General features: G+C 71.3%; 51 protein-coding genes (2 of these 51 running past the window's edge). 31 read left to right on the top strand and 20 right to left on the bottom strand.

Features of this window, described 5'->3' with window-relative positions; translation table 11 throughout:
* On the bottom strand, window positions 1-20 hold the start of the coding sequence (locus ABH926_RS04385) for an alpha/beta fold hydrolase (protein ID WP_370364016.1). 781 nt of this gene lie to the left of the window's left edge; only the first 20 of its 801 coding nucleotides appear in the window; the start codon lies at window positions 18-20; the stop codon falls past the left edge of the window.
* A 147-nt stretch (window positions 21-167) separates the two neighbouring features.
* Here ABH926_RS04385 and ABH926_RS04380 point away from each other — a divergent pair, with 147 nt between their 5' ends.
* The 3 genes from ABH926_RS04380 to ABH926_RS04370 all read left to right on the top strand — a co-directional run bounded on the left by ABH926_RS04380 (window position 168) and on the right by ABH926_RS04370 (window position 2,336).
* Window positions 168-1,139, top strand: coding sequence for a LysR family transcriptional regulator (locus ABH926_RS04380; protein WP_370364015.1), 972 nt, complete (start codon window positions 168-170; stop codon window positions 1,137-1,139).
* A gap of 116 nt (window positions 1,140-1,255) precedes the next feature.
* Window positions 1,256-1,450 carry a 4-oxalocrotonate tautomerase family protein gene (locus tag ABH926_RS04375; protein WP_370364014.1) on the top strand — a complete coding sequence of 65 codons (195 nt, stop codon included), beginning with the start codon at window positions 1,256-1,258 and terminating at the stop codon, window positions 1,448-1,450.
* Window positions 1,451-1,472: 22 nt separating this feature from the next.
* On the top strand, window positions 1,473-2,336 hold the full coding sequence (locus ABH926_RS04370; protein WP_370364013.1) for a M55 family metallopeptidase: 864 nt from the start codon (window positions 1,473-1,475) through the stop codon (window positions 2,334-2,336).
* Window positions 2,337-2,349: 13 nt separating this feature from the next.
* On the opposite strand, the gene dacB is transcribed toward ABH926_RS04370, so the two are convergent.
* Entirely contained in the window at window positions 2,350-3,954 is a 1,605-nt protein-coding gene (gene dacB / locus ABH926_RS04365) for a D-alanyl-D-alanine carboxypeptidase/D-alanyl-D-alanine-endopeptidase (protein WP_370364012.1), read from the bottom strand.
* A gap of 136 nt (window positions 3,955-4,090) precedes the next feature.
* Here dacB and ABH926_RS04360 point away from each other — a divergent pair, with 136 nt between their 5' ends.
* Complete coding sequence (locus tag ABH926_RS04360; RefSeq protein ID WP_370364010.1) at window positions 4,091-4,987, top strand: helix-turn-helix transcriptional regulator; 897 nt, start codon at window positions 4,091-4,093, stop codon at window positions 4,985-4,987.
* A 128-nt stretch (window positions 4,988-5,115) separates the two neighbouring features.
* Here ABH926_RS04360 and ABH926_RS04355 read toward each other — a convergent pair whose 3' ends face one another.
* Together ABH926_RS04355 and ABH926_RS04350 are read right to left on the bottom strand one after the other, a co-directional pair.
* Window positions 5,116-6,762 (bottom strand): glycoside hydrolase family 13 protein, encoded by a 1,647-nt coding sequence (locus ABH926_RS04355; RefSeq protein ID WP_370364008.1) that lies wholly within the window; start codon window positions 6,760-6,762, stop codon window positions 5,116-5,118.
* A gap of 64 nt (window positions 6,763-6,826) precedes the next feature.
* A complete protein-coding gene (locus tag ABH926_RS04350; RefSeq protein WP_370364006.1) occupies window positions 6,827-8,635 on the bottom strand; it encodes a glycoside hydrolase family 13 protein in 1,809 nt (602 codons plus the stop codon).
* Between the two features lie 112 nt (window positions 8,636-8,747).
* On the opposite strand from ABH926_RS04350, the gene ABH926_RS04345 reads away from it, so the two are divergent.
* From ABH926_RS04345 to ABH926_RS04320, 6 genes are all read left to right on the top strand, one after another.
* Window positions 8,748-9,764, top strand: coding sequence for a LacI family DNA-binding transcriptional regulator (locus ABH926_RS04345; RefSeq protein ID WP_370364005.1), 1,017 nt, complete (start codon window positions 8,748-8,750; stop codon window positions 9,762-9,764).
* Between the two features lie 228 nt (window positions 9,765-9,992).
* The gene (locus tag ABH926_RS04340) at window positions 9,993-11,318 is read left to right on the top strand and encodes an extracellular solute-binding protein (protein ID WP_370364004.1); all 1,326 of its coding nucleotides are present in this window, start codon (window positions 9,993-9,995) and stop codon (window positions 11,316-11,318) included.
* Window positions 11,319-11,428: 110 nt separating this feature from the next.
* Complete coding sequence (locus ABH926_RS04335; protein ID WP_370364003.1) at window positions 11,429-12,985, top strand: ABC transporter permease subunit; 1,557 nt, start codon at window positions 11,429-11,431, stop codon at window positions 12,983-12,985.
* Window positions 12,982-13,824: a sugar ABC transporter permease gene (locus ABH926_RS04330; protein WP_370364002.1), complete on the top strand. Its 843-nt coding sequence runs from the start codon at window positions 12,982-12,984 to the stop codon at window positions 13,822-13,824. Before ABH926_RS04335 ends, ABH926_RS04330 begins: the two co-directional genes overlap by 4 nt.
* 28 nt (window positions 13,825-13,852) lie before the next feature.
* Complete coding sequence (locus ABH926_RS04325) at window positions 13,853-16,090, top strand: alpha-amylase family glycosyl hydrolase (protein ID WP_370364000.1); 2,238 nt, start codon at window positions 13,853-13,855, stop codon at window positions 16,088-16,090.
* Between the two features lie 98 nt (window positions 16,091-16,188).
* On the top strand, window positions 16,189-16,998 hold the full coding sequence (locus ABH926_RS04320; RefSeq protein ID WP_370363998.1) for a DUF1963 domain-containing protein: 810 nt from the start codon (window positions 16,189-16,191) through the stop codon (window positions 16,996-16,998).
* A gap of 13 nt (window positions 16,999-17,011) precedes the next feature.
* Here the strand turns inward: ABH926_RS04320 and ABH926_RS04315 are convergent, their stop codons facing one another.
* The 5 genes from ABH926_RS04315 to ABH926_RS04295 form a co-directional block, all read right to left on the bottom strand.
* Window positions 17,012-18,811 carry an alpha/beta hydrolase-fold protein gene (locus tag ABH926_RS04315; RefSeq protein ID WP_370363996.1) on the bottom strand — a complete coding sequence of 600 codons (1,800 nt, stop codon included), beginning with the start codon at window positions 18,809-18,811 and terminating at the stop codon, window positions 17,012-17,014.
* Window positions 18,812-18,898: 87 nt separating this feature from the next.
* Window positions 18,899-20,434 (bottom strand): hypothetical protein, encoded by a 1,536-nt coding sequence (locus tag ABH926_RS04310; protein WP_370363995.1) that lies wholly within the window; start codon window positions 20,432-20,434, stop codon window positions 18,899-18,901.
* A gap of 98 nt (window positions 20,435-20,532) precedes the next feature.
* The gene (locus ABH926_RS04305; protein WP_370363994.1) at window positions 20,533-22,722 is read right to left on the bottom strand and encodes a penicillin acylase family protein; all 2,190 of its coding nucleotides are present in this window, start codon (window positions 22,720-22,722) and stop codon (window positions 20,533-20,535) included.
* A gap of 54 nt (window positions 22,723-22,776) precedes the next feature.
* Complete coding sequence (locus ABH926_RS04300) at window positions 22,777-23,070, bottom strand: DUF2218 domain-containing protein (protein ID WP_370363993.1); 294 nt, start codon at window positions 23,068-23,070, stop codon at window positions 22,777-22,779.
* A 2-nt stretch (window positions 23,071-23,072) separates the two neighbouring features.
* Complete coding sequence (locus ABH926_RS04295; RefSeq protein ID WP_370363992.1) at window positions 23,073-23,654, bottom strand: class I SAM-dependent methyltransferase; 582 nt, start codon at window positions 23,652-23,654, stop codon at window positions 23,073-23,075.
* 79 nt (window positions 23,655-23,733) lie between these two features.
* Between ABH926_RS04295 and ABH926_RS04290 the strand changes: the two genes are divergently transcribed.
* Both ABH926_RS04290 and ABH926_RS04285 read left to right on the top strand, forming a co-directional pair.
* Window positions 23,734-24,306: a TetR/AcrR family transcriptional regulator gene (locus tag ABH926_RS04290; protein ID WP_370363991.1), complete on the top strand. Its 573-nt coding sequence runs from the start codon at window positions 23,734-23,736 to the stop codon at window positions 24,304-24,306.
* A 9-nt stretch (window positions 24,307-24,315) separates the two neighbouring features.
* Window positions 24,316-24,909, top strand: coding sequence for a hypothetical protein (locus ABH926_RS04285; protein ID WP_370363989.1), 594 nt, complete (start codon window positions 24,316-24,318; stop codon window positions 24,907-24,909).
* Here ABH926_RS04285 and ABH926_RS04280 read toward each other — a convergent pair.
* Entirely contained in the window at window positions 24,867-25,580 is a 714-nt protein-coding gene (locus tag ABH926_RS04280) for a MerR family transcriptional regulator (RefSeq protein ID WP_370363988.1), read from the bottom strand. The two genes, ABH926_RS04285 and ABH926_RS04280, sit on opposite strands and share 43 nt — an antisense overlap.
* Window positions 25,581-25,673: 93 nt before the next feature.
* On the opposite strand from ABH926_RS04280, the gene ABH926_RS04275 reads away from it, so the two are divergent.
* From ABH926_RS04275 to ABH926_RS04255, 5 genes are all read left to right on the top strand, one after another.
* Window positions 25,674-28,016, top strand: coding sequence for an ATP-binding cassette domain-containing protein (locus tag ABH926_RS04275; RefSeq protein WP_370363987.1), 2,343 nt, complete (start codon window positions 25,674-25,676; stop codon window positions 28,014-28,016).
* Window positions 28,013-28,393: a hypothetical protein gene (locus ABH926_RS04270; RefSeq protein ID WP_370363985.1), complete on the top strand. Its 381-nt coding sequence runs from the start codon at window positions 28,013-28,015 to the stop codon at window positions 28,391-28,393. Before ABH926_RS04275 ends, ABH926_RS04270 begins: the two co-directional genes overlap by 4 nt.
* A 55-nt stretch (window positions 28,394-28,448) precedes the next feature.
* Window positions 28,449-28,523, top strand: a complete 75-nt coding sequence (locus ABH926_RS04265) for a 50S ribosomal protein bL37 (RefSeq protein ID WP_370343036.1) — start codon at window positions 28,449-28,451, stop codon at window positions 28,521-28,523.
* Window positions 28,524-28,712: 189 nt separating this feature from the next.
* The gene (locus ABH926_RS04260; RefSeq protein WP_370363984.1) at window positions 28,713-29,357 is read left to right on the top strand and encodes a hemerythrin domain-containing protein; all 645 of its coding nucleotides are present in this window, start codon (window positions 28,713-28,715) and stop codon (window positions 29,355-29,357) included.
* Between the two features lie 244 nt (window positions 29,358-29,601).
* Window positions 29,602-30,042: an RpiB/LacA/LacB family sugar-phosphate isomerase gene (locus ABH926_RS04255; protein ID WP_370363983.1), complete on the top strand. Its 441-nt coding sequence runs from the start codon at window positions 29,602-29,604 to the stop codon at window positions 30,040-30,042.
* 176 nt (window positions 30,043-30,218) lie between these two features.
* Here ABH926_RS04255 and ABH926_RS04250 read toward each other — a convergent pair whose 3' ends face one another.
* On the bottom strand, window positions 30,219-31,055 hold the full coding sequence (locus ABH926_RS04250) for an AAA family ATPase (protein WP_370363981.1): 837 nt from the start codon (window positions 31,053-31,055) through the stop codon (window positions 30,219-30,221).
* 91 nt (window positions 31,056-31,146) lie between these two features.
* Here ABH926_RS04250 and ABH926_RS04245 point away from each other — a divergent pair, with 91 nt between their 5' ends.
* A complete protein-coding gene (locus ABH926_RS04245) occupies window positions 31,147-32,955 on the top strand; it encodes a CHRD domain-containing protein (RefSeq protein WP_370363979.1) in 1,809 nt (602 codons plus the stop codon).
* A 77-nt stretch (window positions 32,956-33,032) separates the two neighbouring features.
* Here ABH926_RS04245 and ABH926_RS04240 read toward each other — a convergent pair whose 3' ends face one another.
* Window positions 33,033-33,704 (bottom strand): response regulator, encoded by a 672-nt coding sequence (locus tag ABH926_RS04240; protein ID WP_370363977.1) that lies wholly within the window; start codon window positions 33,702-33,704, stop codon window positions 33,033-33,035.
* Window positions 33,705-33,781: 77 nt separating this feature from the next.
* Between ABH926_RS04240 and ABH926_RS04235 the strand changes: the two genes are divergently transcribed.
* From ABH926_RS04235 to ABH926_RS04225, 3 genes are read left to right on the top strand one after another with little or no spacing between them, the layout of a single operon-like run.
* Entirely contained in the window at window positions 33,782-35,077 is a 1,296-nt protein-coding gene (locus ABH926_RS04235) for a hypothetical protein (protein WP_370363976.1), read from the top strand.
* Window positions 35,074-37,383, top strand: a complete 2,310-nt coding sequence (locus tag ABH926_RS04230; RefSeq protein WP_370363975.1) for a sensor histidine kinase — start codon at window positions 35,074-35,076, stop codon at window positions 37,381-37,383. The genes ABH926_RS04235 and ABH926_RS04230 overlap by 4 nt, the downstream gene beginning before the upstream one ends.
* An 8-nt stretch (window positions 37,384-37,391) precedes the next feature.
* Window positions 37,392-38,384: an acetylxylan esterase gene (locus ABH926_RS04225; RefSeq protein WP_370363973.1), complete on the top strand. Its 993-nt coding sequence runs from the start codon at window positions 37,392-37,394 to the stop codon at window positions 38,382-38,384.
* A 76-nt stretch (window positions 38,385-38,460) separates the two neighbouring features.
* Here the strand turns inward: ABH926_RS04225 and ABH926_RS04220 are convergent, their stop codons facing one another.
* Window positions 38,461-39,252, bottom strand: coding sequence for a hypothetical protein (locus tag ABH926_RS04220; RefSeq protein WP_370363971.1), 792 nt, complete (start codon window positions 39,250-39,252; stop codon window positions 38,461-38,463).
* A gap of 163 nt (window positions 39,253-39,415) precedes the next feature.
* Here ABH926_RS04220 and ABH926_RS04215 point away from each other — a divergent pair, with 163 nt between their 5' ends.
* Window positions 39,416-39,850 (top strand): MarR family winged helix-turn-helix transcriptional regulator, encoded by a 435-nt coding sequence (locus ABH926_RS04215; protein WP_370363969.1) that lies wholly within the window; start codon window positions 39,416-39,418, stop codon window positions 39,848-39,850.
* The gene (locus ABH926_RS04210; protein ID WP_370363968.1) at window positions 39,847-40,284 is read left to right on the top strand and encodes a hypothetical protein; all 438 of its coding nucleotides are present in this window, start codon (window positions 39,847-39,849) and stop codon (window positions 40,282-40,284) included. The genes ABH926_RS04215 and ABH926_RS04210 overlap by 4 nt, the downstream gene beginning before the upstream one ends.
* Window positions 40,285-40,308: 24 nt before the next feature.
* Here the strand turns inward: ABH926_RS04210 and ABH926_RS04205 are convergent, their stop codons facing one another.
* The 3 genes from ABH926_RS04205 to ABH926_RS04195 form a co-directional block, all read right to left on the bottom strand.
* Window positions 40,309-42,084, bottom strand: a complete 1,776-nt coding sequence (locus ABH926_RS04205; protein WP_370363967.1) for a penicillin-binding transpeptidase domain-containing protein — start codon at window positions 42,082-42,084, stop codon at window positions 40,309-40,311.
* A gap of 164 nt (window positions 42,085-42,248) precedes the next feature.
* Complete coding sequence (locus tag ABH926_RS04200; RefSeq protein ID WP_370363965.1) at window positions 42,249-43,550, bottom strand: radical SAM protein; 1,302 nt, start codon at window positions 43,548-43,550, stop codon at window positions 42,249-42,251.
* A gap of 224 nt (window positions 43,551-43,774) precedes the next feature.
* Window positions 43,775-44,665 (bottom strand): NAD(P)H-binding protein, encoded by an 891-nt coding sequence (locus tag ABH926_RS04195; RefSeq protein ID WP_370363964.1) that lies wholly within the window; start codon window positions 44,663-44,665, stop codon window positions 43,775-43,777.
* Window positions 44,666-44,869: 204 nt separating this feature from the next.
* Here ABH926_RS04195 and ABH926_RS04190 point away from each other — a divergent pair, with 204 nt between their 5' ends.
* A complete protein-coding gene (locus ABH926_RS04190) occupies window positions 44,870-45,283 on the top strand; it encodes a winged helix-turn-helix transcriptional regulator (protein WP_370363963.1) in 414 nt (137 codons plus the stop codon).
* A 42-nt stretch (window positions 45,284-45,325) separates the two neighbouring features.
* Window positions 45,326-46,522 carry a DNA polymerase IV gene (locus ABH926_RS04185; RefSeq protein ID WP_370363961.1) on the top strand — a complete coding sequence of 399 codons (1,197 nt, stop codon included), beginning with the start codon at window positions 45,326-45,328 and terminating at the stop codon, window positions 46,520-46,522.
* Here the strand turns inward: ABH926_RS04185 and ligD are convergent.
* Together ligD and ABH926_RS04175 are read right to left on the bottom strand one after the other, a co-directional pair.
* A complete protein-coding gene (gene ligD, locus ABH926_RS04180; RefSeq protein ID WP_370363960.1) occupies window positions 46,517-47,593 on the bottom strand; it encodes a non-homologous end-joining DNA ligase in 1,077 nt (358 codons plus the stop codon). The genes ABH926_RS04185 and ligD overlap by 6 nt on opposite strands.
* Window positions 47,590-48,723 carry an ATP-dependent DNA ligase gene (locus ABH926_RS04175; protein ID WP_370363958.1) on the bottom strand — a complete coding sequence of 378 codons (1,134 nt, stop codon included), beginning with the start codon at window positions 48,721-48,723 and terminating at the stop codon, window positions 47,590-47,592. The genes ligD and ABH926_RS04175 overlap by 4 nt, the downstream gene beginning before the upstream one ends.
* A gap of 74 nt (window positions 48,724-48,797) precedes the next feature.
* Between ABH926_RS04175 and ABH926_RS04170 the strand changes: the two genes are divergently transcribed.
* Window positions 48,798-49,130: a hypothetical protein gene (locus ABH926_RS04170; protein WP_370363957.1), complete on the top strand. Its 333-nt coding sequence runs from the start codon at window positions 48,798-48,800 to the stop codon at window positions 49,128-49,130.
* 93 nt (window positions 49,131-49,223) lie between these two features.
* Here the strand turns inward: ABH926_RS04170 and ABH926_RS04165 are convergent, their stop codons facing one another.
* Window positions 49,224-49,868, bottom strand: coding sequence for an RraA family protein (locus ABH926_RS04165; protein ID WP_370363956.1), 645 nt, complete (start codon window positions 49,866-49,868; stop codon window positions 49,224-49,226).
* Window positions 49,869-50,279: 411 nt separating this feature from the next.
* On the opposite strand from ABH926_RS04165, the gene ABH926_RS04160 reads away from it, so the two are divergent.
* From ABH926_RS04160 to ABH926_RS04145, 4 genes are all read left to right on the top strand, one after another.
* Window positions 50,280-50,666 (top strand): ArsR/SmtB family transcription factor, encoded by a 387-nt coding sequence (locus ABH926_RS04160; RefSeq protein ID WP_370363955.1) that lies wholly within the window; start codon window positions 50,280-50,282, stop codon window positions 50,664-50,666.
* Window positions 50,667-50,709: 43 nt separating this feature from the next.
* Complete coding sequence (gene mgtA, locus ABH926_RS04155) at window positions 50,710-53,598, top strand: magnesium-translocating P-type ATPase (protein WP_370363954.1); 2,889 nt, start codon at window positions 50,710-50,712, stop codon at window positions 53,596-53,598.
* Window positions 53,599-53,704: 106 nt separating this feature from the next.
* A complete protein-coding gene (locus ABH926_RS04150; RefSeq protein ID WP_370363953.1) occupies window positions 53,705-54,337 on the top strand; it encodes a GPP34 family phosphoprotein in 633 nt (210 codons plus the stop codon).
* A gap of 115 nt (window positions 54,338-54,452) precedes the next feature.
* Window positions 54,453-55,877 carry an FAD-dependent monooxygenase gene (locus ABH926_RS04145; protein ID WP_370363951.1) on the top strand — a complete coding sequence of 475 codons (1,425 nt, stop codon included), beginning with the start codon at window positions 54,453-54,455 and terminating at the stop codon, window positions 55,875-55,877.
* Window positions 55,878-55,904: 27 nt separating this feature from the next.
* Here the strand turns inward: ABH926_RS04145 and ABH926_RS04140 are convergent, their stop codons facing one another.
* Complete coding sequence (locus tag ABH926_RS04140) at window positions 55,905-56,564, bottom strand: helix-turn-helix domain-containing protein (RefSeq protein WP_370363950.1); 660 nt, start codon at window positions 56,562-56,564, stop codon at window positions 55,905-55,907.
* A 47-nt stretch (window positions 56,565-56,611) separates the two neighbouring features.
* Here ABH926_RS04140 and ABH926_RS04135 point away from each other — a divergent pair, with 47 nt between their 5' ends.
* Window positions 56,612-56,782, top strand: the beginning of a protein-coding gene (locus tag ABH926_RS04135; protein WP_370363949.1) for a trans-aconitate 2-methyltransferase. It continues 693 nt past the right edge of the window; the window shows 171 of its 864 coding nt (coding positions 1-171); its start codon is at window positions 56,612-56,614; the stop codon falls past the right edge of the window.

Raw genomic sequence — 56,782 nt, 5'->3', positions numbered from 1 at the left:
TTGACGTCGGCGTAGCTCATTTCCGGGCCCTTTCCTCGGCGGATCGCTTCGCAGGTTGGACGACGCGGACCCGGCGGACTCATCGCTGGCGGCCCGGAGGCTTTCAGATGGGGAGAGTTTCCCAGCCGTCCGCCACACCCGGTGCGCTCGACGCTACCTTGATCGCCATGGAACTGCGCCAGCTCGAGTACTTCGTGGCGGTCGCCGAGGAGCTGCACTTCGGCCGGGCCGCCGAACGGCTGCACATCGGGCAGCCGGCGGTCAGCCAGCAGCTGCGGCGGCTGGAGCGGGAACTGGCCGCCGAGCTGTTCGACCGCTCGCCGCGCCACGTGCGGCTCACCCCGGCCGGCGAGGCGCTGCTGCCGCAGGCGCGCGACGTCCTGGCCGCCGTGGCCCGGGCGCGGACCGCGGTGGCGCAGGCCGCCGGCGCCCGCCCGGCGCCGCTGCGCATCGGCACCAGCTCCGGGCTGGGGGAGCGGCTGGAGATGGTGCTGGACGAGCTGGTGCGCCTGGCCCCGGACCTGCCGGTCGAGCTGGTGATGGCCGGGCCCACGCCGGAGCGGCTGGACCGGGTCGCCGACGGCTCCCTGGACGCCGCCTTCGTCCGCGGCACGGTGCCCGACGAGGGCCGGGGCCTGCGGGTGGTGCCGCTGTGGCGGGACGAGGTGGTCGCCGCGGTGCCGGCCCGCCACCCGGTCGCGCAGGAGCCGTACGCCACCTTCGCCGCGCTGGCGCCGCTGGGCCTGCGGCTGACCGCCCGGCGCAACAACCCGGCGCTGGTGGACCTGGTCGTCGGCGCGTTCCACGCCGCCGGCTGCGAGCCCGCCTCGGCGAACCCGTACACCCGGCTCGCCGACACCCTGGCCGCGATCGGCGCCGACGGCACCAGCTACACCGTCATGTACGCCGCCCGCGCCGAGCAGATCCGCAACCGCCGCGTGGCCTTCCTGCCCTTCCAGCCGCCGGGGCTGCGGCTGATGACCCACCTGGTGGTCAGCCGCTCCCGGCCGACTCCGCATTTCAGCCTCCTGATGCAGGGCTGCGAGCTGGCGATGGCCGACGACACCGGCGATCAGGAATCGGCCGGCGATCAGGAACCGTCCGGCGATCAGAAACCGTCCGGCGATCAGGAATCGTGATCGCAACCAGTGCCGGTCGCGTCTGGTTCGCGCCGCCGGTCTGCGATGGACTTGATCTCGCAAGGGGGAACGGACCGGAACGGCCGGAACCGTCCCGCATCGCGAAGGAGAGCACCATGCCGAGCATCACCATCCAGCAGATGCCCAAGACCGCCGAGCAGAAGCGCGAGCTGGCCGCCCGCATCACCGACGCGATGGTCGACGTCTACAAGGCCCCGGTCGAGACCATCCACGTGTGGTTCCAGGAGGTCACCACCGAGGACTACGCCGCGGCCGGCGAGCTGCTGGCGGACAAGCTCGCCAAGAAGTAGCCCGACTGCTACAACGGTCCCTATGCGGATCTTCATCAGCGCGGACATGGAGGGGATCACCGGGCTCGTGGACGCCGACGACGTCCAGCCCGGCGGCCGCGACTACGAACGCGGACGGCTGGCGATGACCGGGGACGTCAACGCCGCCGTCCGCGGCGCTGTGCGGGCCGGGGCCACCGAGATCGTGGTGAACGACGCCCACGGTCCCATGCGCAACCTGATGACCGACAGCCTGCACCCCGCCGCGCGCCTGATCCGCGGCAAGCCCAAGACGATGGGCATGATCGAGGGCCTGACCGGCGACTACGACGCGATGGTCTGTGTCGGCTACCACGCCCGCGCCGGCGCCCACGGCGTGCTGAGCCACAGCTTCATGGGGCACGAGATCGAGGACATGTGGCTCGACGGCCGCGCCGCCGGGGAGATCGGCCTGGTGCAGGCCTCGGCTGCGGCGCTCGGTGTTCCGCTGGCTGTGCTCACTGGTGACGACGCGGCTTGTGCCGAGGCCACCGCGTGGGACGGCGCCGTGGCCACCGTGCCGGTGAAATACGTCCGCAGCCGATTCGCCGCTGAACTGCGCCCGGAGAACGAAGCGCGGGCGGCGATCGAGGAGACAGTCGCCAGGACGCTGGGTGAGCTGAGCCGTGGCGAGGCTGGTACTGCCGACTCAGCGGATGAGTCCGGCGATTCCAGCGCTGCGACCTCGACCCTGGCCGTGCGCTGGCAGTCCTCGGCGGTGGCCGAGACCCTGCTCGGCATCCCCGGCGTCACCGCCGTGGATCCGCGGACCGTGCAGGCCGCCGGCACACCGCCGGACCTGTTCCGTCAGTTCGGAGTATGGATGCGGGTCGCCTCCGCGCTGACGAATCAGGCCCCTTACTGTTGAGCGTTCCGGCGGCTCAGTCGTCCTCGTCGTGCCAGTGCCGCCGCGACGCCTGCTGTTGCAACAGCGCCGAGATCTCGTTGGAGTCGTTGAAGACGTCGACGACACCCTGGATGTCCGACGCGGCGGCGCCGTTGACCATGACCACGAAGATGAGCGTGCGGCCGTCGTCGGTGATCAGATACCCGGCCTGGCTCTGATCGGCGATCGACAGGCCGTTGTTGAGCAGGTCCTGGCCGACGACCGTGCCGGGCTTGGCGAACACCTTCCCCTTGGCCGGGCACGCGGTGCAGGTGCTTGCGTTCGAGCCGTCGACGCCCAGGATGGGCAGGGAGTTCCGGAACGCGACCGCGTCGGGGGTCCGCAGCCAGTAGGCGAGGATCCCGGCCAGGCCGTTCGGGGTGGCCCGCTCGGTCGCGTCGCCGCCGCGGCCGTCGTCCAGTTGGAACTGGGCCGGATCGACGTGCGCGACGTCCCGTAGGAAGGCCTGCTCGACCGGGAAGGCGTCGAAGCAGTTGGTGCTGCCCTGCGACACCGCCATGTTGCACAGCGCCAGGTTCGCGCCGAGGTTGTGGCTGACCTTGAGGATCAGCTTGGCGTACTGGCTGTAGGGCGGCGAGACGTACGCGGCCACCTTCGGGTCGCCGGTGTACGCCGCGGGCAGCAGGTTCTGCGGGTTCGCGCCGGTCGGCGCCGCCGTGACGGTGACGCCGGCCCGGCCCAGGGCCTCGATCAGCGCGGTGCGGCCGAAGGCGTTCGGGTCCTGGATGCCGGAGGTGCGCAGGACCGGCTGGGCGTCGGCGGCGATGGTGCCCGACACGGTGATGTGCGTGCCGTCCGGCGAGGCCGAGACGCTGATGTTCGTCGTGCCGCCGGCGGCCACCGTCTGCACGGTCGAGGTCACGGTGTACGGCGCGACCTGCGGACGCCACATCAGCTGCGCGGGCTGCCCGGCCGCCGACGGCGTGGTGAGCAGGTCGATGAGGTTGTCGTTGATGATCAGCGGGGTGGGCTGCGGGTCCAGCGGCGGCGGTGTGAAGATCCGCGGGTCGATGACCACGTCGCCGTCGACGTGGGTGATGCCCGCCGCGCGCACCTGCTGGGCGATCATGTCGAGCCCGGCCAGCGGGTCCTCGGGAGTGAGGGTCGCCCCGGGCAGATCGTTGGCGTCGGTGTGGTCGATGTCGGTGTAGTCCACGGACCCGTCGGGCTTGGTGCGCCCGCCCATCGTCAGGTCGCCCTGCGCGACCAGCGCCAGGTTCCCGGTCAGCGTCGAACCGCTGAGCGTGCCGACCGAGTAGACCGGGGTGGTGAAGCGGTGGTCCGGGCCCAGGGTGTGCCAGGCGGAGGAGATGGTGACGAGCTTGGTGTCCGAACCGGGGATGAAGCCCTGGTTGGGGAATTGGGAGTGGATCGTCTCCCGCCTCGTCGGGTCCACCTCCAGCACACCCCACTGCGCGTGCCGGTAAGCGGGCTTGGCCATGATGGCCTTGATCGCGGGCCCGAGGTCGTCGCCGCCGGCCATGGCCGCGGGTCCGGCGGCGACCGACGCGGCCAGCGCCAGGAAAGTCATACCGGCGGTCGCCCTCGCGCGCCGGCCGGTGGGAAGCATCCGTCTCATGAGGCGCATCGTAAGTGGCTGATATGGGGCGGTCCGCGACCCGCGCGGCGCGCCGGGAGAGCATCATCCGGTCGGCCGATAGACAGGTACTGCCAGGACCTGTCACCCCGCCCCCGACGGTTCTAGCCTGGAGATCATGGACGGCCGAGACGAGTTCCGAGACTTCCTCACCTCCCGCCGCGCGCGCATCACCCCGGACCAGGCCTGCCTGCCCGCCTACGGCGGCACCCACCGCCGGGTCCCAGGCCTGCGGCGCGAGGAGGTGGCCCTGCTGGCCGGAGTGAGCGTGGAGTACTACACCCGGCTGGAGCGCGGCAACGCCCGCGGCGTCTCGGAGAGCGTGCTCGACAGCCTGGCCCGAGCGCTGCAACTGGACGACGCCGAGCGCGCCCACCTGTTCGACCTGGCCCGCGCGGCCAACGCCGGCGGCGCCACCGGCCCCGGCTCCCGCCCTCGCCGACCGGCCAAACAGCAGGTCAGGCCGATCGTGCAGCGCATCCTGGACGGGATGGAGGGCACCCCGGCGCACGTACGCAACGGACGCTTCGAATCACTGGCGGCCAACCGGATGGGCCGCGCACTCCTGGCCCCGGCCTACGAGGGACGTCAGGGACCGGTGAGCATGGCGAGGTTCGTGTTCCTGGACCCGCAGGCCGAGGAGTTCTACGGCGACTGGGAACGCACCGCCAACGACATGGTCGCGGCCCTGCGCTCGGAAGCCGGACGCAACCCCTATGACAAGGCGCTGACGGATCTGATCGGGGAGCTGTCGACGCGCAGCGAGTTCTTCCGCACCCGCTGGGCCGCGCACAACGTGCGGTTCCACAACACCGGGGTGAAGCGGTTCCACCACCCGGTGGTGGGCGAGCTGGAGCTGGCGTACGAGGCGCTGGAGCTGACCGACGGCACCGGCCTGGTGATGAGCGTCTACAGCGCCGAGCCGGGGACGCCGTCGCAGGAGAAGATGGCGCTGCTGGCCAGCTGGGCCGCGACGGTCGAGCGCGAGGAGGCGGATTCGCGGCCGGCGGGTTGAGGGTGCGGGGCAGCGACCAGCCACCAGCAACCAGCCACCAGCATTCGGCCACCGTCGCCAGCTGCCGACCGCCGCCACCTGTCAGCCCTCCGGCCGCCCCGATCCCTCGCACCCGCGCGGCGACCGCCCTACTCCGCCACCAACCAAGCCGTCGTATCCACCGCCAACACAGCCCCCTCCACCACATCCGAAGCAATCAGCACCCGATACCCCGCCGGCAGCGCCACCGGCGCCTGCGACAAGTTCGCGTAGCACACCACCTCGCCGCGCCGGAACGCCAGCACCCCGGCCGGCGCCGCGATCCACTCCAGCGGCGCGCCGTCGCCCAGTCCGCGGGCCCGCCACTCGCGGCGGGTGCGCAGCAGCTCGCGGTAGTGCGACAGCGTCGAGCGCGGGTTCTGCTCCTCGGCGGCGGCCGTGTGATCCTTCCACTCCGACGGCTGCGGGAGCCAGGGGTCGGCCGTCGTACCCTCCGGCGAGAAGCCGAACGGGGGCGTCGCGCCCGACCACGGCAGCGGGACGCGGCAGCCGTCGCGGACCGGGCCGTCGTGGTCGGTGTAGCGGCGGTTCGGGTCCTGCCACACCGACGGCGGCAGGTCCTCCACCTCCGGCAGCCCCAGCTCCTCGCCCTGGTACACGTACGTCCCGCCGGGCAGCGCGTTGATCAGCTGCGCCGCCGCCCGCGCACGGCGCCCGCCGAGTGCGTGGTCCACCGGGGTGCCGTACAGGCGGCGCGCGTCGGCCAGTGATGTCCGGGCCCGGCCGTAGCGTGTGGCGTGGCGGATCACGTCGTGGTTCGACAGCACCCACGTCGCCGGGGCCCCCACCGCAGCCAGCACGCCCAGCGTCGCGTCGATCTCCGACCGCAGCGCCGCGGCCTCCCAGGGGCAGCTCAGCAGCCCGAAGTTGAACGCCGTGTGCAGCCGCGCCGGCGTCAGGTACCGCGCCACCCGCGAGGCGTCCGCCACCCACGCCTCGGCCACGAACACCCGTTCGCCCTCGTACGAATCCGCGATCCGCCGCCAGTCCTCGTAGACCGCCAGCGTCTCGTCCCGGTCGAAATACGGGTGGTCGGCCAGGGTGACGTCCAGCATCCCGCCGGCCTCGCGCGAGGCCAGGTCGGGGAAGTCAGGGTCCTTCATCAGGCCGTGCGCGACGTCGATGCGGAATCCGTCCACGCCCAGGTCCAGCCAGAACCGCAGGATGTCCTCGAACTCACGCCGCACCTCCGGGTTCGTCCAGTTCAGGTCCGGCTGCTCCGGTGCGAACAGGTGCAGATACCAGTCCCCGGGCTTGCCGTCGGCGTCCACGGTCCGGGTCCACGCCGGCCCGCCGAAGATCGACGGCCAGTCCGTCGGCGGCTCCGCGCCGTCCACGCCCCGCCCCGGCCGGAAGTGGTACCGCGCCCGGGCGTCAGACCCCTGCGAAGCGGCCAGCGCCTCCTGGAACCAGGCATGCTGATCCGACGTGTGGTTCGGAACGATGTCGAGGATCACCCGCAGCCCGTGCTCGTGCGCGTCGGCGATCAGCCCCTTGGCGTCCTCCAGCGTCCCGAACAGCGGATCCAGCCGCCGGTAGTCGCTGACGTCGTACCCGGCGTCCACCTGCGGCGAGGCGTACCAGGGGTTCAGCCACAAGGCGTCCACGCCCAGCGCCGCCAGATACGGCAGCCGCGACCGAAGCCCCGCGACGTCGCCGACCCCGTCGCCGTTCCCGTCGGCGAAACTGCGGATGTAGACCTGATAGATGACGGCGTCACGCCACCAGCTGCTCATATGTTTCACTCCGAGACTAGGAACACTAGGAAGACTAGGCAGGCTAGGCAGACGACAGGCAGGCTCAAGCGCGCTCGACACGCCAGACATGGAACGCCGGCCCGTCGGACGGCAGCTGAGCACCGGGGCTCAGATCGGGGCCGCCGAGCAGATGCGAGGCGGCGAACGGCACGGTCAGCGGCGCGTGCGCGGCCCGGCTCACCTGCACCACCAGCGTCTCCCCGGGCAGCGCCCGCTCGAAGAGCACCATGTCGTCGGAGGCGTGCAGCCAGCGCAGCCCGCCGGAGCGCAGCGCCGCGTGCGAGCGCCGCAGCGCGATCAGCGAGCGGTACACCTCATACGTACCCTGATCCCAGCTGCTCTCATCCCACGGGAACGCCCGCCGCCCGTCCTCGTTGTGCAGCGCCCCGGCCACACCGACCTCGTCCCCGGCGAACACCATCGGCAGCCCCGGCAGCGTCATCAGCAGCGCCACCCCGAGCGCCTGCCGCCGCGCCCCGCCGACCAGCGACCGGAACCGCGGCATGTCGTGCGAGTCCAGCAGCGTCAGGTTGTGGGTGACCGCGCGCCAAGGGATCAGCGCGGCGAACTCCCGCATCACCGCGGCCATCTGCGCACCGCCCAGCGACGGCGGCCGCCCCGGCACGCCCCACAGCTCCGGCACGTCGGCGTCGCCGAGCCAGCCCAGCACCGGCCGCGTGAACCCGGCGTACGCCATCGTCCCGTGCCAGCCGTCGCCGCGCAGCGTCGCCGACGCGTCGAACTGATGCTCGGCCAGCAGAAGGGAATCCGGCGCCGTTCGGAGCAACGTCTCCCGAACCGCCCGCGCCATCCGGGCGTTCAGGTCGATCGCCCCGTACCGCCCCGCCGACTGCGCCACGTCCACCCGCCAGCCGTCCAGGCCGAAATCCGCGAGGTACCGCGCGATCACCGAATCCGGACCCTCATACAGCCGCCGCCGCATCTCCTCCGACCGGTGGTCGAGCTTCGGCATCGAGGGCACGCCGTAGAACGACGCGTACTGGCTGCGATCGGCGCCGAAGTAGTAGAACCCGGCTTCGGCGCTCGCCGGATCGGCCTGCGCGCGCCGGAACCACGGATGCCGGTCGCCGGTGTGGTTCAAAGTGATGTCGCCGATGACTTTGATCCCGCGCAGGTGCGCCTGCGCCGTGAGCTCCTTGAGCGCTTCATCGCCGCCGAGCAGCGGGTCGACGAAGTCGAACGACGAGGCGTCGTACCGGTGGTTCGACCGCGCGGGGAAGAACGGCGTCAGGTACAGCGCGTCGATCCCGAGCCCGCGCAGGTAGTCGAGCTTCTCCGCGACCCCCCACAGCGTGCCGCCGTAGACCTGCCGCACTCCGTTCGGCGTGCCGTAGGCGACCGGTTCGTCCCATTCGGCGGGAACGGCCCAGTCCGGCAGCTCTCCCACCGGATGCGCGTCCGAGCGTGCGAACCGGTCGGGGAAGATCTCGTAGACCACCGCACCCTCGGCCCATGCCGGAGGCGGGTCGTACGTCGGGAGCCGGAAGTCGGCGGTGTCGGTGACGTCGACGTCGCTGAGCCCCGTGCCGTTGAGCCACAGCCGCCGCCCCGGCTTCCCGGCCTCGATCAAGAACCGGTACCCGAGCTCGGTGTTCACCACCGGCACGCTCGCGCGCCACCAGATCTCGTCGCCGTCCTCCCGGTCCACCTGCGCCTCGGTGTAGGCCGGCTCGCCGTCGGGGGTGGTGCGAACGTGGACCCCGCGCGGCGCCAGGGCTTTCGACGTTCGTACGAACACATCGGCCTTCTCCCCGACGCGGGGCGCGGGATCGCCGACGTACAAAGGTGAGCCGTCGTGGTGGGCCGAGGGACCGAGAGCGGGGGAATTCACGAGGCAGACGCTAGGCAAACGTGTCGTGATCCGTAAGGGGTTGCCGTTGTTTGCCGCAGTGTTTCACTCTTTTGCTTCCATGTTTCGCAACGCAACACCTATAGTGCGGCGCATGTCTTCTCGACTCGACGACATAGCCCGCCAGGCCGGGGTCAGCAAAGCCACGGTCTCCCGCGTGCTCAACGAGCGTCCCGGTGTCAGTCCCCAGCTGCGCAAAGCGGTGTTGACCGCGCTGGACGTCCTGGGCTACGAACGCCCCTCCCGCCTGCGCCCGCGCAGCGCCGGCCTGGTCGGTCTGCTGCTCCCGGAGCTGGAGAGCCCGATCTATCCGCTGTGTGCGCAGGTCATCGAGACCAACCTGTCCCGGCAGGGCTTCACGCCGGTGCTGTGCTCCCAGACGCCGGAGGGCGCGGGGGAGGACGAGTACGTCGGCATGCTGCTGGACCGCGGCGTCTCCGGCGTCATCTTCGTCTCCGGCATGCACGCCGACTCCGGCCAGGACCACTCCCGCTACCGGGACCTGGTGGCGCAGCGGCTGCCGCTGGTGTTCGTCAACGGCTTCATCCCGAACCTGGAGGCGCCGTTCATCTCCTGCGACGACCGCGCCGCCGGCGAGCTGGCGGTGTCGCACCTGGCAGAGCTCGGGCACCGCCGGATCGGGCTGCTGCTGTCCTCCGACCGGCACATCCCGGCCCGAAGGCAGCTGTCCGGCTACCGCACCGCGATGGAGACCGGTTTCGGCTCCGGCGGCTACGACCCGGACCTGGTGGACATCTCCTTCCCCGGCGTCGAGGGCGGATACGCGGGCGCCTCCCGGCTGTTGCAGCGCAACGTCACGGCCATCGTCTGCGGCTCGGACATGATGGCGCTCGGTGCGATCCGGGCCCTGAGGCAACATCACAAGCGGGTCCCGGAGGACGTTTCCGTGATCGGTTACGACGATTCGGTCCTCATGGGATACACCGATCCGCCGCTGACCACCGTGCGCCAGCCGGTGCTGTCGATGGGCGTCGCCGCAGCCCGGACGCTGATCGACCAGATCCGCGGGGTCACCATCCGCAAGACCGAATCGCTGTTCTTCCCGGAGTTGGTCGTGCGGGCCTCCACCGGACCTCTTGCAGAAACGTAGAAACAGCGGTGCACGGTTCTGAAACGGCGACGCAAGAAGCCGCAACGGATTGTCCGGCCCGAGTTTCCGGTTAGGGTCTGCGGTGTTAACAGCGAGTCACGGCCGGATCCCGCTGCCATCAACGCTCTGACCTGTAGTGCAGAGGTCGGGCGTCGGGCGTCCCCATTGCCCGTCTTCCCTTTTCCGCAACCACTGACCAAAGGGGTCATGGTGAGATTCCGTCCCTCCTTGACGACCGCGGCTGTCGCGGTCGTAGCGGCAGCTCTTTCCCTGACCGGCTGCTCGAGCTCGGCCTCGAAGTCCGCCGCGGGCTCGACGAGTTCGAGCTCCACGCCGTCCGCGTCGTCCTCCAGTTCCTCCGCGGCGGCCGCGCCGTCCTCGTCCTCCAGCGCGCCGCCGGTCCGCGACCCCAACACGGACCTGGTGATCTGGACGGACGCCCAGCGCGCCCCGGTGCTCCAGCAGTTCGCACAGAGCTTCGCCGCCGCCAACGGCATATCGGTGAGCGTCCAGCCGGTGGCCACCGACCTGCAGTCGGCGTACGTCACCGCGACCGCCGCCGGCAAGGGCCCGGACATCGTGGTCGGCGCCACCGACTGGATCGGCAACCTGGTGCAGAACGGCGCGATCGCGCCGCTGCCGCTGACCGCCGCGCAGAAGGGGTCCTTCCAGACCACGGCGCTGAGCGCCGTCACCTACAACGGCCAGGTCTACGGTGTGCCCTACGCGACCGAGAACCTCGCGCTGATCACCAACACCGGCCAGGCCCCGGCGAACCCGGCGACGTTCGAGGACATGGTGGCGAACGGCCAGGCCGCGGTGAAGGCCGGCAAGGACTCCGAGGCGCTGGCGATGCAGATAGGCCAGCAGGGCGACCCCTACACGGCGCAGCCGCTGCTGGGCTCGGCCGGCGGTTTCATCTTCGGCACCAAGGCCGACGGCAGCTACGACCCGGCGCAGGTCGGCGTCGACAACGCCGGCTCCAAGGCGTTCGCGGCGCAGCTGGCCAAGTACGGCGAGAAGGGCCAGAACGTCTTCAAGCGCTCCATCGACGCCAACAACGCGGTGTCGCTGTTCACCTCCGGCAAGGCCCCGTACCTGATCTCCGGCCCCTGGGCGCTGGAGCAGATCCGCAAGGCCGGCCTGAAGTACGCGATCAGCCCGGTCCCCGGCTTCGCCGGCATGGGCCCCTCGCAGCCGTTCGTCGGCGTGCAGGCGTTCTACGTCTCGGCCAAGGCCAAGAACACCGCGATCGCGCAGGAGTTCACGCTGAACTACCTGACGAAGAAGGACGTCGAGGAAGCCCTCTACAAGGTCGACCCGCGGGCCCCGGCCCTGACCGAGGCCTACGACGACGTGTCCAAGACCGACCCGGACATCGCCGCCTTCCAGGCCGCGGCCGCGCACGGTGTGGTGCTTCCGCAGATCCCCGCGATGTCTGCGGTGTGGGGCCCGCTCGGGATCGCCGAGGCCGCGATCGTCGGCGGCGCCGACCCGAACACGTCGATGACGAACGCCGCGACGCAGATCAAGGCCGCCATCGCCAAGGGCTAGCAGACCTGTAGTCCCTTTCCACCCCCAAAACCTTCGTGCGGTGCGGTGTCCCGACCTTGCCCCCGGGCCGCCGCACCGCGCGGAGCCGACAGAAAGTAGGGGAACGGCCCATGACCGTAGCGCCCTATGAGCGCCTCGCGCGCTTGTCGTGGCCGCGGGTCGTCTTCGTCGGGCTGGTCGCGGCCTTCGCGGTCCTCACGATCCCGACGCTGGTCGACAAGCACTCGTGGACCGGGGTGACGATCAGCGTCGCGGTCACCGCGATCCTGGCCTACGTCTACCTGACCCCGAAGCGGATAGCTGCCCGGTTCCTGGTGCCGGGCACCATCTTGCTGCTGGCGTTCCAGGTCTACCCGGTCGCCTACACGATCACGACCGCGTTCACCGACTACGGCGACGGACACCGGCTGAGCCAGTCCCAGGCCGTGGCGCAGATCGAGGCCGACTCCGTGCTGGAGCAGCCCGGCGCGCAGCGCTACGAGCTGTCGGTGGCGACCAAGACCACTGATACGCCCGGCGCTTTCGTCTTCTTCCTCACCGACCCGAACGGCAAGGTCGAGCGCGGCGACGCCTCCGGTCTCACCCCGGTGCCGGACTCGCAGGTCACCAAGGACCAGTTCACCGGCAAGGTGACCGCCGCGGTCGGCTGGCACATCCTGACCGGCATCCAGGTCAACGGCCTGGGCCAGCGGCTGTCTGCCTTCGCGGTGCCGACCTCCGGAGGCTTCATCAAGTCCGTGGGCCTGTCGGAGGCGTATATAGGCCAGTTCACGATGAAGTACGACGCCGCCGCGCACACCATGACGGACACCCGGACCAACACCGTCTATAAGGCCTCCGGCGGGGAGTTCAAGGCCGCCGACGGCTCCGGCAAGACGCTGCCGATCGGCTGGAAGGTCGGCGTCGGGTTCAAGAACTTCACCTCGGTGCTGACCAACGCGACGATCCGCGGCCCGTTCCTGCGGGTGCTGATCTGGACGATCGCCTTCGCGATCCTGTCGGTGCTCACGACGTTCGCCCTGGGCCTGCTGCTGGCCGTGGTCATGGACCATCCCCGGATGCGGGGCCGCAAGCTCTACAGTTCCCTGCTCCTGCTGCCCTATGCGATGCCGGCGTTCATCACGACGCTGGTCTGGTCGAGCATGTACAACAAGGACTTCGGCCTGCTGAACAAGCTGTTCGGCACGCACATCGACTGGCTCGGCAGTCCCTGGGCCGCGCGCGGCTCCGTCCTGCTGACCAACCTCTGGCTCGGCTTCCCCTACATGTTCCTGGTCTGCGCGGGCCTGTTGCAGGCGGTTCCGCAGGAGCTCAAGGAGGTCGCGCGGGTCGACGGCGCCTCGGCGTTCCGGGTGTTCCGCTCGGTCACCATGCCCACCGTGCTCATCGGCGCGATGCCGCTGCTGATCGCCTCCTTCGGCTACAACTTCAACAACTTCAACCTGATCCGGCTGCTGACCGACGGCGGTCCGTACCCCTCCGGCAGCTCCACGGCCGGCGACACGGACATCCTGATCAGCTACACCTACCGGCTGGCGTTCGGCGGGCAGGGCGCGCAGTACGGCCTGGCCTCGGCGATCTCGTTCCTGATCTTCGTACTGGTCGGCCTGATCCTCTACGGCGGCTTCCGGCAGACCCGCCAGTTGGAGGAGGTGTACGCGCGATGAGAGAGCGTCTGTGGTGGCGCCACCTGATAGGCCTGGCGGCCCTGGTGTTCGCGCTCGTCCCGATCCTGTTCCTGATCTCCGCGGCGCTGAACCCGGTCGGCACGCTGTCCACGACCTCGCTGCTCCCCAGCGGCGCGAGTTTCTCCAACTTCAGCAAGCTGTTCCACGACCCGAACTCGCCGTACGTCCGGTGGTACGTCAACACCCTGGTGATCTGCGGGGTCTCGGCGGTCCTCAACGTCCTGATCGGCGTCAGCGGCGCCTACGCCTTCTCCCGGCTGCGCTTCCGCGGGCGGCGGGCCGGGCTCACCGGGATCATGCTCGTCCAGATGTTCCCCAACTTCATCTCGCTGACCGCGCTGTACCTGACGTTCATCAGCATCGGCGGTGTGCTGCCGGCCTTCGGCCTGAACACCTCGCTCGGCCTGATCCTGGTCTACCTCGGCGGCGCGATGGGGGTGAACACCTGGCTGCTCAAGGGCTATCTGGACACCATCCCGAAGGAGCTGGACGAGTCCGCGCGCATCGACGGCGCCACCGAGACGCAGGTGTTCTTCAAGGTGGTCCTGCCCCTGGCGCGGCCGATGCTGGTGGTCGTCGGGCTGTTCTCGTTCGTGTCGTTCCTCAACGAGATCCTGCTGGCCGGGGTGTTCCTCACCGACACCAACCACAAGACGCTGGCCGTCGGCCTGTACGGCCTGGTCTCCGGCAACCACAACACCGACTACGGCGAGTTCGCCGCCGGGTCGCTGCTCGCCGGCATCCCGGTGGTCCTGATCTACCTCTACCTCCAGAAGTTTCTCGTCAAGGGCTTGACGGCGGGCGCCGTCAAGGGCTGATCCGCACGATTCGTATAGGAGAGGCACCATGCACAGACGCCGCAGACTCTTATTCGCCGGCACGGCGGTGAGCCTGGCCGCGGCCACCGCGGTGACCGTCGCCGCGACCCCCAGCCAGGCCACCCCGATCCGGTCCGCGGCTGCCACCGCCACCACCGCCACCGCCGCGCTGAGCTCGACGCCGGTCAGCACCGGTGACATGACCTCCGACGTGATCTACCAGCTGCTGACCGACCGCTTTTACAACGGCGACACCAGCAACGACAACCCCTCGTCCTCGCCGAACCTGAACGACTCCAGCCACAGCAACTGGCAGGAGTACTGGGGCGGCGACTTCGCCGGCGTCACCGCCAAGATGCAGTACCTGTCGGACCTCGGCGTCGGCGCCATCTGGATCTCGCCGCCGGTGCAGAACGTGAACGTCCCGGTGCCGGACTCCACCACCGGAGCCACGACCGCGGGCTACCACGGGTACTGGGGCATGGACTTCTACACCCCCGAGCCGCACTTCGGGCAGTGGGCGGACTTCGACGCCATGGTGGCCGCGGCGCACGCCAAGGGCATCAAGGTGATCATGGACTGGGCCGTCAACGACACCAACCCCGAGGACACCAGCAACCCGAACTACGGCGCCGGCGGCGCGCTGAAGCAGAACGGGACCACGCTGTCGACGTACGACAACGACCCGAACGGCTACTTCCATCACAACGGCGGCGTCGCGGACTACAACAACCTGTACGACGTCGAGTACCAGAACCTGTTCAACCTGGCCGACCTCGCGCAGGAGAACCCGGCCGTCACGGACTACGTGCAGGGCGCCGTCGACACCTGGCTCGGCCACGGCGTGGACGGCATCCGCATGGACGCCGTCAAGCACATGCCCGGCGGCTGGCTGAAGGGCTACGTCGACCACATCGAGAACTCGCACAGCGTGTTCATGTACGGCGAGTGGGCCGACCCGAGCACCGCGGCGCTGTGGCCGAACGAGGTGAAGTTCGCCAACACCGACGGGCAGTCGCTGGAGAACTTCGACCTGAACACCGCGGTGCGCGACGTCTTCGCCAACAACGCGAACATGTCCGAGCTGGACTCCGAGCTCAGCCGCCAGCAGAGTTCGATCAACTGGTCGAACGACTTGGTGGACTTCGTCGACAGTCAGGACGAGAACCGTTTCCTGTCCATCAACAACAACACCACGCTGCTGGACCAGGCGACCGTGGTGAACATGACGGTGCCGGGCATCCCGTCGGTGTACTACGGCGACGAGAACTACCTGCACAACGACACCACGAACTCCTTCGGCCAGGTCGGCGGCGACCCCTACAACCGGCCGATGGTGAGCTCGTTCGCGGAGAACAGCCGCGACTTCGGCATCACCCAGAAGCTGGCAGCCCTGCGCAAGAGTAACCCCGCTCTGCGCTACGGCACCTCGACCCAGCGCTGGATCAACAACGACGTGTATGTGTACGAACGCAAGTTCTACAACGACACGGTCCTGGTCGCGGTGAACAAGAGCGCGTCCTCCGGCTACGCCCTGACCGGCCTGAACACCGCCCTGCCGGCAGGCAGCTACAGCGACGCGCTCGGCGGAGCCCTCGGCGGCGGCACGCTGACCGTCGGCGCCGGCACCGGCGGCAACAACCCGACCGGGGCGTACACGCTGAACCCGGGCCAGGCCGCGGTGTGGTCGTACACCGCCCCGGCGGGCTCCACCCCGCAGGTCGGCAACATCGGCCCGACCATCGGCCACAGCGGCGACGTGGTCGCCGTCACCGGCACCGACTTCGGGACCACCGCCGGCACCGCCACGGTCGGCGGCGTCGCGGCGACGGTGGAGTACTGGTCGAACACCGAGGTGGACCTGGCGGTCCCCGCGGGCGCGGCCACCGGGCTCGACCAGGTGGTGCTCACGTCTTCTGGAGGCGTTGCCGGCAACGGGATCTCGTACCACGTGGAGTCCGGGACGCAGGTCCCGGTGACGTTCACGGTGACCGGGACCTCGACGTCGCCGGGCGACGAGATCTACCTGGCCGGCAGCGACGACGAACTGGGCAACTGGAGCACCGACACCTCGGTCGCGATCGGGCCGCTGCTCGATCCGAACTACCCGACGTGGTTCTCCATGGCCAGCGTCCCGGCCGGGGCGAACATCCAGTTCAAGTTCTTCATCAAGCACACGGACGGGACGGTCACCTGGGAGGGCGGATCGAACCACACGTACACCGTTCCGAGCTCCGGGACCGGGAACGTGACGGTCGCTTGGTGAGGCACATCTGATCCTTGCCGAACAGGCGGCGACCGGGTTGAGGGGCCCGGTCGCCGCCGCCTCGTGCTCAAGGCCATCCGCTGGTGGGAAGATCCAGCATGGACTTCGACGACGCGGTCAGCATGCGGCGGATCTTGGCCGAGCGGCTCGGCGAGGACGCGGGCCGGAAGTTCGCCACGTTGGCCAGGCCCGGCTTCCGGCTGGACCGCTCCACGGACACGGCACCGGCGACCGGCCGGTCCCGGCTCGGCGGGCCGGCGTTGCTCGACCCGGGTACTCCATGGCCGCATGTCGGTGGGGTCCCGCTTTCGCTGCACGCCGTCCTGGACATCGACGCGCTTGATATCGAGGGGCTTGATGTCGAGGGGCTTGGTATCGATGCGCGTCCCGGCCTGCTCAACTTCTTCTACCTCGATCCGGACGTGCCCTACGAGCAGTACCAGCGGATCGACACCACCGGCACGCAGACATGCCGCGTCATCCCCGCCGACCCGATTCAGGCCATTGAGGTGGTGGCCCCGGAACCGGCCAGGAGTTACCCGGCGACCCCGCTCACCTCATCGGCCCGGATCGCGCTTCCGGACTGCTGGGACGTCGAGGACGGCGACGTCGAATACGACCGTGACGAACACTGGGGCCCGGAATCGCTCATCCTCGCCGAGCTGAGCGACATCGACATGAACACCGCCGGGCAGCACTACGCCTTCGGCTGGCCCGACACCTCGTACACGGTCAAGGTGACCCATCGCGACGCCGACGGCCCCGCCGTCCACCTGCTCCAGCTGGCCCAGGACGCGGAACTCGGCTGGGGGTGGGGCGACGCCGGGACCGTCTACTTCACCATTCCGGTGAAGGCGTTCGCGTCCGGCGACTACAGCAAGGCGACGGCCGTCGTCCTGTGCTGCTGAGCGTGAGCGCTCCTCATCGCGACGGCCCGAGCTTCACATCCGTCTGGTCGATGACTCCGCCGTCCATCGACGCCGGCAGCATCGCGTGCACCGCGTCGAGGGCCGCCGCCTTCGTCGTCGCGCTCCCGTGCCACCCCGAGATGTCCGTCCCGGCCGGTGCCTTCGACGCGATGTAGTCCGCGTACACCCCGAACCACTGCGCGTCGGTGTACGGCGACCAGCCGTGCGGCTTCTCGCGGCCGTACGTGAACGTCGCGTCGGCCGGCGGCGAGGTCTGCGCGTCGAGGTTCTTCTGCAGCAGTTCCACCGCGTCGTTCAGGAAGTAGGTGTCCATGTCCCCGACGTACATGTGGATCTCGCCTTGCAGCTGCGGCCCCAGTGTCGGCCACTGCGCCGCCAGCTTCGCGTCCAGGTCCTTCGGCTTCCACTGCGCGGCCACGCTGTGGTCGATCGCGCCGGTGCGCTTGTCCCACACCAGCGCCGGGTAGCCGTCCTTGCCTTGCGGGCCGTAGACCGCCTCCCAGATCGCCCAGGCGCCGCCGCTGCGGTCGTGGTCGCCCAGGGCCAGCTCCCACAGGTTCTCCTGGGCCATGTCGTAGATGGTGTCGCCGGCCGTGTTGCGGTCGTCGGGGCGCTGGGTCGGGTAGTCGAACTGGCGCAGGGTGTTGTAGGCGTTGGCGTCGTCGTAGACGTCGACGATCTGGTGGCGGTGGAAGTCGACGGGGTCGGGGTAGCCGGCGAAGGTGCCGCCGAAGACGTCCGGGTTGAACACCAGCGAGGCCAGCGCTTCCCAGCCGCCTGTCGAGCCGCCGGAGGTGACGCGGGCCCAGGGGGCGGCGATCGTGCGGAACTGGGCGTCCAGCGCCGGGATCAGCTCCTTGGTGGTCGCGGTGCCGTAGGGGCCGACGTTGGGGGAGTCGACGATGTAGGAGGAGTCGTAGAAGGGGTTCTCCTCGCGGACCTCGATGCTGATGAACTTCGGTGAGCCCGGGTTCAGCCAGTACTGGGAGAAAGCGTTGCTGCCGTCCTCCTTGAAGCCGTGGGGTGCGTTCTCGGTGAAGTGCGCGAAGTGGTACTCCACCGGGTAGCGCACGTTCGCGTTCTTCGGATCGTCGTATCCCTGCGGCAGCAGCACGTTGGCGCCGATGTAGATCGGCGTGCCCCAGAACTTCGTCAGCGCCGGACTCAGGATCTTGATGTGCTCGACGTGCCGGCTGTCGGCCGGGTTGCCCTGCTGGCAGGTGCCGCCGGCCGGGACCGGGTCGGCCGGGGTGATGACGTGGTCCAGCGTCAGCTTCAGCGGCTTGTCCTCATCGCCGGTGATCGTGATCCACTGCGGTGTGCTGTACATGTTCCGCGGCGAGTCGAACATGTTCTGGCCGTCGCCGCAGGGCATGTGCATCTGGACGGTCGAGCCGTCGCCGCGGTGGAAGGTGTCGTAGACCGTGAAGAAGGCCTGGACGTAGTACCGGCCCGGCGGCAGCTGGTCGAGCGCGGCCATCGGGTAGCCGTACGTCGCGGCGCCGGAGTCCAGGGTCACCTGGTGCCCGGGTTTGAGCGCCTCGACGTCCCGGCCCCAGTACGGCGCGCCGTTGACGATGTCGATCTGATCCCGCGGATCGGAGTTCGCGTTGGTGGACACGATCACGAAAGCCCGGCCGTCGGCGGGCGTGGCCCGGGTGGCGGTGGGGAAGGAGACGTCGAACTTCAGCTCGTGCCGCGGCCGGGCCGCGGCGGCGGTGGCGCCGACCAGGGCCAGTACGAGGGCGAGCAGGACGGCGGGACGTTTCCGCCAGGACGACCGACGAGACATGCGGCACCTCCGGGGCACGCTGTCGGGGGGGAGAGGGACGCAGCGATCCTTACCCGGCGCCCAGCTGTCAGAATCCTGATAGGGGCTTTACGGCGCCCGACGATCGGGTGTCCGCCGGATGCCGGTCGGCACGTCCCCGTCCGCCGCGGCCTGCACGGCCGCCCGCTCGATACCCCAGGCCAGTTCCTCGATCGCCTCCGGAGCGACGACGTGCGTGTCGAAGTGCAGCGACACAGCCAGCGCGCCCTCGGCGTCGTCGACCGTCACCGACAGCGGCTCGGTCGGCTCCGGACCCCGGTGCAGCCAGGCGAACACCGAACCGCCGCGCCGGCGCTGCGGCTCGCGCGGGTTCGGGGCGGCGGTGTTCGCGTATTCGACCCCTGGTTCGGCGCCGTGCCGGTCGTTGAAGAACATCGCCACCTCCGGCCCGCGTCCGTGGTTGGCCGCGAACCGGCCGAGCAGCGCCTCCAGCGCCTCCGGATCGAAGTAGGCGTTCTTCACCGCGGCCAGCGAGGCGCCGCGGGCCCGGTCCACGGCCTGGTCGAACGTCGTGCCGCCGAGCTCCAGCACCAGCAGCCCGCTCTGCGCCGCGAAGCACACGACGCCGGCCAGCGCCGGCCGGAAGCGGTTGCCGACCCGCGGCCGCATCAGCACCCGCTCGGTGCCGGTCAGCCGCGCGAACGCGATCGCGGTCACCGCGGTGAGCACGGCCGAGTCGTCCACCACGCACCGCGCCCCGACCGTCGCCACCGCCGAGGCCAGCGCAGGGGAGACCAGGCGCCCGGACCAGTGGCGCGGCCGTTGGGGACGGGGGCTCAGCACCGGCGGCGGACCGGCGGCCAGACGGTCCAACGCCTTGCCGAAGTACCGCAGGGTCCTGTCGCTGTGCCGCAGCCCGGTCTCCGACGCCTGCCAGGCCGCCTGCTCCAGCGGCTGCATGCCGGCCGGCTCGGCGGTTTCGCGCGCGGCCACCTCGCGGATCATCACCGCGGCGCCGCCGGCGTCGAGGGCGAGGTGGTGCATGAGGACGACCAGATGCGTGCACACGCCGCCGGCCCGCACGACCGCCATCCGGACCGGCCATTCGGTCCGCAGATCGCAGGGGCGGTGGCGGTACACGGCTTCGACGCGCGCGGCCAGCGTGTCAGGGTCCTGTCCCGGCGGGGTGTCGAAGACGTCGAGGAAGGTCTCGCCCGCCGGAGCCACGTCCTGCCAGGCGCCGTGCTCGTCGACCTCGAGCCGGGTCCGCATCGCCTGGTAGCGGCCGTGCAGATAGGCCAACTCCGCCGCGACGTCCTCCACCCGCGACCCGGGGGCCAGCGGACGGCGCCCGCCCTGCGGCAACCAGTTGCGCTGGCGCGTCATGGTCGCCCAGATGTCACGCTGGCCCCATGTCAGGGCGGCCCGCCCGAAGCCCGGCCCGTTGAACGTCACACGAATCCGCCGCGCGGGCAGCGGTTCCGGCTGGGCCCCGGCCCCGACCCCGAGCCCCGGCAGCCACACGCCGGCCAGGAAGTCCGCGTGCCGTTGCCGGGTCGCGGCGGCGTCGAGGCCACCGGCTGCATCCCGTACCAGCCATGCCTCGCCGGCCACGTCCTCTGCCACCCCGATGCCACTGCGCACCTGGCCCCCCGCAAGTCTTCGCCGCGCCGCTGCGGCAGCCCGGACCGCTGTCCCGATTCGGCCGGAGGGCCAGGATAGGGAAATGAGGGTTCTGTGATCTACCTCAGTGCCGCCCGCGCGCTCTCCGGATGCTGATCGGCTGCCGTCCCGAGCGCGATCGGCGTCCCGATCCGCTCGATCACCTCCCAGTCGAAGTGCATCGGCACGAGCTTGGCCGCGTACCACTCCTCGCTCTGCTCCGGCACCACCCAGCCGCTGCTCTCCCAGTCGCCGAGGTCGAAGACGTAGCGGGCGACCGAGCCGGAACTGGCCGCCGTGGTCTCGATCCCGTGCAGGCCGGCGGCGCGCACCGTCTCGTTGTCGCCAGGCAGCGGGCGGCCCGCGACGGCCGGCACGCCGGGCAGCAGCGCCGTGAAGCGGCACTGATGCAGGCGGCCCCAGGTCCAGTCCTCTATGTCCGGGCCGATCTCCTCGTCCAGGCGCTCCGCGGTCCGGTCCAGGGCCTGTCCGACCGCCTCGGACCAGGCGCCGAAGATGGTCTCGTCGCCTGCGCGGGCCCCGGCCAGCAGCGACTGGAACGACAGCCACAGGGTGCCGGTGCGCTGCTGGTGTGTCAGCAGGCTGGCATGCGAGTCGCCGGAGTCCGGCAGCGGCACGGTCCAGAGCAGTTCGCGGCGGGCCTCGGTGTACACCGTGGCGGCGATCGAGCCCAGGCCCATGGTGCCGTCCCAGGCGCGCAGGATCTCGAGGAGCTGCGACCGGCGGCTGCCCTCGGCGGCCTTCACGTGCTCCAGCGAGGCGATGAAATCCCGCGCGGTCAGCGAGGTCACGTCGCCGTGGATCCGCTCCATCGCGGCGCGGTCCAGCCGCCGGCCGGCGGCCACGTCCTCGCGCAGCAGCTGCAGGATCCGCGTGGCCCGCGCGGGGCCGGCGTAGTCGTGCGCGACGTACGGCGCGGTGTCGGCGCTGGGCCGGTTGTTCGCCGAGACCAGCAGCCCCTCCTCGGGGTCGCGCGCCGCCGGCATGTCGTCGAAGGGGACCCAGCCCCGCCATGCGTACTGCTGCTCCCAGCCCGGTACCGCAGCCCACGAATTCGCCTCGTCGCGGTGCGGGACGCGGCCGCGCAGCCGGTAGCCGATGGCGCCGTGCACGTCGGCCATCATCAGGTGGTCCACCGGCACCGCCCAGCCCCGCATCACCTCGTCGAGCTCGGCGACCGAGGTGGTGGTGAGCATCGGCAGCAGGCAGTCCAGGGTGCGGTCCGGTTCGGCGATGCCGGTCCAGCGCAGCGCCAGGCCGGTGTTCGCGGAGTCGTCCTGCACCACCACGCCTCCGCGCGCGCTGGTGTGGACGGTGATCCGCACCGGGTCGGCGTCCCGCACCTTGATCACCTCGGTGCGGCGCTCCAGCCGGTCCAGGTTCTCCACGAACAGGTCCTGGTCGTCGGCCATGCCGTGGGTGATTCCCCAGGCCACATAAGCGTTGTGGCCGAAGTGCGGGAAGCCGGGGACGCCGGGAAAGGACAGGCCGATCGCATCGAAGGCGTCGCAGGACACGTGGTTCTGCCAGTACGGGCCCGGGGTCTCGAACGGCCGGTGCGGGTCCCCGGCCAGCAGCGGACGCCCCGAGGCGGTGTGCGTCCCGGAGACCACCCAGTTGTTGCTGCCGGCCGCCGGGTCCGCCGAGGCCGCCACCGTCTCGACCTCGGCCAGCCCGTTGAGCCATCCGCGGACCTTCTCGCCGTGGCCCTCCGGCGGTCCCTCGGCGTCGACCCGGTGCACGGCCCCGGTCGGCACCACGACCAGCTCGTCCCGGGCGTTGGCCCGCACCCGCCACACCACCTCGGCCGGCGCCACCGGGAGCAGCGCGGTCCGGAACAGCTTGTGCGCCATGCTTCCCATGCCGACGTGCCGGCCCAGGTACACCGCGACGCTGTGCCACGGCTCCCACGGCGCCGGCGCCTCCGGCAGGTCGCAGTCGGCCAGGCTCTCGGGCAGCGCCTCGTTCACGCCCTCGGCGTACGCGGTGAACACGGCCTTGGTCTGGTCCGACAGCGCCTCATAGGAAAGGCGGGCCGCGGCCGCGAGGCCGACCCGCCGGGAGAACGTGTCGTCGGTCAGCGCCCGCGATCCGACGACCTCTGACCATGTCCCCATGGCTTTGCGGCGGACGTATTCCATCTGCAGCCCCCGGTCCAGGGCCGCGATGTGGCCCTGGGCGCGGAAGGCGCCCTCGACGGACGCCGCGCGGGCGTGGGGGATGCCGTGGTGATCGCGATAAGCCTGCATGGACAGCCATTCTCCATGGCCGTACCGGCGATGGGCAGCAGGGTCTGCCCCGGGCTACCCCCAGACCACGGTCAGGCCGTCGCGCCGGCCGACCCGCTCCAGGGTGCGGGTCACGGCTTCTTGCAGGCCTTTGAGCTGCTCCTCGTCCTCGGCGGTGATGCGGAGCCAGAGAGCTGTCGGGCCGGCTGTCAGCTCGCAGGCGGCGGTCCCGCGAGTGATGCGGCCGGTGGTGTCGGACGTGGCTTCGGTGCGCGGACCGGCATGGCGCATGCGCGAAGCGTGCGAGCACAGCTGCTGGAGATAGCGGGATGCGCGGTCGGTGGCTATGTGTCCGTTGACGGTGGGCATAGTCAGGATTCCTCTTGATGTGTAGTGGTGGTGGTGACCAGCCAGGAGGCGATGCCGTCGGGCGCGAGCTGGGAGATGCTCGTCGTCCCGCTGACCCCGATGACGGTCCAGCCGTCGGCGAACGCCTCGTCGAGGTCGGTGAGCGAGATCTTGTGCGGCGGGTCGGGCGGCCCGGTGTGCCGGTCGCTGTAGCACAGGACGTGCAGCCGTCCTCCGGGTCGTAGTACCGAACGCAGACCCGCTACGTATTCCTGGCGCTGTCGGCCTTCGAAGGAGTGGAACACCAGCGAGTCCAGGACGGTGTCGAAGCACTCCCCGAGGTCGGCCAGGTGCCGGACGTCGTACCGGAGGAACTTCGCCCGGGCCTGTAGTCCGCGCTCCCACGCCTGCCGTTCGGCCCGTTCCAAGGCCGCGGCATCCCGATCGACGCCGGTCACGCTCAGCCCCGAAGCGGCGATGAGCAGCGCGTTCTCCCCGTGCCCGCATCCCACGTCGAGCACGGCGCCGGTGAAAGCGCCGGCCTCGACCAGCTGCCGGACCGCGGGCTGCGGCCGGCCCACATCCCAGGGCGAGTGGTGTGTCATGACTCCAGTTTTTCGATACATACTGTCTCTGTCAATAACACAGTGTCTCGATAGCCGACAGGCTGTATAGCATGGAACCGTGCCCAAGATCTGGAGCGATACCCTCGCCGACCACCGCGACTCCGTCCGCGAGGCCATCCTCGACGCGACCGCGGAACTGGTCGCCGAACACGGCCTGACGGCCGTCAGCATGTCCGCCATCGCCCAGGCCGGCGGCATCGGCCGCGCGACGCTCTACAAGTACTTCCCGGACGTCGCCTCGATCCTGACCGCCTGGCACGACCGCCAGGTCGTCGAGCACATGGCCGAGCTGATGCAGGCGGCCGCCCGCGCCCAGGACGCCGACCGCCTCGAAGCGGTCCTGCGCGCCTACGCCCACCGCAACCGCCGCGACCGCGAGCACCATCACGGCGCCGACATCGCCGCCTCCCTGCACGCCTCACCCGGCGTCCACCAGGCCCACCAGCACCTCGAGCACTTCGTCAGCGAGCTGATCGCCCAAGCCGCCGCACGCGGCCGGGCGCGATCCGACGTGCCGCCCGCCGAGCTCGCGGTGTACTGCGTGAACGCGCTGAACGGGGCCGGCAGCCTGCCGTCGAAGGCGGCCGTGGAGCGGCTGGTGGCCGTCACGCTGGCAGGGCTGCGGCCCTAAGCTTGCGCCGTGAACAGTGCCGCGGACGAGGACCACGACTACAACTACGACGACGAGCTGGTCCCGTACGTGGCCTGCTGCCCGATCACACCCGAGGTGGCCGAAAGGCTCGCGGGCGTGGCCAGGCTTCCCCTCGACGACCCGGACGAGGTGGAGAGCCGACTGCTCGCCCTCGGATTCGTCGATGACGACCTTGAGATGGACGACGCGCTGGCGCGTACACCCGAAGGCCACTACGTCTTCACCGACGAACACCTGTGGGTGCCCTTCGCCTATTCCTACTACGTAGGCGGAGACCTGAACCCCGAAGACTTCTGGGGCACCCTGCCAGGCTGGAACAGTCAGGCAGGCGCGGGCCAGGAGGCCCTCGAAGCCGTGATCGAAGCGGCCGTCCAGGCCTTCACGAACGTTCTCGGCATGCCGCCGGCCGTGGACGTCCGCCAAGACAGCAAGGGCAGGCGGTACGCCGCCTGGCAGGTCGACGGCAACCGCCTGGCCGTGGCACAGACTCTGGAACCGTTCTCCTACATGCAGGACGACCATGCGGTCGTGTACATCGGTCAGGCCAAAACAGTCCCCGACCCCCGAAGCACCTCGATATAGCCCCCCAACCGCGCGGCACCCGCCAACAACGCCGCCGAACGCCGGTCGAGCGCCACGCGCCGGTCGGCCAGCGCGTCGCGCAGCGCCTGCGAACTGCCCGTGCGGCGCAGGCCGTCGATGATCGGGCGGATGCGGTCGAACAGGTAGTAGCCCTCGCGCAAGGTCTGGATGATGCGGGCGTCCCGGACGTCCTGCGCGCCGTAGACGCGGTAGCCGGTCTCCGGTTCGCGCGTCGGGGCCAGCAGGTGCGCGGCCTCCCAGACCCGCAACGCCGACGTCCGCACGCCCAGCAGCCCCGCCAGCTCGCCCACCCGGAGCCGGACCGGGGTGTCGGAGGCGGGCTCGCGCTCCACCACCACCGCCGCCAACGTGCGCTCGATCTCCACCAGCGACGCACGGCCCTGATGCAAGGCCGCGTGCGCCGCGTCCAACAGCGCCAAAGCCTTGGGGACCTCCCCGGCGCCGACCGCCTCCAGGATCGCCCGCGCGCCGGTCGCCCCGAGCCCTGGAACGAGCGCCGTGTAAGCAAGGAGAGCAGCCAGGTGCCGCTCGTCGTACCGGCGGTAGCCCGACGCGCTCCGCTCCGCCTGCGGAAGTGTGCCCGCGGCTTCCAAGTTGCGGACTTGCTGCGTCGACACACCTGCGGCACGCGCCAGATCCACAGGACGCACAGCTGTTGCCTCCCTTGTTTAAACTTCGCCGGCCCTTAGCGGCGGAGCATCGCGTAAAAGTATCAACAACCAGTTCAAAGATAGACTTTAATCATGCAAAACGTGACGGAATGGATCGAGGTCCGAGGAGCCCGGGAACACAATCTTCGGGCCGTCGACGTGGCGGTCCCCAAGCGCGCCCTGACCGCCGTGACCGGAGTGTCCGGGTCGGGCAAGTCCTCGCTGGTGTTCGACACCATCGCCGTGGAGGCACGGCGCCAGCTCAACGAAACCCTGCCCGCCTTCGTCCGGGGCTTCCTGCCGGCCCTGTCCCGGCCGGCCGTGGACGCCGTGGAACACCTGCCGGCCGTCATCCTGGTGGACCAGCGGCGGCTGCGCGGCGGCGCGCGCTCCACGGTCGGCACCATCACCGACATCGCTCCGTTGCTGCGCTTGTTGTTCAGCCGGGCCGGGGAGCCCTTGGTGCCGCACGCCGACGCCTTCTCGTTCAACATGCCGGCCGGGATGTGCCCGGCGTGTGAGGGTCTGGGCGAGGCGACGGTCGTGGACCTGGACGCGTTCCTCGACCGCTCCCGGTCGCTCGAGGACGGAGCCCTGCGCTGCGAGATCTTCGCCGTCGGCAGCCGGAACTGGCAGATCCTCGCCGGATCGGGCCGCCTGGACCCGCGGCGGCCGGTCGCCGAGTACTCCGAGGCCGAACTGCACGACCTGCTCCACGCCGACGACGGCGTCGTGGCCATGGAGTTCCAGGGCCAGGCGTACCACGCCTCCTACGAGGGCGCGGTGACCAAGTTCCGGCGGCTGTACCTGGACCAGGACCCTGAGACCCGTAGTGCCCGGACGCGCAAGCTCGTCGCGGCGTTCACCAAGACCGCAGGCTGCCCCGACTGCGGCGGCACCCGCCTGTCGCCGCTGGCGCTGTCCAGCCGGGTCGCCGGCCACACCATCGCCGACCTGTCCGCCATGCCCGTCTCGGATCTGGTGAAGACGCTGGAGGCGATCTCCGATCCGGCGATCGCGCCCCTGCTGAACGCGTTGTGGGCGCGGCTGGAGGACCTGATCGGCATCGGCCTGGGCTACCTGAGCCTGGACCGGCGCACCGCGAGCCTGTCCGGCGGCGAGGCGCAGCGGGTGAAGCTGGTGCGCCAGCTGGCTTCCAGTCTCAATGATCTGCTGTACGTGTTCGACGAACCGAGCATCGGGATGCATCCGCGCGACGTCTCGCGCATGACCGATCTGCTGCGGGCGTTACGGGACAAGGGGAACAGCGTCCTGGTCGTCGAACACGATCGGGATGTCATCGTCGCCGCCGACCACGTCATCGACATCGGGCCCGGCGCCGGAGCCGCCGGGGGCGAGATCGGCTACACCGGTGACGTCCCGGGGCTGCGCGCGTCGGCGACGCTGACCGGGCGGTTCCTGGACGAGCCGGTGCGGCTGAAGAGCTCGGTGCGCGCACCCACCGGGAAGCTGCCGGTGGTCCAGGCTGGGGCGCACAATCTCACCGGCTTCGACCTCGACGTCCCGACCGGGGTGCTGACCGTGCTCACCGGCGTGGCCGGCTCGGGCAAGTCCACGCTGGCCCACGATGTCCTGCGGGTCCAGCACCCGGCGGTGATCGCCGTCGACCAGTCGCCGCCGGGGGCCAACCGGCGCTCGACCGTGGCCACCTACGCCGGCGTGCAGGACCCGATCCGCCGGGCCTTCGCCCGGGCCAACGGGGTCGATCCGGCGCTGTTCAGCGCGAACTCGGCCGGGGCGTGCCCGGAGTGCGCCGGACTGGGGGTGATCGAGCAGGACCTGGCCTATCTGGACACGGTGGCCATCCCCTGCCCGGCCTGCCACGGCCGCCGTTTCACCGACGAGGTGCTGCGCTACCGGCTGCGCGGCCGGTCGATCGGGGACGTGCTGGAGACGACGGTGGCCGAGGCCGTTCAGTTCTTCGCCGCCGAGCGCCGGGTGTCCGCGGTCCTGGGCGCGCTGGCCACCGTCGGCCTGGACTATCTGCGCCTGGGCCAGCCGCTCACCACGCTGTCCGGCGGGGAGGGCCAGCGCCTGAAACTGGCCGGGCACCTGGCCGAGCCCGGCGGTGTCTACGTCCTGGACGAGCCGACCACCGGGCTGCACATGAGCGACGTGCGGCGCCTGCTGGCCGCGCTGGACCGGCTGATCGACGGGCACGGGGCCACGGTGATCGTGATCGAGCACAACCTCGACCTGGTCGCGCACGCCGACTGGGTGATCGATCTGGGGCCCGAGGCGGGGAACGAGGGCGGGCGGGTCCTGTATGAGGGGACGCCGGCGGATCTGGTGCGGGTCCAGGGATCGCACACCGGTGAGTACCTCCGGCGTGCGATCGAAGGAACACCTGTCGAAGACACATCTGTCGACGGCGCCTCTGTCGACGACGCCCCGGTCACGGAGGCGGCGCGGTGACCCCCGAATTCCTCGCCACCGTGGCCGATTCCGCCGGCCGGGTCGCCGACACCTTCCGGTCGCTCCCGTTCCGCGCCGACCGTCCCTACGACCCGCGCCCGGTTGCGACCGTCGCGGCCGAGGAGTTGGCTGTGTTGTGTGCCGCGGTCGCCTCGCTGGACCGGCCGCTGGTCGTCGACACGCCGACCAGGGCCGAGCCGCTCGGCGTCGACCTCGCGGGCTTGATGAGCTTCCTGCAACTGGTCGCGGTGCTCTATCACGGCCTGGACACCGTGCCGCCGGTCCTGACCGTCAGCGCCGGCCGCAACCTGTCGGCGACGCAGCTCATCGCACGCCGGGTCCGGGACCGGGCGCGCAACGAGGCGGCCCGGGTGTGAACCCATAGACTTGCGTTCTTGCCCGGGGTCACCGGGTGGAAAAAGGAGGACTGAGATGGCTAAGCGCGGTAACAAGAGGCGGGGTCGCAAGAAGAAGGGCGCGAACCACGGCAAGCGTCCCAACGCCTGACCGGTGTTTCAGGTCCCGCTCCGAGCTGCTGCTCTGGGCGGGACCTTGGCGTTTCCGGGGTCGGAGCGGGCGGATCGGCCGCATCGGCCGCATCGGCCGGATCATTGATACGCATCTCGTATCTTCTGGCACTCATGTATTATGAGTTCCGTATCAATGGGCGCGATCCGACCCGACGGAGACTTCGCTGTGAGTACCGAACCCGCCACGAGCACCACCGGCCGCATCGACTTCACCCTGATGTACGTCACCCACGACGCCTTCCGCCGCGACCTGGCCCGGCTGCGCCGCGCCGCCGCCGAGGGCCGCACCGACAGCCTCGGTGTCCGGGCCGGCTGGGCGAACTTCAAGCGCCAGCTGCACGTCCACCACACGTCCGAGGACGAGGCGCTGTGGCCGCGGGTCGAGGCCGCCGGCGCCGGCCGGGCCGACACCGCCGAGATCCTCGCCGCGATGGCCGCCGAACACGCGCACCTGGATCCGCTGCTGGAAGCCGTGGACGCGGCCCTGGAGCAGCGCACCGCGCGGCCCGCGGAGCTGGCCGACGTCGTCGCGGAGTTGGAGTCCGCGCTCGGCGGCCACATGAAGCACGAGGAGGAGGCCGCGCTCCCGTTGATCCAGGAGGTCCTGACACCCAAGGACTGGGCCGCGTTCGGCCAGGCGATTGCCCGCAAGCAGAAGCTGTCCGGTGCCGCGGCCTACGTCCCGTGGGTCATCGACGGGGCCGACGACGCGCAGCGCGCGGCGTTCTTCGGCGCCATGCCCGCCCCGGTCAAGGTCCTGAATCGGCTCTTCTGGAGCTCGCGCTACCACAAGCGCCACTCGTGGGCCTGAGGACGCCGCGCGCCCCACGGTGACGGCATCTCTTCGACGCCCGCCCGATGAGGGACGCTGGATCCTGCGCGGCAACGTCGCCTCGGCGCTGGCCGCCGCCGGCAGGATGCTCGCCGAGGCGCACCCCGACCTGCGCGCCGATGTTCGTGCCCTGATCGGCGGGGCGCCCTGTGCGGCGACTGCGTCCTGGCCCCGGTGCGTGGTCCAATGGAGTCGTAGATCGCGACGGACGAGGAGCGGAACCATGCGCATCGCGGTGTCGGCGGACGAGGTGGCCGGGGTGGCCGCGCAGATCGGCCCGGAGCTGGAGCGCCGCGGCCACTCGGTGCTGCTGTTCGGCGCGCTGGCACCGGGGGAGCGCGCGGACTGGGCCTGGTGCTCGGAGGCCGCCGCGCGCGCTGTCGCCGAAGGACGTGCCGACCAGGCGGTGGTGGCGTGCTGGACCGGCGCCGGCGCCTCGATCGCGGCCAACAAGGTGGACGGCGTCCGGGCCGCGCTGTGCACGGACGCCGTGATGGCCGACGGGGCCCGCAAGTGGGCCGACGCCAACGCGCTGGCCCTGAGCCTGCGCCTCACCTCGCAGCCGCTGCTGGTGGAGATGCTCGACGCCTGGTTCGCCGGCGAGCCGAGCGCCGATCCGGTGGACGCCGCGAACGTGGCGCACGTCGCGGAGATCGAGAGCTAGTACGAGCTGGAGCTAGAAGTCCTGGTTCGAGGCCCGACTCATTCCCTGGCTGGCACCCTGGAACCGAGCTGAGGGCGGAAACACCGCGGCGCAGACCTCCTCAGGCGACAGCCGCCCGTGGACGTATCTCAGCTCACGTTGACGCACCGACCTCGCCACCCCGTTTGGGTTGGCATCTAGTGCCGCGGAGCCAGGAACGGAGCCGAATCCCGAAGTGAGAGCTCGAGGAAGTCGGCCACCGCCATCTCGACCATCACCTCGCACTCGGTCCGATCGCACTCGCACATAAAGGTGCTGACAGCCTCACCGAAGTCGCCCGAACCCGGCCGCGCGAAGTAGTCCACATACCGCTGCACCTCAGCGCGGTTGGCGTACCGCAGCAAAGCCCATCGCTGCTCAGCGCTCGAAGCCGTCGGGCCCTGAGCCAACTCCGCGGCGAAGCAACCCTGCACCGCCTCGACGACCTCGTCGACCGACATCCCGTCCACGACCAGCCGCGGCGCCCCGGCCCGCGCCACCGCTTCGGCGATCACCGCCCCGAGCAGCAGGTACAGCTCCGGCACCGGACCCGGCGCGTGCCGCCGCTCCAGCCGGGCCCGCTGCTGCTCCGGCGAGAGCGTCAGCCACAACGCGCGCCCGCCGGCCGGCACGATGTCCGGCAGGACCTGCGTCCCCTCGGCGATGGCCAGCGGTGAGGCCGGTAGTGCCCGCAGGTCGTCGACCGTCATCGGCCCGCGCTCCCGCTGCAACGACATCGACAGCTGCTCCCGTACCGGCCGGGCCGCACGTTCGGTCGGCGTCAAAGCATCGAACAACAATGCCGCCGCCACTCCCGCCCTAGCGGCCCGCTCCCGATGCGCCCACGTGTACGTGTCCGAGCGGTACCACCGCAGTCCCCAACGCCGCGCGATGATCCGCGCGACTGTGCTCTTGCCCGCCCCCGGTACCCCGCCGAGCCACAGCACCCCCGGCCCAGGGGTGCAGGCACCCCCTTCGCTTCCACATGCCTGCATGATCGAATCCGTTCCGCCGTGAGCCGATGCTGGTACCAGCCTTTCAAACCGGCGCACTCCGGACGCCGGGGGCACGTCCCAGGGGGAAATCATGCGGGCCACCACTTCCAGCACCAGGGTCAAGGGCGTCGGCGCGGCGACCCTCGCCGTCGTCGCCGTCACCGGGACCGTCATCGGTCTGGGCCTGAACGGCACGGCCAAGACCGGCACCGCCGCCGCCTCGGGCGCCCCGGGCTCCGGTACCTCGATGTCGATGTCCGGCGCGCCGGCCGACAACGGGCAGGCCGTCATCGCCGAGGCCGCCGGCTTCGTGCAGCCGGACACCTACGCCTTCAAGACCGTCGGCGACAACGCCGACCCGACCTTCAACCAGCTGCTCGGCATCAACAGCCAGGGTGTCATCGCCGGGTACTTCGGCTCCGGGGCCGCCGGTCACCCGAACCGGGGTTACACCGTCCACGGCAACGCGTCCTCCTTCGTCAAGGAGGACTTCCCCGGCTCGGTGCAGACCCAGGTGACCGGGCTGAACGACCGCGGCGTGACCGTCGGCTTCCTCTCGCACGCGAACAACGCCAACCAGGTCAACGACAACGAGGGCTGGTACTCCCTGGACGGCCGGTTCCACCAGGTCGTCTTCCCGGCTTCCAGCAACGCCTCGCCGCCGGTCGAGCAACTGCTCGGCGTCAACGACTCCGACATCGCAGTGGGCTTCTACACCGACGCGGCCGGCAACAGCCACGGCTTCCGCTACGACATCAACCGCCACACCTTCCACGACGTCGTCGTCTCCGGCGCCACCAGCACCACCGCCGCCGCCATCGACGGCCGCGGCGACGTCGCCGGCTTCTACACCGGCGCCAACGGCAACCAGAGCGGTTTCCTGCTCACCGCCGCCGGCAGGCTGACCCCGCTGAACTTCCCCGGCGCGACCATGACGCAGGCGCTCGGCGTCAACGACAAGGGCGAGGTCGTGGGCCTGTACCAGACCGGCACCGGCGACACCGCGCAGACCCACGGGTTCACCTGGACCGCCAAGCAGGCCTACCTGACCGTCGACGACCCCAGCGGGGTCGGCGGCACCACCGTCAACGGCGTGAACGACGCCGGCACCCTGGTCGGCTTCTACGTCGACGCCCAGGGCGACACCGACGGCATGCTGGCCACGCCGCAGAAGACGACGACCACGCGCCACCTGTCGCTGAACCCGATGCCGCAGGGCTCGGTGACCCTGGGCACCGACCACTCCGGCATGCTGACCGCTCAGGTGTCAGCCTTCGGATTCACCCCGGGCTCCCGGCACACCGCCGAGATCGTCGTCCCCGGCCGCGCCAAGCCGGTCGCCACCCTCGCCCCGCTGACCGCCGACGCCACCGGCCGGATCGAGCAGACCGTGACGACCGCCGGCGCGATCACCCGCCTGCCGTCCGGCAGCCGCTTCCAGATCCTGCTGGGCACCGGTACCGACGCGCTGTCCGCGCAGCCGATCGCCCAGAGCCGGTCCCTGCCGCAGCGGCCCTCCGGCGACGACCCGATGCCGCTGCAGGGCGTGGACGTGAAGTCCGACACCCGGCTGAACGGCAGTGCCACGCTGGTGTTCGACTCCGCCACCCGCCGGCTGACGGTCACCGTGGACGCCTCCGGCCTGACCCCCGGCGCCCACGCCGCGCACATCCACCTGGGCAGCTGCGCCAGCCAGGGCGCAGTGCAGTACATGCTGACGGACCTGCACGCGAACGCACGCGGCGAGGTGGTGCACCAGACGCAGACCATTGACAACGTCGCCGCCATGCCCGCGCCGGGCACCGCCTATCTGAACGTGCACCTCGGCGACATGAACTCGATCGTGGCGAACGGCCAGCCGACCGCGGCCTTCCGTCCGCTGCTGTGCGGGAACATCTGATGATCGCCTCTGCCCACCCGGGACGCCGCAGCACTGCGGCGTCCCGCCCGCGTGCGCGGCGGACAAGCTCAAAAGCCTCAGGCCGAACGGGCGTCCAGCAGCTGCAGGACCGCGGCCACCCGGCGGTCCAGACCCTGATCCGCGCCCAGTCCCAGCTTGGAGAACAGGGCATTGATGTGTTTCTGCACCGCCCGCTCGGTCAGGAACAGCGCCTCGGCGATCGCGGTGTTGCTCTTGCCCTGCGCCATCTGCTCCAGCACCTCCCGCTCCCGGTTGGTCAGCTCGGCCAGCGGCGAGCGGTCGTCGGCCCGGCGCTTGCGATCGACCAGCGCCTCCACCAGCACCGGATCCAGCGCCGAGCCGCCGGAGGCGACCTGCTGCAGCGAGCGTTCCAGTTCCGCGACGTCGCCGATCCGCTCCTTGAGCAGGTAGCCCGCGCCGGTGGCGCCGTCGCGCAGCAGTTCGTACGCGTACTGCGGATCGGCGTACTGGGTCAGCAGCACCACGCCGGTCCCCGGGTAGCGCGCGCGGATCACGGCCGCGGCCTTCAGCCCGTCGGTGCCGTTCTCCGGCGGCATCCGGATGTCGGTGAGCACCACGTCCGGCCGGTGCTCGGCGACCGCCGCCAGCAGCGCCTGCGCGTCGCCGACGGCCGCCACCAGCTCCACGCCGTCCAGCGCGTCGAGCAACGCCGCCGTCCCGGCCCGCAAGAGGTAGTTGTCCTCGGCGAGCACGACGCGGATCGCCATGGTCTCCCCCTGGGTACTCGTGTTCTCATGGCGTGGCACGTGGACCACTTCGGCACGCGGCGAGAAGGTGATGCGTGATGTCCGGCGGAACGACGCGGCCCGGTCTGGACCGGGTGCCGGCGGCCCTGCGCCTCGCGGAGTGGACCGCGGTCGCGGTCTTCGTCATCGCAGTATATGAAGTAATCGTCGCCGGGGGAGTGGCGCTGTGGCCGGATGCCGACGACGCCTGGATCCTGGCGCTGTGGGTGGGCGCGGCGGTGATCAGCGCCTCGGGGATGACGGCGGTCCGCGGCGCGGTGCGCGCGGCCTTCGTCCGGTTCCGGCCCTCGGCCGCCGGGCCCTACGCGACCCTGGTGTCCTTCGCCTCGGGGGCGTCGGCCGCGCCGGTGGAGGAGACGCTGCCGCGCCTGGCCGAACTGGTGGCGCGCGGGACCGGGGCCCGGCGGGCCGAGGTGTGGCTGGCCGACCCGGCCGGCGGTTTCCGGCGGGCGTCGAGCTGGCCGGCGCGAACCGGGCAGAGCCTCGGGGTCGCCGATGTCGCCGAAATCGCCGAACTGTCGCAGGGCCGTGAGGTCCTGCCGGTCACCGACGGCGGCGAACTGCTCGGCGCCATCACCGTCGCAGCCTTCGACGACGACTCCTTCACGCCGCGCGACCTGCTTCTGGCCTCCGACGTGGCCAACGCCGCAGGACTGCTGGTGCGCACGGCCGATCTCGAAGCCCGCCTGATCGACCGGGTCCGCGCCGAATCGGAGCAGGCCGAGATGCTGCGCGCGTCCCGGCGCCGCGTCGTGGCCGCCCGCGACGTGGCGCGCGAGCAGATCGGTCGACAAGTCCAATCAGAGGTCTGCGACCCGTTGGAAGCGCTGATCGGCCGGATGGCGGGGCTGCACGAGGAGATCGCCGAGATGCGGGACGAGCTGCCGGCGATGATCGCCGAGGCCGAGACCGTCATCACCCGGTTCCGCCGGGTGGTGCGCGGCGTCTATCCGTCGGTCCTGGCCGACCACGGATTGCCGGCCGCCCTCGGCAACCTGCTGGAGACCGTCGAGCGGCCCACAGCACTGCACGCCGAGGATCTGCCCCGGTGCCCGGCGCGGATCGAGGCCTGCGTCTACTTCTGCCTGGCGACCATGGTGCGCGGCTGGCCGGACGGCGATGAGCGGCTGCGGATAGCCGTGACGGCGGCGGACGGCCGACTGCGCGTCACACTGATTGACTCACAGGCCCTTGACATGGCCGACGTCGCCGCACCGGCCGTGCTGGAAGCGGTCGGGGACCGGATCGCGGCCCTGGACGGCACGCTGACGGCCGGCACCGAATCCGACGGCCTGCACCTCGTGATCGACGTGCCCGCGACGGAGCCGGAATGACTGACGCCACTGCCGAGAAGGCCGCCGCCGCCCAGCGGGCCGAGAAGGCCGCAGCGACCGCAGCGACCGCAGCGACCGCAGCGCCCCCGGCGCCCCCGGCGGCCGCCCCGCCCCGCCTGCTGGCCGAGGCCGCCTGGTACACCCTGGCCACGGCCTACCTCCTGTTCGTGCTCAGCTGGCTCGGCGTCGGCCTGCTGTGCGCGATCGCGGCGCACGACCCGGCGCTGCATCAGTGGGCTGTCACGGCGGCGGCCGCAGGACACGGCCCCACCGACAGAGCCGTCGGCCGCGGCCTGCTCGCCGGGATCGGGCACAGCACGTCGCCGGCCGATACCGTCCTGGACTACACGTTCAGCACCGTCAACCTGGCCACGGCCGGACTGCTGGTGGTGCTGGGCCGGCGCGACCGGACCGTGCGGCTGTTCGCGATCGGGATGGCCGGGGCGGCCGGCGCGTTCAACCTCCAGGCGCACGCCGCGATCGAGGCCATGGCCTCCGCCTGGGGCGTCCGGATCGGCTGGTGGCACTCGGCGCTGCTGCACGGCGTCGGGGGAGTGGCCTACGTGGCGGCCCTGCTGGTCTTCCCGGACGGCCGGATGCCGTGGCGCGGGAGCCGGTCCATCAGGGCCCTGACCGGGATCGCCGTCGGCGGCACCCTGGCCCTGCTGGCCGTCTCGACCGCCGACTACCCCCACACCGTCACCTTCGTGCTCTTCTTCGGCGTGCTGACGCCGGTGGCCGGCGTCGCCGCGCAGCGCTGGCGGATGGCCCAGGCCGTGGACGCCGAACAACGCCAGCAGTCTCGGGTCCTGCTGTGGGCGCTGGGGCTGTCCTTCGGCGTCGCCGCCGTCCTTGCCGCCGCGGCGATCGCGGGCCGGGTCGTGGACGCGCCGGGGCTGGCCGGCATCGCCTCCCGGACCACCACCTTCTGGATCTTCCGCGCGGTCTTCACGGCGCTGCCGATCGCGGTGTTGGCCGCAGTCCTGCGGTTCCGCCTGTGGGACGCCGAGCGCTTCTTCAACAAAACCCTGATCTACGGGTCCCTCGTCGCGCTCACCGGCGCCGGCTGGGTCTTCGGCGTCGTGCGCGTCGACGCGCTGTTCGGGCTGTCGAACGACTGGACCGCACCGCCGCAGCTGGTCGGGATGGGACTGCTCGCGCTGGCCGTGCAGCCGGTGCGGATCGGCCTGCAGAAGCTGGCCGACCGCCTGGTCTACGGCCGGCGGACGCCGCCCTACGAAGTGCTGGCCGCGGTGTCGGCGATGTCGCAGCGCAGCGGCCCGGCCGACCGAACACTGCGCGCGCTGGCGCGGACCGTGGCCGAAGGACTGTCCGTGCCCTCGGCGACCATCGCGGTGACCGTCTCTGACCCTGAGCAGGTGTCCTACTGCTGGCCGGCCTCGACGCCGGGGGCGGACATCGCAGGACCCGAAGAACCCCACTGGACACCGCTGGACTACCAGGGCGAAACCGTCGGCGCGATCGGCATCCCGCCGGACGCCCACCGCTCGCTGGCCCCGGACCGCCGGCGGCTCCTGGCCGACGTGGTACCCGCCGCCGGCGTGATCGTCCACAACGCCCGGCTCACCATCGACCTCGAACACCGGCTGCACCGCATCGAGGAGCTGTCGGCCCAGGTGCGCGCCTCGCGGTGGCGCATCGTCGCGGCGCAGGACGGCGAACGCCGCGAGCTGGAACGCGATCTGCACGACGGCGCGCAGCCCGAACTCACCGCCGTCCGCCTGGCCCTCGGCCTGCTCGCGCACGCCGCCCGGCCCGGCGGCGACCCCGAGGCCGTCCGCGCCGCCGCCGGCCGCGCGGTCGCGCAGACCGAGGCCGCGCTGGCCGGGCTGCGACGCACGATGCGCGGCCTGGACCCCCGCGTCCTCGGGCAGGAAGGGCTGGTCGCCGCGCTGCGGGAACGCGCCGAGAACCTCGCCTGCGCCACCCGCTTCGAGCTCCCCGAGGGGGTGGCGGCCCGGCGATTCGAACGCTCGATCGAGGCGGCGGTGTACTACTGCTGCTCCGAGGCGATGCAGAACGCTGCCAAACACTGCCCGGGAACCGAGGTCGTGGTCCGGCTCAGCGTCCGACCCGGCATTGCCCCAGGAGGTGGAGACGAGAGCCGATTGGCTTTCGCCGTCACGGATTCCGGTCCCGGCTTCGACGTCGACGCCGCCTCCCAGCAGGAACCCGGCGGCCTGGTGAACATGGCCGACCGGATCGCCGCGGCCGGAGGCGAGGTGCGGATCACCTCGGTTCCGGAGTCCGGGACGACGGTCAGGGGCTGGGTACCGTGCCCATAGCATGAAGCATGAAGATCAACCGGCTGTCCCGCAGCGCGGGCGTCCCGCACCACCCGTTCCCGTTCGACCCGGCCTACGGTCTGGACCTCGACGCCCTGCTGCGGGTCGGCGCGCCCGAGGACGCACCGGGGGACTTCGCCGAGTTCTGGCAGGGCCTGCACCGGCGCGCGCTGGCCACCCCGGTCGAGCCGCGGCTCGGGGCCAGGAGCGGGACCACCGCCGACGGGCTCGACGTCTTCGAGGTCTCCTTCACCTCGCTGGGCGGCGTGCGGATCGGCGGCTGGGTCGTGGCCCCGGCCGACGGCGCGGTCGAGCGCGGGTTCGTCGTGGGCCACGGCTACGGCGGCCGCGACGCTCCGGACCCGCGACTGCCCGCGCCGCGCGCGGCCGGGATCTATTTCGTGGCGCGGGGATTGCCGACCGGGACTGTGCTGCCCGGCGTCCCCTCGGAGGCGGCCGGACACGTGCTGCACGGCCTCGAGTCCCGCGACGACTACATCATCGGCGGCTGCGTCGCGGACATCTGGTGCGCGGCGACCGCCCTGACCGAGCTGTTCCCGGGCACCGCGCGGCGCCTGGACTACAGCGGCGTCAGCTTCGGCGGCGGGACCGGGGCGCTGGCGCTGCCGTGGGACGAGCGCTTCACGGCGGCGCACCTGCTGGTCCCCACCTTCGGCAACCACCGGCTTCGGGTGACGCTGGAATGTGTCGGCAGCGGCGCGGCCGTGCGCGAGCGCTACCTGGAGGATCCGCGGGTGCTGGAGGTGCTGGCGTACTTCGACGCCGCGACCGCCGCGCGCCACGTGCGGATCCCGGTCCAGGCGGTGCCCGCGCTGTTCGACCCCTCGGTGCCGCCGCCCGGCCAGTTCGCGGTGGTGAACTCGCTGGCCGGTCCGGTCGACGTGCGGGTCGCGACCGCAGGGCACTTCACGGGCTTCGCCGAGTACGAGCAGGAGAATCTGGAGCTGGACCGCGCCATGAGGGAGTTCTTCGCGGAGTAGGACGCAGGGTCCTTATGCGCGCGGCGAGACCGGCTTGGTCGCCGTCGGCGCACCCGGGACCCCGGCGGCGCCGTCCTCACCACGAACTCCCCGCCAAAGCCTCCCGCAGCCGCGGCATCACCACGTCGACCTGGGCCAGGGCCCCGATGTGGTCGTGCCCGGCCAGCTCGATCACCTCGAATCCCAGGTCGCGCAGCCGCGGCTCGTCGGCCTGGTCGTGCCGGGCGATGGCGGCGTCGCCGGCGTGGTCGGACATGCGGCACTCCGGTTCGCAGTCCTGGCTGCCGTACCAGAGGATCTTCGGGCCGGGCAGCGCGGCCAGCGCCGCCCGGTCGTCGCGGGCGTCGCGGGCGGCCCACTGGCGGAACATCAGGCGGCCCAGGTGGTGGTCGCCGGCCTGGTCCGGCAGGCCGGCCTGGACCAGCGCGGCGCGGGCGCCCTCCTCGAAGCCGAGCCAGTAGTCGAAGTCCGCCAGCAGCGGGAAGCCGCCGACCAGCAGCCCGCGGGTGCGGTCGCTGAGCGGGGCCAGGAACCCGGCCAGCGCGGCCATCCCGGCGTAGCCGGCCAGCACGAAGCCGTCCAGGCCCGCCGCGTCGGCGACCGCGTGCAGGTCCGCGACCTCCATGCGCGTCGGGTACTCCGTGAAGTCAGGACCCTGCCACGCGCCGCCGGCGCCCGGCTCGTCCTCTGTCTCTCCGACGACCCGCCGCGGCTTGTAGCGCACCACCCGGTACGTCTCGGCCAGCGCCGCCCCCAGCGCCGCGAACTCGCCCCGGTACCGCACCGGGAACACGATCCCGGCGGCGTCGTGCGGCCCGGACGCCTCGTACCACAGGGTGTAGCCGTCACTCGTCTGGATCAGCGCCATCGCGGCCTCCCGGAATCCCCGCCCCTCGCCCGGCCAGGGCGAAATCGAACCCCTGTTTCATACCACTGTCACCCTCGGCGCACAGAGCCGGTATCTGAGCTGGACGCCGGGTGAAGGGAAACCCGGTGGCGACATATGCTACGGAACAGTATTATCCATTTCCGTGAAGACCGAATCCGTACCACCGGCGCCCTCGGCTCTCCTCGCCCTCCAGCGCGCCACGCACGCGACCCTGCAGACGCTGGCCGCCGAACTGGTCGACCTGGACCTCACCCCGTCGGAGACCAACGCCCTGGCGAACCTCGCCGACGGCCGCGGCCGCACCGTCTCCGAACTCGGCGCCGCGATCGGCAGCAAGCCGACCACCCTGACCGGCGTCCTGGACCGCCTGGAGCGCCGCGGCCACATCACCCGCGGCGCCCTGGCCGGCGACCGCCGCTCGGTGCTGATCGAGCTGACGCCCTCGGGCCGCACCACCGCCGCCGCGGTGCTGGGCACCATCGCCGATCTGGAGCGGCGCGCCCTGGGGGATCTGGGCCCTGAGAAGGTCGCGGCGTTCCACGAGGTGCTGCGGGCGCTGACGGAGGCCTCGCGATGAGCTTCCAGACCCTGTTCGCCGAGGTCACGGCCGGGAACCAGCACTTCGGGCACCGGCAGCACGTGCACCTGACCTGGCTCGCGGTGCGGCGCTACGGCACCGAGGAGGCGATCGCCGTGGTGAGCGATGGCATCCGCCAGACGGCCCGCTACGCCGGGGCGCCGCAGAAGTACCACGCGACCGTCAGCCGCGCGTGGGTCGAGGCGGTCGGCCACCACGCCGCCGAGCACCCGGACGAGGACTTCGCGGCGTTCGCCGACGCGAATCCGGCCTTGCTGGACAAGCGATTGCTGTCCCGCTTCTACTCATCGGCCCTGCTGGCCTCGGCGCCGGCGCGGACCGGCTGGGTGGAACCGGACCGGGAACCCTTCCCGTGGCAGACGAAGGTCCCGTCGCCGACGGACATCGTCGGCGGCGGGACCGGGACTGCTTAGCGGATCAGGGCCCGCCTACCGGGTTCAGCGATACCCGAGGGTGTTCAGCGCCTTGTCGATCGCCGGCGCGGCCGCGTCGATCCCGAAGCCGCCGTTGAGCACCAGCGCGCCGAAGGCGATGTCGTCCTTCTTGTCGAAGACGATCATCCAGCTGTCGGTCTTGCCGGTCTTGGGGGTGTCGCCGGACTCCGCGGAGCCGGTCTTGCCGGCCAGGTCGGAGGTGCCGGGGAACTTGCCGACGGCCGTCCCCTGGTCGGAGTAGATGACGCCGTGCATCAGGGTCGTGAGCTGGCTGTCCACGTTCGCCGGCAGCGCGGTGGCGCTGATCTGCGGGGTGCCGGGCACCAGGATCGGCTGCTTGAAGGAGCCGTTGCAGACCGTGGCCGCGACCGAGGCCATGGTCAGCGGGGACATCGTGATGTTGCCCTGGCCGAAGGCGTCGCGGGCGAACAGGCCCTGGCCGTCGGCGGGCGGGACCTGCTGGTCGCCGCCGGTGCCGTAGGTGGCCGGGCCCAGGCCCAGGTCCCACTTCTGGTTCATGCCGAAGTAGTTCTTGGCCTCGTTCGCCAGCGCGGTGTAGTCGTTGCCGAGTTTGCCGTCCAGCGCCAGGTGGACGAACGCGGTGTTGCACGACTGCTCGAAGGCGGCGGTCAGGTCGGCGTTCTTGATCCCGTTGCGCAGGCTCGAGTCGTTGTTGATGACCTGGCCCTCGACCGTGGCGTTGGGGCTGCAGTTCACCGGCTGGCTGGTCTGCAGGCCCTGCTGGAGCGCCAGCGCCGTGGTGATCACCTTGAACGTGGAGCCCGGGGCGCGCTGGGCCTTGTACGACAGCGAGGGGAAGCCCGTGTCGTTGCTGGCCATGCCCAGGATGTAGCCGGTGTCGGGCTGGATCGCGACCATGCCCGAGTTCGGGTACGCCTTCAGCGCGTTCTCGATCGCGGACTGCACGTTCGGGTTGATCGTGGTCTTGACCGACACCGTGGTTCCGCTGGAGGTGCCCAGCGGGAAGACCCCGGCCTTGGTGTCCGCGGTGCCGCTCTTGGGGTCGACGAACTCGACGGTGAGCTGCGTCGGGGTGGTGTTCGCCGGGACGTGGGTGGACAGCGCGTTGACGGCCCCGGCCAGCGTCGGGTGCGCCGTGGTGTCGATCGTGGTGCCCTTGGAGTCGGTGACCGTCTGCTTCGGCGGCACCGCCTTCAACACGTCGGTCGGGCCGAGCTGCGGGTTGATGACCGAGGAGGTCCAGTGCACGACCGGCGCGCCGGAGGGGCCCTGGACCAGCTCCAGGCTCGAGTCGTAGTTCCAGACCAGATTGTTGCCGAAGTCGGCGGCGGCCTTGAAGGCGAACTTGGCCAGCGGCGCGGCGGCGGTCGAGGACGGCGCGGCACCAGAGGAGGCCGTCGAGCCCGAAGCCGGCGAGCCCGGCGCCGAGGACGAGCCCGCGGTCGCCCCGGAGGAGGCGTCCTGCTGGGAGCCCAGGGTCAGCGTCATCGTCTTCGGGGTCAGCGAGCCCATCACGGCCGTCAGCCGCGTCGTGGCGTTGTTCGCGTCGTCGGTGAGGGCGCCGGCGCTCTTGAAGTCGCCGCTGCTCCACGCGGTCAGGAACGCCTGCGCCACGCTTTGCGGGCTGGCCTGCGGGGAGGAACTGGTGCTCGCGCCCGGCCCGCCGCCCTTGCCGTCGGCCGAGGAGCCCGACTTGCCGCTGCTGCCGAACAGCCCGCAGCCGCTGGTGGTCAACAGGGCCGCGGCGCTCAGGCCGCCCGCCGCAATCCGTATCGCCGTGATTCGCCGCCCCGTCATACGTTCCACTCCCCAGTTTGCCTCGGCTGACCCGCCCGAAGGCAGTAGCGGCCAAATTACACTGTCAAGGCTTTCAGGGCGGATCCAGGGCGCTTCTTTGTTCGATTTGTCAAGGTTGGAAGGGTCCGGCCCCGGATGGGGACCCGCGGCCGGACCCGGGTACCTCAACTCGTGCGGATGACGTCCATGAAGGCGCTCACCGAGAACTCGGCGTTCCCGGCGCCGGGCCGGCCGTAGCCGGGCGGGACCGGCAGCGCGTACTTCTCGAAGGTGTCGCGCCAGGCCAGCAGCAGCTTCACGAAGTACTCCAGCGACGGGCCCTTCTGCCGGCCCAGGTTGCTGGTCGGCTCCGGGCACCAGGTGGTGAACCGCGGCATCACGCCGTGGCTCATGAAGAAGTCCAGGCCCTCGGTGGTGGAGGCGATCGCCTTGTCGACGTCGGTGAAGCCGTGCGGCTCGGCCATCTCCACGCCGCCGACGAAGTTCGGGATGACGTTGGTGGCGCCGAAGACGTCGGCGGAGTCCAGGATGCGCTTGACCCACTCGTCGCGGCCGACGTAGCGGTCCTTGCCCGGGCAGATCCAGCTGAACATCTCGGCGTCCCACACCTCGTAGTTCGGGTGGTAGACGCGGTAGCCGGCGTCGAAGAGCATCTTCACCTCGTCCAGCGGCAGCGCCTGGACCACGGCCTTGGGGATCCAGCGGCCGGCGAAGCGGGACTCGATGGCCTCGGCGAAGCGCGCGTAGAACTCGCCCTCGCGCATGCCGTCCAGCTTCTTGGTGATCGAGCCGCCGGTGACCGTGTAGGCCTTGGTGACGGTGTCGTACTGGTTGATCAGCGACATCGCCTCGACGATGTCGTCGATCTCCTTGACCGCCGTGTACTCCCGGCCGTTGGCGCGCTGCTGCCGGAAGTTCTCGTTCAGGTCGCAGAACCGGCACTCCTCGTCCCGGCCCCAGTACTGGCACAGCCGGTAGACGGTGAGGTACACCAGGTAGCCCCACTCGATGGCCGGCGCGATCTCGCTGATCTTCTTACCCGAGGACAGCCGGTGCTCGTAGTAGCCCGGGATCGGCGGGAACTCCAGGTCGGCCAGGAACACCCCCTCGCAGTTCAGCGCGAGCTTGCCGTCCCGCAGTTCCACCACATAAGGGCTGTCCGGTGCCACCCGGGTGGAGACCACGGTGCGCCGCAGGTCGTAGGGCCCGCCGGTCATCCGGATCTCCTCCGGCGCCCGGAACTGCGCGTGTTCGGCCATCTCCGCCACCGGCACCAGGTCGAAGGTGAAGATGAAGTAGTCCTTGGGTTTGTAACCGCTGGCCACCCTGAGCGCGTCAGGGCTGAAGGCCAGGCCCTGGCGCAGGATGTCCTGCTTGATAATCGCCTCGACCGGGAGATCCGGGAACTCCCCCATCATGCGTTCCAGCTCGCGTGTCGTCGCCCCGTCCGCTGTGACAGCGACCATCTTGGACCTCGCTTCCGCCTATTCCGGATAAGGTCTTGAATATCTCATGGGTTACAAGTCGGCACCCGGAGTGGGGGGCTCAGCTGGCGCTGCGAGGCATCGGCTGCGACGGCTTTTCCAGGGCCGGGAACGGCAGTTGTGCACATTCGGTGTCGATCGCCTCCTCGGCAGTGCGCTGAGCTTGCTCAAGCCCCGTCAACCGCCCAAGCCCCGGCAGCCGCCGGTCACCGTGATCCCGCGACGGCCTCGGTGACGGCTTCGGCGATGGCGGCCCGGACCGGTCGCGGCGCCGCGTCCAGCAACCCCGGCAGATCCGACCCCGCGGCCTCGGCGCGTCCGGCGATGACGTTCGAGAACAGCGACAGCGCATGCGTGATCTGGTAGGGCTCCGGCCCGCCGCCCTCCAGCGCGGCACGGGTCTCGGCGAGCGAGGCGGCGTGGTAGGCGACCGGCCGGCCGAGCACCTCGGCGAGGATCCGCGCCAGGTCCGCGCCCCCGACCGCGGTGTCGCCCTCGAGTTCGTACCCGCGGTCGGCGTGCCGGCTCGCCCGGCCGGCGGCCAGATCACGGTCCGACTCGGCGGCCACCCGCACCGCCGCGTCGGCGAGGTCCTGCTTGGCCACCACCGACAGCCGGCCCTGCCCGAACGGCGCCGCGAACACCCCGGTCGCCGCGGCCCGCACCACCCCGGCCGCCGCGAGCCCGACCGGCACCTCGGTGTACAGGCCGTTGCGCAGCATGGTCGTGGTGTACGGACCGGAGGCGAAGCGGGCCTCGCTCCAGCGATGCGGCAGGGCGATGGTCATGGACTCGCCGGAGGCCGCCAGGCTCGTATAGATCAGATGCCTGACACCGGCGGCCGCCGCCGCGTCGGCCACCGCGCCGTGGCGGGCGTAGACGACGTCGTCCTCGGCGTACCCCGCCGACACCACCACCAGGACGTCCACGCCCTGGAACGCGGCCGGCAGCGAGCCCGGGTCGTCGAAGTCGACGCGGCGCGCGGCGACGCCGTCGCCGGAGCGGGTGCCCGCCACGGTCCGCACGTCATCGAGCCCTGACAGGCCCTCCAGGATCAGGCCGCCAAGGCTGCCGGAAACGCCGGTTACGAGAATCATCACAAACCTCCATGAGAACGCTGCTGAGGTCCGAAGCGGACGACACCCAGGCTCCGCCAGGCGCGCCGGCGTGCAGAAGAAGGCACTTTCGGATCACCCGGGCACACCGCGGTAACCCCGCGGGTCCGGCGCTCGCCGGCCGAGCCGGATGTGACCCGGGTCACATCTCGGAATAGCCCCGCGCGCCTCGGCGTCCTGGAAACCGTGACGGACGTGAACAGCTGGGCACTGCCCGCGACACAGACCGACGAGCACGGCCCCTGCGGCGACGACGACTGCGGCATCCGCGACGTCCAGGACCGCCTCGGCGACCGCTGGTCGGTCCTGGTGATCGCGGAACTGGCCAAGGGGGTGCGCCGTTTCGGCGCGCTGAAGGCCGCGATCCCCGGCATCTCCCAGCGCATGCTGACCGTCACCGCCAAGCGCCTGATCCGCGACGGCATGGTCGAGCGCACGGTCTACCCCACGATCCCGCCGCAGACCGACTACCGCCTCACCCCGATGGGGGAGAGCTTCGCACAGGCGGTCGCCGAGCTGGCCGACTGGTCGCGGCGGCACAAGGACGCCGTGGCCGTGGCGCGGCTGCGCTTCGATCTGGACCACCCCGGAGAGCTGTAGCCGGCAGGGCATATCGGCTGTTGACCGGCCATACTGGGACCCGTGTCCACCACCGACTGGGTGCTGCACGTCGACCTCGACCAGTTCATCGCCGCGGTCGAAGTCGCCCGGCGGCCCGAGCTGCGCGGCAAGCCGGTCGTGGTCGGCGGCCACGGCGACCCGACCCGCCGCGGCGTGGTGGCGACCGCCTCCTACGAGGCGCGCGAGTACGGCGTCCACTCCGGCATGCCGATGCGCACCGCCGCGAAGAAGTGCCCCGACTGCGTCTTCCTGCCCGCCGACCGGACCGCGTACGAGAAGGTCTCCGAGCGCGTGATGGCCACCCTGCGCGAGTTCCCGGTCGTGGTCGAGGTGATGGGCTGGGACGAGGCCTTCCTCGGCGCGCGCACCGACGACCCCGAGGCGCTGGCCGCCGACATCCGCGAAGCCGTGCTCGGCGAGACCGGCCTGTCCTGCTCGGTGGGCATCGGCGACAACAAGCTGCGGGCCAAGACCGCCACCGGGTTCGCCAAACCGGCCGGCGTCCACCGGCTCACCCGGGAGAACTGGGCCGCGGTGATGGGCGCGCGCCCCACCGAGGCGCTGTGGGGCATCGGCTCGCGCACCGGCAAGAAGCTCGCCGCACTGGGCCTGCACACCGTCGCCGAACTGGCCCGGGCCGACCGCGCGAGGCTCGCCGACCACTTCGGCCCGAAGATGGGCCCCTACTTCTGGCTGCTGGCCCAGGGCGCCGGCGACACCGAGGTGACCGGCACCCCGCACGTCGCCAAGGGCCGCAGCCGCGAGGTCACCTTCCAGCAGGACATCGAGGACCCGGCCGAGCTGGCCGCCCAGGTGCGGCTGCTGGCCCGGCACGTGGCCCGGGACGTCGCCGACGAGGCCCGGCCGGCGGCGCGGGTCGGGCTGAAGATCAGGTACGCGCCGTTCGTCACCAGGACGCGCAGCATCACCCTGCCGGAGCCCACGGCCGACGCCGAGGAGATCGAGCGCGCGGCGCTGGAGGTGTTCGCGCTGCTGGAGCTCGACCGGCCGGTGCGGCTGCTGGGGGTGCGGGTGGAGTTCCCGGAGCCGGACCCGGAGCCGGACCCGGAGCCGGACCCGGAGCCGGACCCGGAGCCGGACCCGGAGACGGAGACGGAGACGGAACCAGGACTCGATCCGGAGGTCGGACCAATGCTTGAACCGGAGGTAGAACTAGGCGCTGAAACCGTTGCGGACACTCAAATCCCGCCGTCATGAAGCGTCGGCCGGGTCCTTTTCCGGATCTGGGTCCGCATCCGCATCCGCGCCCGGATCCGCATCCGGATCCGGATGCTTGGCCCGGCTCGGCGCCACCCGCGGCGGCTCGTTCGGCATCTTCGGATAGACCGGCGGCCAGGGCGCGTCCATCAGTCCGTTCGCCATGTCCCGCCGCGACATCTCCAGCAGCGGCTCCAGCGACTGCGGCCGCTCGTTGTACTCGGCCCAGGGGTCGCCGCGCTCGGCGACCCGGTCCGGCACCGTGGCGATGGTCAGCTCGTCGGGGACGACAGTCATCAGCTCGTCCCAGAAGATCGGCGTCGACACCTGCGCGCCCACCCGCGGCCGTACGCACCACGCGCCGAACACCGTCTTGTGCGGCGCGTTCTGGTTGAAGTCCACGAACACCCGGGCACCCCGTTCCTCCTTCCACCACTGCGCGGTGATCTGTTCCGGATACCGGCGTTCCATCTCCCGGGCCAGCGCGACCGCGGCCGCGCGGACCTCGTAGCCGTCCCAGCGGTGCTGGAGGCTGACGTAGATGTGCAGCCCCCGCGATCCGGAGGTCTTCACGTACGCCTCGATGCCGAGCTCGGCCAGCAGCTGCCGGGTGAGCACCGCGGCGTGCCGGACCTCGGGGTAGCCGACGCCGGGGGAGGGGTCCAGGTCGATGCGCAGCTCGTCGGTCACCTCCGGGTCCGAGGCGCGGATCGGCCAGACGTGGAAGCCCAGGCAGCCCAGGTTCACGCCCCACACGATGTGCGCCATGTTCGCCGCGACCAGCGCGTCGCTGGTGGTGCCGTTGGGCGTGGAGACCTCCATGGTGGTCAGCCACGGCGGCGCCGTCTTCGGCACCCGCTTCTGGAACCACGACTTGCCGCCCGCGCCGTTCGGGTAGCGCTCCATCAGCAGCGGGCGGTCCTTCAGGGTGTTCATGATAGGCCCGGAAACGGCGAGGTAGTACTGGACGAGGTCCATCTTGGTCTCGCCGCGCTTGCTGAAGTACAGCTTGTCCGGGTGGGACACGGCGACCTCGGTGTCGTCGATGTCGAGGATGGTGTCCTCGGTCATGCGCCGCCGCCCTTCGCGCCGCCGTTCGCGCCACCCCCTGTGCCGCCCTCCGCCGCCGGGCCGAACACTTTCGCCAGCTCGGCCGGCGCCACCTGCTCCAGCTGCGCGTACGTACACGACTCCGGCGTCCGGTCCGGCCGGAAGCGGACCAGGCGGCCGCCGTGCCGGAACCGGCCGGACAGCAGGTGCTCGTACCTGACCTCGGCGACCAGTTCCGGCCGCAGCGGCTCCCAGGCCAGGTCCTTGTCGGCGGACCAGCGGCTGCGGGCCCCGGGCATGCGGTGGCCGTCGGAGCGCTCCTGGGCCTCTGCCTCGGCCCAGCCGCGCCAGGGGTGGTTGTCCAGGGCGTCCTCCCGCAGCGGCGCCAGCTCCCCGACCAGCTCCCGGCGCCGCGCCGCGGTGAAGCTGCTGGCCACGCCGACGTGGTGCAGGACGCCCTCGTCGTCGAACAGGCCGAGCAGCAGCGAGCCGACGCCCTCGCCGTCCTTGTGCCAGCGGAAGCCCGCCACCACGCAGTCGGCGGTGCGCTCGTGCTTCACCTTGAGCATGACGCGCTTGTTCTGCTCGTACGGCAGGTCCAGGGGCTTGGCCATGACCCCGTCGAAGCCCGCGCCCTCGAAGCGGGTGAACCAGTCCTGCGCGACGTCCGCGTCCTCGGTCAGCGGAGTCAGGATCACCCGGCCGTCCCCCGCCGGCAGCGCACCGGCCAGGGCCCGGCGGCGCTCGCGGAACGGCTCGCCGCTCAGGTCCCGGTCCCCGAGCGCGAGCAGGTCGAAGGCGACGAAGCTGGCCGGCGTCTCGGCCGCCAGCTTGCGCACCCGCGAGGCGGCCGGGTGCAGGCGGTTCTGGAGCGTGTCGAAGTCCAGGCCGTCACCGGTGACCACGACGATCTCCCCGTCCACCACGCAGCGCTCGGGCAGAGCCCGCGCCAGCAGCTCGACGAGCTCAGGGAAGTACCTGGTCAGCGGCCGGTCGTTGCGCGAGCCCAGCTCCACCTCGGGGCCGTCGCGGAACACGACGCACCGGAACCCGTCCCACTTCGGCTCGTAGGCCAGCCCCGGCGAGCGGGGCACCTCGCGCACGGCCGTCGCCAGCATAGGCCGCACCGGCGGCATGACCGGGAGATCCACTTCTCGACCGTAAGACGGCGGCCCGCCCTCGGCACTCCGGCGAGGGCGAACGGGCGGCGGCATACCATCGGGCCATGGACGCCGAGAAGCTGCGGGACTTCTACGCCCAGAGCGCACACGGCCGGCAGAGCGCCGAGCGCGAGTTCCGGGAACGCACCCACGGTTGGCACTTCGAGCTCGCCCCGGAGGCGGCGCAGTGGGCTGACGCGCACGCCGCCGGGGAGCGCTGGTCCTGGGCCGCCGAGGCGCTGGTGGTGCACGCGGGGCGGGCGATTCCGTCGGCGGCGTTGGAGGCCCCGGCGCGGCGGGGCGACGGTGCCGGTGTGCTGGCGATGCTGCGGCTGGTGGTGGAATCGTTCGGGACGGTGAGCACTTTCAGCGATCCGCCGGGGACACCGCGGCGATAACAGGCCCCATGGGATCTGGGTTCCGGAAGACGATCCGAGTTCCGGAACACGATCCGAGTTCCGGAACACGATCCGAGTTCCGGAACACCGGTATCAGCCCTCGAATCCACCATCGGCGAGCAGCTTGTCGATCCGCGCCCGGTGCGCGGCCTCCCACTCGTCCAGCGTCTCGGCCTGGTCCTTGGCCAGCTTCGCCCGCGCCGCCGCGAACACCTCGTCGCGCCGGGCCGCGGGCACCACCACGATGCCCTCCTCGTCGGCGACCACGATGTCGCCGGCGTGCACGTTCACGCCCCCGCAGTGCACCGTCACGTTGTGCGGCTTGACGACGGCCTTGGCGCCGGGGATCGGGATCACGCCGCGCGCGAACACCGGGAAACCGGCCTCCCGCGCCTCGGCCAGGTCGCGGATCACGCCGTCGATCACGAAGCCGGCGATGCCCCGGCGCTGCGCCACCGCCATCACGTTGCCGCCGGCCACCGCGTAGTCCAGGTCGCCGCCGGTGTCCACGACGATGACCGAGCCGGGGTCGGCGCGGTAGATGGCCGCGTGGACCATGAGGTTGTCCCCGGGCGGGCAGCGGACGGTGAACGCCGGGCCGGCCAGGCGCGCGGCTGCGCCGTTGGAGCCGTTCGCCCCGCTCGTCACGGTCAGCGCCCGGATACCGGTGTCCATGACGTTGTCGCGGCTGAGCACGTCGGCCAGGGTGGTGGTGGGTACGTCAGCGAAGGTGTCCATGCTTCCGTGATGGTAGGCGACGCGGGCCGGCGGCGGGCGGCTCACCGGCGCGGCGGGCGGCGTCGGTTCCGGCCCCGGCTGCGGCCGCGGCCGCGGCGCGCGGCGACCGCCGTGCAGCCGACTAGCGCCACGATGATCACGATGTATATTACGGCGCCGAGGGCCGGATGCCCGTAAGCCGTCGGGGGCGAAGCGGCGGGCATCAGCGTCCTGTTCGTCGGTGGCCTGATATGCCGATAGCCGCTCGGGACCGGAGTACGCGCCGATCCGGGGCCGGTTTTCGGAAGCTCTGTGTGATCGAGTGGTTGCGCAAACGTTTGAGCGGACTTCCCACGGTCGGGCACAATGGATCGAGAAACCCAAGCAGGGAAAGCCCCGGGCCACGACCCGGACGAGATGCGAGGAGGTGACATGCGCCGCAGACAAGAGTCCCGCACCGAGGACGACGCCGTCCCCGACGACGGGGCCCCCAGCCCACGCCTCCTCCAGGACGCGGCCGCCACCTTCGGCATGCTGGCGGCCACCACGCGGCTGCACATCGTGTGGCTGCTGGCCCGGGCGGAGCAGGACGTGACGGCGCTGGCCGAGGCCACCGGCAGCAACGTCGCCGCGGTGAGCCAGCACCTGGCCAAGCTGAAGCTGGCCGGCCTGGTCAGCGCCCGCCGCGAGGGCCGCCGCCAGGTCTATGTGGTCGACGACCCGCACGTGGTCGCGATCGTCCGGCAGATGCTGGACCACCACGCCGAGATGGCCGACGGCCGGGCCTCCGCGACCGGAAGGCCCGCCCAGACGGCCTAGCCATCGAGCGGTTCGCCGCTGCACGAGTCGGAAACGAACCGCCATGACCCTGCTGACGGACCGCACCGCCGCGCTGGCCGCGCGCGGCGAGCAGCCCGTGCTGCAGGTGCTGCGCGGCCTGGACAGCGGACTGCGCGGCCTGACCGAGGCCGAGGCGGCCGCCCGCCTGGCCCGCGACGGCGGCAACGAGATCGCCCGCCGCCGCGACGGACCGCCCGGCCGCGGCCTGACCACCGCGTTCCGGGCCCCGTTCCTGCTGGTCCTGACGGTCCTGGACGTGGTCCTTGCGATCAGCGCGGACCTCGGCGGCGTCCTGGCCATCACCGGCATGATCGCGATCGCCGCCCTGATGCGCTTCTGGCAGGAACGGCGCTCGCACCGCACGGTCGAGGCGCTGCGGGCGCTGGTCCTGACCACCGCCACCGTGGTCCGGCGCGCCGACGAGGACAGCGCGCCGCTGGCCCGCGAACTGCCCGTCGACCAGCTCGTGGTCGGCGACGTGGTGCGGCTGGCGGCCGGGGACCTTATACCGGCGGACCTGAGGCTGCTGCGCGCCAAGGACCTTTTCCTGGACCAGAGCCTGCTGTCCGGGGAGTCGATGCCGGTCGGGAAGCACGCCGAGCTGTCGGGGACGGTCGGCACGGGCGGCGCGCAGGTTTTCGGGCTGCCGCCGCGGCCGCGGAAGGGCGGGCGGGGCGTGCAGGGCGGGCAGGACGAGCAGGGCGATGTCGCCTGCGCCGGACCGACCGCCGGGCACGTGGTGCTGCCCTTTCCCGGGCAGCGTGGCTCCAGCCGGCCGCCGCAAACCGCTACCGCCGGCGCCGCCACCGCCAGCGCTACTGCCGCCCCCGTCACCACCCCCCACCCCTGCGACCACCCCGCCCTCTGCCTCGCCGGCACCCACGTCCTGTCCGGCACCGCCACCGCGGTCGTCATCGCCACCGGCGCCCGCACCTACCTGGCGGGCCTGGGCCGCGAGCTCGACGGCGGACGGCGGCCGGCCACCGCCTTCGACCGGGGCGTCTCCGCGGTCAGCTGGATGCTGCTGCGTTTCATGCTCGTGCTCGCGCCGCTGGTCTTCGCGGTCAGCGGGCTGGCCACCGGCAGCTGGCACCGGGCCTTCCTGTTCTCCGTCGCGGTCGCGGTCGGCATCACGCCCGAGATGCTGCCGGTCGTCGTCACCACCACGCTGGCGCGCGGCGCGGTCACGATGGCGCGGCGGCGGGTGATCGTCAAGCGGCTGCCGGCGATCCAGGACCTCGGGGCGATGGACGTGCTCTGCGTCGACAAGACCGGCACCCTCACGGAGGGCGCGCCTGTCCTCGCGCGCCACACCGACGCCTGGGGCCGCCCCGACGAGACCGTGCTCGACTACGGCGCGGTCAACAGCCTCCTGCAGGCCGGCTGGCGCAATCCCCTGGACGAGGCCGTCGTGGCGCACGCCGACGCGCTCGGGCTGGCCGATCCGGCCTGGGAGAAGGTCGACGAGATCCCCTTCGACTTCAGCCGCCGCCGGATGAGCGTGATCGTCGCGGCGCCGGACGGCGGTTTCGAACCCGACCACGTCCTGATCACCAAGGGCTCCGTCGAGGAGGTCCTCCAGTGCTGCACCTCGGTGCTCGACGGCGGCCTGGCCGTCCCGCTGGATCCGGGCCTGCGCGCCGGCATCGACGAGGTCGCCGCCGCCGACCGCGCCGAGGGCTTGCGGCTGCTGGCCGTGGCGATCCGCACCATCCCGGCGATCACCCGCCCCGCCGGCCGCCCCCACGCCTACACCCACCCCTACACCCACGCCTACACCCACGCCTACACCCACGCCTACACCCACGCCGACGAGTCCGACCTCACCCTCGTCGGCTTCCTCGGCTTCACCGACCCGGCGAAGGACTCCGCCGTCGCGGCGCTGGCCGAGCTGGCCGCGCGGGGCGTCGCGGTCAAGGTGATCACCGGCGACGAGCCCTCGGCCGCGGCCCGGGTCTGCCGCGACGTCGGCATCGACCCCGGCGAGGTCGTCGACGGCCGCACCCTGTCCGCCCTCGACGACACCGCCCTGGCTGTCCTGGCCGACCGCACCACCGTCTTCGCCAAGACCGACCCGCTGGCCAAGGCCCGCATCGTCCAGGCCCTGCGCCGCGCCGGCCGCACCGTCGGCTACCTCGGCGACGGTGTCAACGACGCCCCGGCCCTGCACGCCGCCGACGTCGGCCTCACCGCCCCCGACGCCACCGACCTGGCCCGGGAGACCGCCGACGTCATCTTGCTGGACAAGGACCTCACCGTCCTGGCCGCCGGCGTGGAGGAGGGCCGGCGCACCTTCGCCAACTCCCAGAAGTACATCCGGGCCGCGACCAGCTCGAACTTCGGCAACGTCCTGTCGGTGACGGCCGCCGCGGCGTTCCTGCCCTTCCTGCCGATGGCCCCGATCCAGCTGCTGGTCCAGAACCTGCTCTACGACCTGTCCCAGCTCGCGCTGCCCTGGGACTGCGTCGAGCCGGAGCAGACCGCCGGGCCGCGCCGCTGGAACAGCAGGGCCCTGCGACGCTTCGTGCTGCTCGCGGGTCCCCTCAGCTCGCTGTTCGACCTGGCGACCTGGGGCGTGCTCTGGTGGGTGCTGGGGGCCGGGGACGGACGGGTGCCGCTGTTCCAGACCGGATGGTTCGTCGAGGGCTTACTGTCCCAGCTGTTGGCGGTCCACATCATCAGGACCCGCAGAGTCCCGTTCCTGTCCTCGCGCGCGGCCCGGCCGGTGCTGCTGGCCACCGGCGCGGCGATGGCCGTGGGCCTGGCGCTGCCGTTCAGCATGGCGGTCCGCGGCATGGGGATGACCGCGCTGCCGGTCCTGTACTTCGGGCTCCTGCCGGTGATCCTGCTCGGCTACTGCGCGCTGTTGCAGACCGTGAAGCTCAGGTTCAGCCCGCATGACGACGGGTAGGGCCCCGGATGCGGGATGCGGACCTGCTTCGTTAGAACTCTGATGTAAGGGTTCGCAGTTGAGGGTGTCTTCCACACTCAGAGTAAGCGCCCTTATGCTCGGCCCTGTGACAATCGGGGACGATCTACTCCTACTCGCGATCAACCCGCGCGACGGACGCGTGCAAGCCGCCGAGCACATGGGAACGGCGCTGCGCGGCGCCGAGGCGCTGGATCTGAGCCTGGCCCGCCGCGTCGCGGTGGCCGACGGCCGGATCACGGTCGCCGACCCGCGGCCGATCGGCCACCCGCTGGTGGACCGCGCGCTGGCCACGCTGCACGCCGAGGGCTCCGCGCCCCGGCTGCATGCATGGTTCGCGGAGCGCCCCACCGAGCCGGCGGTGCTGCACCAGTACGTGGGGCTGCTGGCCGACCGGGGGGTGATCCGGGTCGAGCGTCGGGGGGACGGCGGCCGGACGCGTACCCGGCTGGTGCTGGTGGATATGGAGCGCAGCGCGTACGTGCACACCCGGATCGAGAACGTCGCCTCCAACGGCGACCGCGCCCTCGGCAGCATCGTGCACGCCTGCGGCCTGGACGAGTACCTGTACCCGGGACTGCGCGGCCGCTCAGCCCGGCGCCGGCTGGCCCGCATCACCGACGAGGACGGGCTGGCCCCCGGGGTGCGCGACGCGATCGACGCGGTCGCCGGGGCGGTGTCGCAGATGGTGAACCGCGACCAGTCCGGCGGCGCGTATTGACCGGCAGTGCTCACTGACCGCCGGCGCTTGATGACTGCCGGCGCTTAATGAGGCGCGCCGGCCTGCTGATCGCGATATACATCGACCGCCGAAGAACCCGACAGACAGGTGGCTCATGGCCGATGTGATCATTGCCGGATGCGGTCCGGCCGGCGCGATGCTGGCCGCCGAGCTGCGGCTGCACGCCGTGGACGTCCTCGTCCTGGAGAAGGAACCCGAGCCCGTGTCGCGGTTCCAGGTGCTCAGCCTGCACACCCGCAGCCTGGAGCTGCTGGCGATGCGCGGGCTGCTCGACCGCTTCCTGGAGAGCGGACGGCGACGCCCGATCAGCGGCGTCTTCGCCGGCATCTCCGCGCCCGCACCGGAGAACCCGGACTCCGCGTACGCGTACATCCTCGGCCTGCGGCGCAAGGACATCGACCGGCTGCTCGAACAGCATGCCCTCGACCTCGGCGCGCAGGTCCGGCACGGCTGCGAGGTGACAGGCTTCGAGCAGGACGAGCAAGGCGTGAGCGTCGAGCTGGCCGACGGGGAGCGGCTGCGTGCGCGCTACCTCGTCGGCTGCGACGGCGCGCGCAGCACGGTGCGCACACTGCTCGGCGTCGGCTTCCCCGGCGAGCCGGCGCGCACCGAGACGCTGATGGGCGAGATGGAAGTGGGCATGGCGCCGGAGGAGGTCGCCGCCACGGTGGCCGAGGTCCGGAAGGCCAATCCGCGGTTCAGCATCAGGCCGTTCGGCGAGGGGATCCACAGCGTCGTGGTCCCGACCGCGGACGTCACCGACCGCGCCGAGGCACCCACTTTCGAGGACTTCCAGCGGCGGCTGCGCGAGGTCGCCGGAACCGACTTCGGCGTGCACTCCCCGCGCTGGCTGTCCCGCTTCGGCGATGCCACGCGGCTGGCCGAGCACTACAGCGTGGGGCGGGTGCTGCTGGCCGGCGACGCGGCGCACATCCATCCGCCGACCGGCGGGCAGGGCCTCAACCTCGGTGTCCAGGACGCCTTCAACCTCGGCTGGAAGCTGGCCGCGCGGATCCACGGCTGGGCGCCGGAGGGACTGCTGGACACCTACGAGGCCGAGCGCCGTCCGGTCGCCGAGGACGTGCTGGACAACACCCGTGCCCAGATGGAGCTGTCGTCTCCCGGAGCCGGTCCGCGGGCCGTGCGCGGGCTGCTCACCCGGCTGATGGACTTCGACGAGGTGAACCGGTTCCTCGTCGAGGAGATCACGGCCGTCTCGGTCCGCTACGACTTCGGCGAGAGCCGGGACGCGGTCGGCCGCCGCATGCCCGACACCGATCTGGACGGCGGCCGGCTCTACGACCGGATGCACCGAGGCCGCGGGCTGCTTCTGGACCGCACCGGGAAGCTGACGGCCGGCGGCTGGTCCGACCGGGTCGACCTCATCGCCGATTCCGTCGCGGCGGTTGACGTTCCGGCCGTGTTGTCGCGTCCGGACGGACATGTCGCCTGGATCGGCGACGACCAGCAGGGCCTTGACGAGCAGATGTCCCGCTGGTTCGGAGCGGCCGCGGACTGACGTCGGGGACTCACCGTCCCCGCGCGCTCACCGTCCCTGCGCGTCGTGCCGGTGAGCGCGCTCGCCGTCGTGGTCCAGGATCGTCAGGATCTCCACGGCGGGTCCGTGCGCGGCGATCAGGTGCGGGGTCATGGTGTTGAACTCTGCGGCGTGCCCTTCGTGGATCAGGATGACGCGCTCGCCCAGGTGGAGCTCGGCGGTGCCGGACAGGACGGTGAACCAGTCCCGCCCGGGATGGACCCGCAGCTGCTCCGGGCCGGTGGGACGCTCGGCGGTGATGCGCAGCTTGGCGACGGTGGCGCCGTTCGGGGAGCGCTCGTTGGACAGCAGCCAGCTGGTCATGCCGGGGGTGTGCACCGGCTCGGGGCGGATCACCACGCCGGCCTCGTCGCCGGGCTCGACCAGCTGGTCCAGCGTCGTGCCAAGGGCGCGGGCGATCGGCACCAGCTGGTCCAGGGCGAGGCGGCGCCCGCCGGTCTCGATGCGGCTGAGGTTGGACGGGCTCAGGTCGCAGCGGGCGGCCAGCGAGTCCAGGGTCCAGCCCCGGGCCAGGCGCAGGCCGCGGATGCGTCGGCGGACCAGGGCGTCGGTGTCGGTCTCGGTGCCAGTGACAGTGCCAGTGCCAGTGCCAGTGCCAGTGCGGGCGCCGGTGCCCGTGGTGGTGTCGGTGTCCGATTCTTGCGCCATAGGCAAGATGGTATGCCTCTGGCGCAGGCCGCGCCTACGCTGGCGGTATGGATCACCAGCACGCGCATCACCACGCGGGCCACGCGGGCCACGCGGGCCACGCGGGCCACGCGGACCACGCTTCCGACTCCTCCGTGGCCGACATCCTCGACCTCGACGCCGAAGTGGTCGGCTCCTACCTCGAAGAGCTGACCGCCTGGGCCCGCGCCCACACCACC

The organism is Catenulispora sp. GP43, from assembly GCF_041260665.1.
In the GTDB taxonomy this organism is placed as follows: domain Bacteria; phylum Actinomycetota; class Actinomycetes; order Streptomycetales; family Catenulisporaceae; genus Catenulispora.
Note: the sequence above shows the minus strand (reverse complement) of the source record. Positions and strands in the feature narration are given on the sequence as shown.

Bases quoted from the DNA above. Each gene is read 5' to 3' on its own strand.
- ABH926_RS04380 (WP_370364015.1), top strand. From the start codon at position 168: ATGGAACTGCGCCAGCTCGAGTACTTCGTGGCGGTCGCCGAGGAGCTG.
- ABH926_RS04375 (WP_370364014.1), top strand. From the start codon at position 1,256: ATGCCGAGCATCACCATCCAGCAGATGCCCAAGACCGCCGAGCAGAAG.
- ABH926_RS04370 (WP_370364013.1), top strand. From the start codon at position 1,473: ATGCGGATCTTCATCAGCGCGGACATGGAGGGGATCACCGGGCTCGTG.
- dacB (WP_370364012.1), bottom strand. From the start codon at position 3,954: ATGAGACGGATGCTTCCCACCGGCCGGCGCGCGAGGGCGACCGCCGGT.
- ABH926_RS04360 (WP_370364010.1), top strand. From the start codon at position 4,091: ATGGACGGCCGAGACGAGTTCCGAGACTTCCTCACCTCCCGCCGCGCG.
- ABH926_RS04355 (WP_370364008.1), bottom strand. From the start codon at position 6,762: ATGAGCAGCTGGTGGCGTGACGCCGTCATCTATCAGGTCTACATCCGC.
- ABH926_RS04345 (WP_370364005.1), top strand. From the start codon at position 8,748: ATGTCTTCTCGACTCGACGACATAGCCCGCCAGGCCGGGGTCAGCAAA.
- ABH926_RS04335 (WP_370364003.1), top strand. From the start codon at position 11,429: ATGACCGTAGCGCCCTATGAGCGCCTCGCGCGCTTGTCGTGGCCGCGG.
- ABH926_RS04330 (WP_370364002.1), top strand. From the start codon at position 12,982: ATGAGAGAGCGTCTGTGGTGGCGCCACCTGATAGGCCTGGCGGCCCTG.
- ABH926_RS04325 (WP_370364000.1), top strand. From the start codon at position 13,853: ATGCACAGACGCCGCAGACTCTTATTCGCCGGCACGGCGGTGAGCCTG.
- ABH926_RS04320 (WP_370363998.1), top strand. From the start codon at position 16,189: ATGGACTTCGACGACGCGGTCAGCATGCGGCGGATCTTGGCCGAGCGG.
- ABH926_RS04315 (WP_370363996.1), bottom strand. From the start codon at position 18,811: ATGTCTCGTCGGTCGTCCTGGCGGAAACGTCCCGCCGTCCTGCTCGCC.
- ABH926_RS04305 (WP_370363994.1), bottom strand. From the start codon at position 22,722: ATGCAGGCTTATCGCGATCACCACGGCATCCCCCACGCCCGCGCGGCG.
- ABH926_RS04300 (WP_370363993.1), bottom strand. From the start codon at position 23,070: ATGCCCACCGTCAACGGACACATAGCCACCGACCGCGCATCCCGCTAT.
- ABH926_RS04295 (WP_370363992.1), bottom strand. From the start codon at position 23,654: ATGACACACCACTCGCCCTGGGATGTGGGCCGGCCGCAGCCCGCGGTC.
- ABH926_RS04275 (WP_370363987.1), top strand. From the start codon at position 25,674: ATGCAAAACGTGACGGAATGGATCGAGGTCCGAGGAGCCCGGGAACAC.
- ABH926_RS04255 (WP_370363983.1), top strand. From the start codon at position 29,602: ATGCGCATCGCGGTGTCGGCGGACGAGGTGGCCGGGGTGGCCGCGCAG.
- ABH926_RS04250 (WP_370363981.1), bottom strand. From the start codon at position 31,055: ATGCAGGCATGTGGAAGCGAAGGGGGTGCCTGCACCCCTGGGCCGGGG.
- ABH926_RS04245 (WP_370363979.1), top strand. From the start codon at position 31,147: ATGCGGGCCACCACTTCCAGCACCAGGGTCAAGGGCGTCGGCGCGGCG.
- ABH926_RS04240 (WP_370363977.1), bottom strand. From the start codon at position 33,704: ATGGCGATCCGCGTCGTGCTCGCCGAGGACAACTACCTCTTGCGGGCC.
- ABH926_RS04235 (WP_370363976.1), top strand. From the start codon at position 33,782: ATGTCCGGCGGAACGACGCGGCCCGGTCTGGACCGGGTGCCGGCGGCC.
- ABH926_RS04230 (WP_370363975.1), top strand. From the start codon at position 35,074: ATGACTGACGCCACTGCCGAGAAGGCCGCCGCCGCCCAGCGGGCCGAG.
- ABH926_RS04225 (WP_370363973.1), top strand. From the start codon at position 37,392: ATGAAGATCAACCGGCTGTCCCGCAGCGCGGGCGTCCCGCACCACCCG.
- ABH926_RS04220 (WP_370363971.1), bottom strand. From the start codon at position 39,252: ATGGCGCTGATCCAGACGAGTGACGGCTACACCCTGTGGTACGAGGCG.
- ABH926_RS04210 (WP_370363968.1), top strand. From the start codon at position 39,847: ATGAGCTTCCAGACCCTGTTCGCCGAGGTCACGGCCGGGAACCAGCAC.
- ABH926_RS04205 (WP_370363967.1), bottom strand. From the start codon at position 42,084: ATGACGGGGCGGCGAATCACGGCGATACGGATTGCGGCGGGCGGCCTG.
- ABH926_RS04200 (WP_370363965.1), bottom strand. From the start codon at position 43,550: ATGGTCGCTGTCACAGCGGACGGGGCGACGACACGCGAGCTGGAACGC.
- ABH926_RS04195 (WP_370363964.1), bottom strand. From the start codon at position 44,665: ATGATTCTCGTAACCGGCGTTTCCGGCAGCCTTGGCGGCCTGATCCTG.
- ligD (WP_370363960.1), bottom strand. From the start codon at position 47,593: ATGACCGAGGACACCATCCTCGACATCGACGACACCGAGGTCGCCGTG.
- ABH926_RS04170 (WP_370363957.1), top strand. From the start codon at position 48,798: ATGGACGCCGAGAAGCTGCGGGACTTCTACGCCCAGAGCGCACACGGC.
- ABH926_RS04165 (WP_370363956.1), bottom strand. From the start codon at position 49,868: ATGGACACCTTCGCTGACGTACCCACCACCACCCTGGCCGACGTGCTC.
- ABH926_RS04160 (WP_370363955.1), top strand. From the start codon at position 50,280: ATGCGCCGCAGACAAGAGTCCCGCACCGAGGACGACGCCGTCCCCGAC.
- mgtA (WP_370363954.1), top strand. From the start codon at position 50,710: ATGACCCTGCTGACGGACCGCACCGCCGCGCTGGCCGCGCGCGGCGAG.
- ABH926_RS04145 (WP_370363951.1), top strand. From the start codon at position 54,453: ATGGCCGATGTGATCATTGCCGGATGCGGTCCGGCCGGCGCGATGCTG.
- ABH926_RS04140 (WP_370363950.1), bottom strand. From the start codon at position 56,564: ATGGCGCAAGAATCGGACACCGACACCACCACGGGCACCGGCGCCCGC.